General features: G+C 64.8%; 50 protein-coding genes, 2 tRNA genes and 1 pseudogene (2 of these 53 cut by a window edge). 24 read left to right on the forward strand and 29 right to left on the reverse strand.

Annotation, left to right across the window (positions count from 1 at the left end; all coding sequences use genetic code 11):
* The 7 genes from CAL13_RS01270 to CAL13_RS01300 form a co-directional block, all read right to left on the reverse strand.
* On the reverse strand, positions 1–1164 hold the 5' portion of the coding sequence (locus tag CAL13_RS01270; RefSeq protein ID WP_086073460.1) for an MFS transporter. Its footprint begins 21 nt before the window's first position; only the first 1164 of its 1185 coding nucleotides appear in the window; it begins with the start codon at positions 1162–1164; its stop codon lies off the left edge, out of view.
* A 175-nt stretch (positions 1165–1339) separates the two neighbouring features.
* Positions 1340–2677, reverse strand: coding sequence for an NAD(P)H-dependent oxidoreductase (locus tag CAL13_RS01275; RefSeq protein ID WP_086071262.1), 1338 nt, complete (start codon positions 2675–2677; stop codon positions 1340–1342).
* A 64-nt stretch (positions 2678–2741) separates the two neighbouring features.
* A complete protein-coding gene (locus tag CAL13_RS01280; RefSeq protein WP_086071263.1) occupies positions 2742–3302 on the reverse strand; it encodes a 5'-3'-deoxyribonucleotidase in 561 nt (186 codons plus the stop codon).
* 82 nt (positions 3303–3384) lie between these two features.
* Entirely contained in the window at positions 3385–3960 is a 576-nt protein-coding gene (thpR, locus tag CAL13_RS01285; protein ID WP_086073461.1) for an RNA 2',3'-cyclic phosphodiesterase, read from the reverse strand.
* A 201-nt stretch (positions 3961–4161) separates the two neighbouring features.
* Positions 4162–5685: an efflux transporter outer membrane subunit gene (locus CAL13_RS01290; RefSeq protein ID WP_269768188.1), complete on the reverse strand. Its 1524-nt coding sequence runs from the start codon at positions 5683–5685 to the stop codon at positions 4162–4164.
* 25 nt (positions 5686–5710) lie between these two features.
* Complete coding sequence (locus CAL13_RS01295; protein ID WP_086071264.1) at positions 5711–8929, reverse strand: efflux RND transporter permease subunit; 3219 nt, start codon at positions 8927–8929, stop codon at positions 5711–5713.
* Positions 8930–8952: 23 nt separating this feature from the next.
* Positions 8953–10155 (reverse strand): efflux RND transporter periplasmic adaptor subunit, encoded by a 1203-nt coding sequence (locus CAL13_RS01300; protein WP_086059163.1) that lies wholly within the window; start codon positions 10153–10155, stop codon positions 8953–8955.
* Between the two features lie 408 nt (positions 10156–10563).
* On the opposite strand from CAL13_RS01300, the pseudogene CAL13_RS01305 reads away from it, so the two are divergent.
* A pseudogene (locus CAL13_RS01305) lies at positions 10564–11499 on the forward strand (LysR family transcriptional regulator); the annotation flags it as partial.
* Between the two features lie 861 nt (positions 11500–12360).
* Here the strand turns inward: CAL13_RS01305 and CAL13_RS01315 are convergent.
* Positions 12361–12936 (reverse strand): BPSL1445 family SYLF domain-containing lipoprotein, encoded by a 576-nt coding sequence (locus CAL13_RS01315; RefSeq protein ID WP_086059164.1) that lies wholly within the window; start codon positions 12934–12936, stop codon positions 12361–12363.
* Between the two features lie 154 nt (positions 12937–13090).
* Positions 13091–15526, reverse strand: a complete 2436-nt coding sequence (locus CAL13_RS01320; protein WP_086071266.1) for a glycogen/starch/alpha-glucan phosphorylase — start codon at positions 15524–15526, stop codon at positions 13091–13093.
* 238 nt (positions 15527–15764) lie between these two features.
* Here CAL13_RS01320 and CAL13_RS01325 point away from each other — a divergent pair, with 238 nt between their 5' ends.
* The 8 genes from CAL13_RS01325 (at position 15765) to CAL13_RS21090 (ending at position 28441) form a co-directional block, all read left to right on the forward strand.
* Complete coding sequence (locus CAL13_RS01325) at positions 15765–18713, forward strand: hypothetical protein (protein WP_157664771.1); 2949 nt, start codon at positions 15765–15767, stop codon at positions 18711–18713.
* Between the two features lie 29 nt (positions 18714–18742).
* Positions 18743–19918, forward strand: a complete 1176-nt coding sequence (locus CAL13_RS01330) for a hypothetical protein (RefSeq protein ID WP_157664772.1) — start codon at positions 18743–18745, stop codon at positions 19916–19918.
* A 116-nt stretch (positions 19919–20034) separates the two neighbouring features.
* Entirely contained in the window at positions 20035–21186 is a 1152-nt protein-coding gene (locus CAL13_RS01335; protein WP_086071269.1) for a metallophosphoesterase family protein, read from the forward strand.
* The gene (locus CAL13_RS01340; RefSeq protein WP_086071270.1) at positions 21183–23828 is read left to right on the forward strand and encodes an AAA family ATPase; all 2646 of its coding nucleotides are present in this window, start codon (positions 21183–21185) and stop codon (positions 23826–23828) included. Before CAL13_RS01335 ends, CAL13_RS01340 begins: the two co-directional genes overlap by 4 nt.
* Positions 23829–24198: 370 nt before the next feature.
* Complete coding sequence (locus tag CAL13_RS01345; protein ID WP_086071271.1) at positions 24199–25176, forward strand: glycosyltransferase family 9 protein; 978 nt, start codon at positions 24199–24201, stop codon at positions 25174–25176.
* Between the two features lie 126 nt (positions 25177–25302).
* A complete protein-coding gene (locus CAL13_RS01350; protein WP_086071272.1) occupies positions 25303–26577 on the forward strand; it encodes an O-antigen ligase family protein in 1275 nt (424 codons plus the stop codon).
* Positions 26578–26747: 170 nt separating this feature from the next.
* Positions 26748–27791, forward strand: a complete 1044-nt coding sequence (locus tag CAL13_RS01355) for a hypothetical protein (protein ID WP_086071273.1) — start codon at positions 26748–26750, stop codon at positions 27789–27791.
* Between the two features lie 122 nt (positions 27792–27913).
* The gene (locus tag CAL13_RS21090; protein ID WP_157664773.1) at positions 27914–28441 is read left to right on the forward strand and encodes a hypothetical protein; all 528 of its coding nucleotides are present in this window, start codon (positions 27914–27916) and stop codon (positions 28439–28441) included.
* 315 nt (positions 28442–28756) lie between these two features.
* Here CAL13_RS21090 and CAL13_RS01360 read toward each other — a convergent pair whose 3' ends face one another.
* The 7 genes from CAL13_RS01360 to CAL13_RS01395 all read right to left on the reverse strand — a co-directional run bounded on the left by CAL13_RS01360 (position 28757) and on the right by CAL13_RS01395 (position 33720).
* The gene (locus tag CAL13_RS01360) at positions 28757–29293 is read right to left on the reverse strand and encodes an AAA family ATPase (protein ID WP_086071274.1); all 537 of its coding nucleotides are present in this window, start codon (positions 29291–29293) and stop codon (positions 28757–28759) included.
* Between the two features lie 136 nt (positions 29294–29429).
* Complete coding sequence (locus CAL13_RS01365; protein ID WP_086071275.1) at positions 29430–30386, reverse strand: hypothetical protein; 957 nt, start codon at positions 30384–30386, stop codon at positions 29430–29432.
* Positions 30387–30494: 108 nt separating this feature from the next.
* The gene (locus tag CAL13_RS01370; RefSeq protein ID WP_086071276.1) at positions 30495–31058 is read right to left on the reverse strand and encodes an AidA/PixA family protein; all 564 of its coding nucleotides are present in this window, start codon (positions 31056–31058) and stop codon (positions 30495–30497) included.
* Positions 31059–31142: 84 nt separating this feature from the next.
* The gene (locus CAL13_RS01375; protein ID WP_086071277.1) at positions 31143–31721 is read right to left on the reverse strand and encodes an AidA/PixA family protein; all 579 of its coding nucleotides are present in this window, start codon (positions 31719–31721) and stop codon (positions 31143–31145) included.
* Positions 31722–31783: 62 nt separating this feature from the next.
* Positions 31784–32329: an AidA/PixA family protein gene (locus CAL13_RS01380; protein ID WP_157664774.1), complete on the reverse strand. Its 546-nt coding sequence runs from the start codon at positions 32327–32329 to the stop codon at positions 31784–31786.
* A gap of 134 nt (positions 32330–32463) precedes the next feature.
* Positions 32464–33021: an AidA/PixA family protein gene (locus CAL13_RS01385; RefSeq protein WP_086071279.1), complete on the reverse strand. Its 558-nt coding sequence runs from the start codon at positions 33019–33021 to the stop codon at positions 32464–32466.
* A gap of 614 nt (positions 33022–33635) precedes the next feature.
* A tRNA-Leu gene (locus tag CAL13_RS01395) sits at positions 33636–33720 on the reverse strand.
* 256 nt (positions 33721–33976) lie between these two features.
* On the opposite strand from CAL13_RS01395, the gene htpG reads away from it, so the two are divergent.
* The 4 genes from htpG to CAL13_RS21095 all read left to right on the forward strand — a co-directional run bounded on the left by htpG (position 33977) and on the right by CAL13_RS21095 (position 37024).
* Positions 33977–35884, forward strand: a complete 1908-nt coding sequence (htpG, locus tag CAL13_RS01400; RefSeq protein ID WP_086073463.1) for a molecular chaperone HtpG — start codon at positions 33977–33979, stop codon at positions 35882–35884.
* Between the two features lie 260 nt (positions 35885–36144).
* Positions 36145–36405 (forward strand): helix-turn-helix transcriptional regulator, encoded by a 261-nt coding sequence (locus tag CAL13_RS01405; protein WP_086071280.1) that lies wholly within the window; start codon positions 36145–36147, stop codon positions 36403–36405.
* Entirely contained in the window at positions 36405–36848 is a 444-nt protein-coding gene (locus CAL13_RS01410; RefSeq protein ID WP_086071281.1) for a HipA N-terminal domain-containing protein, read from the forward strand. Before CAL13_RS01405 ends, CAL13_RS01410 begins: the two co-directional genes overlap by 1 nt.
* Positions 36848–37024 carry a hypothetical protein gene (locus CAL13_RS21095; RefSeq protein WP_157664364.1) on the forward strand — a complete coding sequence of 59 codons (177 nt, stop codon included), beginning with the start codon at positions 36848–36850 and terminating at the stop codon, positions 37022–37024. The genes CAL13_RS01410 and CAL13_RS21095 overlap by 1 nt, the downstream gene beginning before the upstream one ends.
* Before the next feature lie 33 nt (positions 37025–37057).
* On the opposite strand, the gene CAL13_RS01415 is transcribed toward CAL13_RS21095, so the two are convergent.
* The 4 genes from CAL13_RS01415 to CAL13_RS01430 all read right to left on the reverse strand — a co-directional run bounded on the left by CAL13_RS01415 (position 37058) and on the right by CAL13_RS01430 (position 41368).
* Positions 37058–38341 carry an MFS transporter gene (locus tag CAL13_RS01415; protein ID WP_086055914.1) on the reverse strand — a complete coding sequence of 428 codons (1284 nt, stop codon included), beginning with the start codon at positions 38339–38341 and terminating at the stop codon, positions 37058–37060.
* A 155-nt stretch (positions 38342–38496) separates the two neighbouring features.
* Positions 38497–39645: a galactonate dehydratase gene (dgoD, locus tag CAL13_RS01420; protein ID WP_086055915.1), complete on the reverse strand. Its 1149-nt coding sequence runs from the start codon at positions 39643–39645 to the stop codon at positions 38497–38499.
* Entirely contained in the window at positions 39642–40301 is a 660-nt protein-coding gene (locus CAL13_RS01425; RefSeq protein ID WP_086071282.1) for a 2-dehydro-3-deoxy-6-phosphogalactonate aldolase, read from the reverse strand. Before CAL13_RS01425 ends, dgoD begins: the two co-directional genes overlap by 4 nt.
* Positions 40302–40363: 62 nt before the next feature.
* Entirely contained in the window at positions 40364–41368 is a 1005-nt protein-coding gene (locus CAL13_RS01430) for a 2-dehydro-3-deoxygalactonokinase (RefSeq protein WP_086071283.1), read from the reverse strand.
* A gap of 208 nt (positions 41369–41576) precedes the next feature.
* Here CAL13_RS01430 and CAL13_RS01435 point away from each other — a divergent pair, with 208 nt between their 5' ends.
* A complete protein-coding gene (locus tag CAL13_RS01435; RefSeq protein ID WP_086071284.1) occupies positions 41577–42428 on the forward strand; it encodes an IclR family transcriptional regulator in 852 nt (283 codons plus the stop codon).
* 36 nt (positions 42429–42464) lie between these two features.
* On the opposite strand, the gene ampD is transcribed toward CAL13_RS01435, so the two are convergent.
* From ampD to CAL13_RS01450, 3 genes are read right to left on the reverse strand one after another with little or no spacing between them, the layout of a single operon-like run.
* Positions 42465–43043, reverse strand: coding sequence for a 1,6-anhydro-N-acetylmuramyl-L-alanine amidase AmpD (gene ampD, locus CAL13_RS01440; RefSeq protein ID WP_086055919.1), 579 nt, complete (start codon positions 43041–43043; stop codon positions 42465–42467).
* 21 nt (positions 43044–43064) lie between these two features.
* Positions 43065–43337 carry a PP0621 family protein gene (locus CAL13_RS01445; protein ID WP_086071285.1) on the reverse strand — a complete coding sequence of 91 codons (273 nt, stop codon included), beginning with the start codon at positions 43335–43337 and terminating at the stop codon, positions 43065–43067.
* A 2-nt stretch (positions 43338–43339) separates the two neighbouring features.
* A complete protein-coding gene (locus CAL13_RS01450) occupies positions 43340–44182 on the reverse strand; it encodes a cytochrome C assembly family protein (protein WP_086071286.1) in 843 nt (280 codons plus the stop codon).
* A gap of 141 nt (positions 44183–44323) precedes the next feature.
* Between CAL13_RS01450 and ffh the strand changes: the two genes are divergently transcribed.
* Entirely contained in the window at positions 44324–45733 is a 1410-nt protein-coding gene (gene ffh / locus CAL13_RS01455) for a signal recognition particle protein (protein WP_086055922.1), read from the forward strand.
* 208 nt (positions 45734–45941) lie between these two features.
* On the opposite strand, the gene thiS is transcribed toward ffh, so the two are convergent.
* Genes thiS through trmB form a run of 3 tightly spaced genes read right to left on the reverse strand, consistent with a single transcriptional unit; the run spans position 45942 to position 47884 of the window.
* Positions 45942–46142, reverse strand: a complete 201-nt coding sequence (gene thiS, locus CAL13_RS01460; protein ID WP_086059167.1) for a sulfur carrier protein ThiS — start codon at positions 46140–46142, stop codon at positions 45942–45944.
* Between the two features lie 18 nt (positions 46143–46160).
* Positions 46161–47111, reverse strand: coding sequence for a prolyl aminopeptidase (gene pip, locus CAL13_RS01465; protein WP_086071287.1), 951 nt, complete (start codon positions 47109–47111; stop codon positions 46161–46163).
* Positions 47111–47884 (reverse strand): tRNA (guanosine(46)-N7)-methyltransferase TrmB, encoded by a 774-nt coding sequence (trmB, locus tag CAL13_RS01470; protein WP_086055924.1) that lies wholly within the window; start codon positions 47882–47884, stop codon positions 47111–47113. Before trmB ends, pip begins: the two co-directional genes overlap by 1 nt.
* Positions 47885–48052: 168 nt before the next feature.
* Between trmB and CAL13_RS01475 the strand changes: the two genes are divergently transcribed.
* Together CAL13_RS01475 and CAL13_RS01480 are read left to right on the forward strand one after the other, a co-directional pair.
* A tRNA-Gly gene (locus CAL13_RS01475) sits at positions 48053–48126 on the forward strand.
* A 239-nt stretch (positions 48127–48365) separates the two neighbouring features.
* Positions 48366–50291 (forward strand): tyrosine-type recombinase/integrase, encoded by a 1926-nt coding sequence (locus CAL13_RS01480; RefSeq protein ID WP_086071288.1) that lies wholly within the window; start codon positions 48366–48368, stop codon positions 50289–50291.
* Between the two features lie 27 nt (positions 50292–50318).
* Here the strand turns inward: CAL13_RS01480 and CAL13_RS01485 are convergent, their stop codons facing one another.
* On the reverse strand, positions 50319–50942 hold the full coding sequence (locus tag CAL13_RS01485) for a LysR family substrate-binding domain-containing protein (RefSeq protein ID WP_086071289.1): 624 nt from the start codon (positions 50940–50942) through the stop codon (positions 50319–50321).
* A gap of 104 nt (positions 50943–51046) precedes the next feature.
* On the opposite strand from CAL13_RS01485, the gene CAL13_RS01490 reads away from it, so the two are divergent.
* The 4 genes from CAL13_RS01490 to CAL13_RS01505 all read left to right on the forward strand — a co-directional run bounded on the left by CAL13_RS01490 (position 51047) and on the right by CAL13_RS01505 (position 53507).
* A complete protein-coding gene (locus tag CAL13_RS01490; protein ID WP_027350562.1) occupies positions 51047–51346 on the forward strand; it encodes a helix-turn-helix domain-containing protein in 300 nt (99 codons plus the stop codon).
* A gap of 120 nt (positions 51347–51466) precedes the next feature.
* Positions 51467–51916, forward strand: coding sequence for an Rrf2 family transcriptional regulator (locus tag CAL13_RS01495; protein ID WP_086073464.1), 450 nt, complete (start codon positions 51467–51469; stop codon positions 51914–51916).
* A complete protein-coding gene (locus CAL13_RS01500; RefSeq protein ID WP_086071290.1) occupies positions 51913–52836 on the forward strand; it encodes an NAD(P)/FAD-dependent oxidoreductase in 924 nt (307 codons plus the stop codon). The genes CAL13_RS01495 and CAL13_RS01500 overlap by 4 nt, the downstream gene beginning before the upstream one ends.
* Entirely contained in the window at positions 52833–53507 is a 675-nt protein-coding gene (locus tag CAL13_RS01505; RefSeq protein ID WP_121372618.1) for a class I SAM-dependent methyltransferase, read from the forward strand. Before CAL13_RS01500 ends, CAL13_RS01505 begins: the two co-directional genes overlap by 4 nt.
* A gap of 65 nt (positions 53508–53572) precedes the next feature.
* On the opposite strand, the gene mobH is transcribed toward CAL13_RS01505, so the two are convergent.
* Entirely contained in the window at positions 53573–55369 is a 1797-nt protein-coding gene (gene mobH / locus CAL13_RS01510; RefSeq protein WP_032958330.1) for a MobH family relaxase, read from the reverse strand.
* Between the two features lie 334 nt (positions 55370–55703).
* Between mobH and CAL13_RS01515 the strand changes: the two genes are divergently transcribed.
* Genes CAL13_RS01515 through CAL13_RS01525 form a run of 3 tightly spaced genes read left to right on the forward strand, consistent with a single transcriptional unit; the run spans position 55704 to position 56769 of the window.
* Complete coding sequence (locus tag CAL13_RS01515; RefSeq protein ID WP_006489017.1) at positions 55704–55922, forward strand: AbrB/MazE/SpoVT family DNA-binding domain-containing protein; 219 nt, start codon at positions 55704–55706, stop codon at positions 55920–55922.
* Positions 55922–56335, forward strand: coding sequence for a putative toxin-antitoxin system toxin component, PIN family (locus tag CAL13_RS01520; protein ID WP_062737769.1), 414 nt, complete (start codon positions 55922–55924; stop codon positions 56333–56335). The genes CAL13_RS01515 and CAL13_RS01520 overlap by 1 nt, the downstream gene beginning before the upstream one ends.
* A gap of 56 nt (positions 56336–56391) precedes the next feature.
* Complete coding sequence (locus tag CAL13_RS01525; RefSeq protein WP_062737770.1) at positions 56392–56769, forward strand: DUF3742 family protein; 378 nt, start codon at positions 56392–56394, stop codon at positions 56767–56769.
* A 17-nt stretch (positions 56770–56786) separates the two neighbouring features.
* On the opposite strand, the gene CAL13_RS01530 is transcribed toward CAL13_RS01525, so the two are convergent.
* On the reverse strand, positions 56787–57106 hold the 3' portion of the coding sequence (locus CAL13_RS01530; RefSeq protein WP_086071291.1) for a conjugal transfer protein TraG N-terminal domain-containing protein. It continues 1198 nt past the right edge of the window; only the last 320 of its 1518 coding nucleotides appear in the window; its start codon lies beyond the right edge, outside the window; its stop codon occupies positions 56787–56789.

The raw sequence follows: 57106 nt of genomic DNA on the forward strand, positions 1-57106 counted from the left end.
CCGGGCCTGCATCGCCGGCGCCGAGCGCCGATCCAGCCGCCAGCTGTATCCCGCCACCGCCAGGCCGGCGATCGCCATCAGGCTCGCGACCCAGGGCAGCGCCGGCAGGCCGGGTCCGTGGTCGATGGTGAGTCCCCCGACCCAGGCGCCAGCCGCATTGCCCAGATTGAAGGCGGCGATATTGAAGGCGGAGGCCAGGTTCGGCGCACCGGCCGCTTTCTCCAGCACACGCATCTGCAGGGGCGGGACAGTGGCGAAGCCGGCCACGCCGAGCAGTCCCACCGCGATGGCCGTGCCCACTTGTGAGTGGACGGCGAAGCTGAACGCGGCCTGCACGATGGCCAGGATGATCAGCGTACCCATGAGCGTGGGCATCAGGCGGCGGTCGGCGAACTTGCCGCCCAGCGTATTGCCCACGACCAGGCCCAATCCGAACAGCAGCAGGATGGGGGATACCGCCGTGTCCGGGAAACCCGCCAGACTGGTCAGAATGGGGGCGATGTAGGTGAACGTGGCGAATACGCCGCCGAAGCCCAGCACCGTGATGAGGAAACCCAGCAGCACCTGCGGACGGCCCAGGGTGCGAAGCTCCTGGCCGAAGCGGGCGCGCTGGTCGTCGCGGCTGGGCGGCACGAGCAGCGCGATGGCGGCCATGGCGGCCAGGCCCACGGCGGTTACCGCCCAGAAGGTGCTGCGCCAGCCGAAATGCTGGCCGAGCCACGTGCCCAGCGGTACGCCCAGTACGTTGGCCAGCGTCAGGCCGGTGAACATCAGCGCGATGGCGGAAGCCTTCTTGTCGGCGGCCACCATGCCGGTCGCCACCACCGATCCGATGCCGAAGAAGGCGCCATGCGAGAACGACGTCAGCACGCGCGCGGCCATCAAGGTGGCATAGCCGGGCGCGAGCGCACAGGCCAGGTTGCCGATCGTGAAAAGCAGCATCAGACCGATCAATACCGTCTTGCGCTGCATACGGGATATCAGGGGCGTCACGATGGGCGCGCCGACGAATACGCCGAGCGCATAGCCGGAGACCAGCAGGCCGGCCGTGGACAGGCCCACGTGCAGATCCGCGGACAATTCGGGCAGCAGGCCCATGATGACGAATTCGGTGGTCCCGATGCCAAAGGCGCCGGCGGCCAGGGCCCACAGGGCAATAGGCATTTCCATCCCCGCAAAAAAGGTTTCGAGGCGCGTATTGTGCGCCTTGCTTTATTGCGGAAATAGCCGCCGTCCAACAAAGGACTTGTGCCGCCAGCGCAAGAATGCCCCGCGGCGGCGCGCCGGTCGATGCGCGGCCGCCGCGCGTCGACCGGGAAACGGCGGCCGGCCCGGCGGCCTAAAGGTAGCCCTGCTCCATTTCGCGCCGGAATTGCAGCGCCTCGCTCGAGGCGTCGTAGTCCACATCCGACCATTTCAAGGCCTGCGTGGCGCGCACCGGATGTTTCAAGCGCACGTTGTGCGCAAGCCCCAAAGGCAGATAGCCGCCCTCCACGGAGTCGCGCGCCGGCATCAGGCGGCCGTACACCGTATAGCCGCCTTCGCCGTCCAGCACCTGGCCGGCCTGCATGTCGCGCTTGGCGGTGGCGACGACATCGCCGTGCCAGCCCGTGGGCGCGCCCGTGGGTTCGCGCCGCAACGCGACGTTCGCCACGCTGATTCCCAACTCCATGCCCATCAGGTGGTAGGGCTTGTACATCGCGGAATAATTGCCGCTGGGGTCGGTGACCACGCCATATTCCTTGAAGCAGCGCCGCACGTAGTCACTGTCGGCCGCGATCACGACATACACGCCCCAGCGCAGGTCCCGGTACACCGGGCGGCCGTCGCGTTCGAGCGAGGACACGACTTCCACCTGTCCGCGATGGTGCAGGGTGCCGCCATCGTCGCGAGGCCGCAGCACGCGCGCCAGGTCGTCCACGCCACAGGGCGGAAAATGCAGCCCGGACGGCGCAGGCAGCAGGCCGGTCGAGTTGGAGACGGCGGCCATTTCGATGGCGCTTTTCGTGCCGTCCAGGAAACTGTTGAACATTTGGGCGTTGAAGTCGCCGGCCGCGACCATTTCCGGGGTGAAGCCGTAATACGGCCATACCGTGTCCGGGGTGGACGTGTGGAAAGCCGGCAGGTATTTGGTGCCCTTGCCCGCGGCGATCACTTCGAAGCCGCTGGCGCGGGCCCAATCCACCATTTCGCAGATCAGGGCGGGCTGGTCGCCGTATGCCAGGGAATAGACGATGCCGGCCTCGCGGGCATGGCGCGCCAGCAGCGGGCCGGCAAGCGCGTCGGCTTCCACGTTCACCATGATGATGTGTTTGCCGTGTTCGCAGCAGGCCAGCGCGTGCCGGATGCCTGCCGCCGCATTGCCGCAGGCGTCGACGACGACGTCCACTTCGGGGTGCGCGATGACGGCGGGCGTATCGTCGGAGCAGAAGACGCCGCCGGTGCGGCAGGCGTCGCTGACGGATGCCGCCTGCAGCGCCGCCGCGGGCCAGCCCACCTTGGTCAGCGCGGCACGGGCCGATGCCGGCTTCAAGTCCGCCACCGCGACGAGGCGCATGCCCGGCGTGCGGTGCACCTGGCTGAGAAACATGGACCCGAACTTGCCCGCGCCTATCAGCGCGATACGGACCGGCTTGCCGTCGGCTTCCCGTTGTTTGAGCATGCGATAAAGATTCATTCTGGTCTCCTCGCCGCCCCCGTTGGCGGTGCGATCAGCTTACCGCAGCGCGCCCGCGCCGCGGCTATCTGTCGGCGCGGTAAAGCTCGCCGCCCAGCACATTGCGCCAGTTGGACCAGATCAGCCGCGGCTTGTCCGCGACGTGCCGGTTGTACGGCGCGTCGTACAGAATGTGGCGCCACCGGGGCCGCAACGCACCCTCGATGGCCGGGCGGTCGTCGATCAGGATGTCGCCTTGCACCAGCGTCTTGTCGCGCGTCAGGATCAGGCGCTGCGTCCACTCGCGGCCCAGGTGGCGCTCCACCCATTGGTATTTTTCGGCGACGCAGTTTTCGTATTGGCGCAGCGGCGAACTGCAGATGCGTACGTCCATGCCCAGCGCGGCCAGTTCGCGCACCGCTTCGATGGCGCCGGCCACGGGCGGCAGATCGCGTATGAAGCCGGGCGCCGTGTACAGCGCCTCCGCGCGCGGACGCAGCTCGAGCGCGTAGTCCTCCAGGATGTGGAAGGACTTGCGGTCCTCGAATTCGACGGGCGCGACATCGGGATAGGCCTGGCGCCAGGCGCTCAAGAAGGCGCGCTCGAAATCGGCGAGCACGCCGTCTTGGTCAATCAGGATAAGCATGGGAAAGGCGGGTCGGCGAAGGTATGGCGTCAAGCGGCCATGGATGGGCCTCTATTGTGCCGCATGCCCCGCCCGATGGCCGTCAGGCGAGCGTTTCGGCCAGGATCTGGTAGCGCGACCGGCCGTCCTGCGCGGAGGCCACCAGCACGTAGCGGTCGAAACGCCACGCGATGGGCTGCGCCGGCGCGGGCGGCAGCAGGCGGGTGTCGGCGTCGCGCAGCAGGGTGACGTGCGGCCGGAAACGCGTTTCCGGCCGCGCCGGGTGCAGCGCAGCCACCCAGTCCCACAACTGCCGATGTTCCGAGGCAAGTCGTCCGGCGCCTTCGTCAGGGTTGTCGCCATCGTCGGCCGGGCCGGCCCAGACAATGCGCGGACGCGGGAAGGCGCCCAGCCGGCTCAGGATCACCTGCCCCGGTTCGATGCGGCGGCGGCGGGTTTCATCGACAAGCGGCTGCACCAGCGCGGGCGCCGTCTCGCCGAGAAAGGCCAGCGTCAGATGCAGCGTGTCCGCCCGCATGATGCGGCCGCCACAAGCGCCGTGCGCCTGTTGGCACCACTGGGTCAGCGCGCGCACCGTGTCGAAGTCGGGCCACAGCGCAAAGAACAGGCGGACGGGACGGGAAAACGGCGTGGTGCGGGACGGAGAAGGATCAGGCATGGCGTCGAAGCAGGAAGCAGCGGAGCGGACAGCGCGGGGTGCCGATGGCGCGGGCGGAAAGCGCACCGACGCCATCAGGGTACACGCCGCACGGGCGGCGCGCCATCGGTCTTCTGCCTTCGCGGCCCGTCATCCACGAGGCAGCCACACTGCGGCCGACGACGCCGGCATCGATTGCCGCGGAATGGCTGCGCCTCGTCCTTAGCGCTGCGCCACCGGCTGGACGGCGGGACCGTTCGCCGACGCCTGGGCGCCGGCCGCCGCCTGCTGCGCCTGCAGGCTGTCCAGCCCCCAGCCGCCGCCCAGCGCGCGGATCAGGTTGACCGTGGATCGCGCGCGCTCGCCGTCCAACTGCACGGAGACCCGCTGTTGGGTCAGCACCGTGCGGTCGGCGTCGATCACATCCAAATAGCTGATCGATCCTTCCTTGTACTGGGTGTGCGACAGCTGCGCGGCGCGCGCGGATGCGTGCACCGCGCGGTCCTGCGCCTGGGTCTGTTCATCCAGGATACGCAGGTTGGCCAGGTTGTCCTCGACCTCGCGGAAGGCGCCGAGAACGGTTTGCCGGTAGTTCGCCACGTCTTCCTCGTAGACGGCGCGCGCCCGGTCCAGGCCCGCCTGGCGCCGCCCCGCGTCGAAGATCGGCAGACTGAGCATGGCGCCGGTCAGCGGTCCGAGCAGGAAAGTCCGGCTGGACCATTCGAACAGGTTGCCCAGTTCGGACGACTCGTACCCGGCGTAGCCGGTGATGTTCAGTTGCGGGAAGAACGCAGCGCGAGCCGCTCCGATGCGGTCGTTGGCCGCCGCCATTGCGCGTTCGGCCGCGGCGATATCGGGCCGGCGCTCCAGCAGCGAGGACGGCAGGCCGGCGGGCACCCGGACCGCGATGCGTGACAGCGGACTCGGCGGCAGGGAAAACTCGGCGGGCGCCTTGCCCAGCAGGACCGCCAGCGCATGCTCCGATTGCGCGCGGCGGCGGTCGATGCCCAGGGCTTCGGACTCCGCGGAAGCCAGTTCGGAACGGGCGCGCGCGACGTCCAGTTCGCTGATGTCGCCCGCCTTGTAGCGGCGTTCCACCAGGTCCAGGGTCTGCTTGCGCAAGGCCAGCGTTTGTTCGTACAGCTGGCGCTCGGCATCCAGCTCGCGGATCATGAAGTAGTTTTCCGCGACGTCGGCCTGCAGCGCAAGCTGGACCGAGCGCAACAGCGCTTCGCTTTGCTGGGCTTCGGCGGTGGCGGCATTCGCCGTGGACGATACACGGCCGAACAGATCCGCTTCGTAAGACACGCCGAGCTGGCCGCGCCACAGCGTGCTGCTGGTAGCGGGGCCGTTGTCCGGCAGCCCTTGCGAAGCGGGCGAGGCGCGTTGACGCGTGGGGCCGAAGTTCGCCGTGACTTCGGGGAAAAGCCCGGCGCGGGCCTCGCGCTGCAGCGCGCGCGCCTGAGCCAGCCGGGCCGCGGCGGCCTTCAGGTTCTGGTTGGCATCGGCGGCCTGGCGTTCCAGCGCATCCAGCGTCGCGTCATTGAACACTTTCCACCATTCGCCGCGCAGGACGGATTCGGCGGGCTCGGCGGTCTTCCATTGACCGGCCTGGTCGGCCGGCAGCGCTTCCTTGAAGGCCGCTGTCATCGGTGCGGCGGGACGCTCGTACTCCGGCGTCAGCGAGCAGCCCGCCAGGATCGCCGCGGTCAGCAGGCCCAGCGAAAAGCGGTTGATGGTTTTCATGCGGGACATCATGTCTGTCATCCTGTTATTCGGCGCCGCGGGCGGCGTGGCCGTGGGGCGCGGGCGCGGCATGCGGGGCGGTAACGGGCGCTTCGTGCTGACCAGCCGAGTGCAGCTTGCGCGGATTCAGCGCGCGCAGCGCGACGTAGAACACCGGCGTCAGGAACAGGCCGAACAGCGTCACGCCCAGCATGCCGAAGAACACCGCGATACCCATGGCATGACGCATTTCGGAGCCGGCGCCAGACGAATACACCAGCGGCACCACACCCATGATGAAGGCGATCGACGTCATCAGGATGGGGCGCAGCCGCAGGCGGCAGGCTTCCACCGCGGCATCGAAGGCGCTGCGGCCCTGCATTTCCAATTCGCGGGCGAATTCCACGATCAGGATGGCGTTCTTGCAAGCCAGGCCCACCAGCACCATCAAACCGATCTGCGTAAAGATGTTGTTGTCGCCGCGCGTCAGCCACACGCCGGTCAGCGCCGCCAGAATGCTCATGGGCACGATCAGGATCACGGCCAGCGGCAGGGTCAGGCTTTCGTACATCGCGGCCAGCACCAGGAACACCAGCAGCACGCTGATCGGGAACACCCAGATGCCGGCATTGCCCGCCAGGATCTGCTGGTACGTCAGGTCGGTCCATTCGAACTTGATGCCGCGCGGCAGGGTTTCCGCGGCGATGCGTTCGGCGGCTTCCTTGGCCTGGTCGGACGAGTAGCCCGGGGCAGGACCGCCGTTGACATCGGCGGCGGTATAGCCGTTGTAGCGAACCACCATCTCAGGACCGTAGGTCTGCGACACGCGCACCATCGACGACAGCGGGACCATCTCGCCGTTGCTGTTGCGCGTCTTCAGCAGGCCGATGTCCTCGGCATGCGCGCGGAAGGGCGCATCGGCCTGCGCGCGCACCTGGAACACCCGCCCAAAGCGGTTGAAGTCGTTTACATAGAGCGAGCCCAGGTAGATCTGCATCGTGTCGAAGACGTCGGTCACCTTGACGCCCAGCTGCTTGGCCTTCACGCGGTCCAGGTCCACGTCCAACTGCGGCACGTTGATCTGGTAGTTCGAGAACGTCGGCCCCAGCTCCGGCGCCTTGGCGGCGGCCGCGACGAAGGCTTGCGTGGCGCGGTCCAGGGCTTCGTAGCCCAGCGCGGCACGATCTTCGATCTGCAGCTTGAAGCCGCCCAGCGTGCCCAGGCCCATGACCGGCGGCGGCGGGAACACCGCGATGAAGGCATCCTTGACGCTGCCGAACTTCTGGTTCAGCGAACCGGCGATCTTGTCGGCGGAAAGACCCTCGCGCACGCGCTCCTCGAAGGGCTTGAGGGTCACGAACACGATGCCGGCGCTCGAGCTGTTGGTGAAGCCGTTGATCGACAGGCCGGGGAAGGACACGGCGTGATCGACGCCGGGCTCGTTCATGGCGATGTCGCCCATGCGCCGGATCACGTCTTCCGTGCGGTCCAGCGAGGCGCCCGTGGGAAGCTGCGCGAAGCCCACCAGGTATTGCTTGTCCTGCGCCGGCACGAAGCCGCCGGGCACGATATAGGAAATGCCCACGGTCGCCGCCAGCAGCACCGCATAGACCGCCAGGCTGGCCGACTTGCGCTTGATCACGCCGCCAACGTTGGCGGAATAGCTTTCCGACGCGCGATTGAACACGCGGTTGAACCAGGCGAAGAAGCGGCCCAGCACCCGGTTCATCGCTCGCGTCAGCCAATCCGGCTCGGCGTCATGGCTCTTGAGCAGCAGGGCGGCCAGCGCGGGCGACAGCGTCAGCGAGTTGAAGGCCGAGATCACGGTCGAAATCGTGATCGTCATGGCGAACTGCTTGTAGAACTGTCCCGTCAGGCCGGTCATGAAGGCCAGCGGCACGAACACCGCCGCCAGCGTCGCCGCGATGGCGATGATGGGGCCGCTCACTTCCCGCATCGCGCGATACGTCGCATCGCGCGGCGACAGCCCGGCGGCAATGTTCCGTTCGACGTTCTCCACCACCACGATGGCGTCATCGACCACGATGCCGATCGCCAGCACCATGCCGAACAGCGACAGCGCGTTGATGGAGTAGCCGAACGCCAGCAGCAGCGAGAACGTGCCGATGATGGAAACCGGCACCGCCAGCAGCGGGATCAGCGAGGCGCGCCACGTCTGCAGGAACACGATCACCACGATCACGACCAGCAGGATGGCTTCCAGCAGCGTATGCACCACCGCTTCGATACTGGCGCGCACGAACTGCGTGGGGTCGTACACGACGTCGTACTTCACCGAGGGCGGGAAGTCCGCGGACAGCTCCTTCATCGCCTCGCGCACCTGCTTGGACACGTCCAGCGCATTCGCGCCCGGCGCCTGCATGATGCCCAGCGCAACGGCCGGCTTGTTGTCCAGCAGGGAGCGCAGGCCGTATTCCGCCGCGTCCAGTTCCACGCGGGCCACGTCGCCCAGGTGAACCACACCGCCGTCGGCTGAGGTCTTCAGCACGATATTGCGGAATTCTTCCTCGGTTTGCAGGCGCCCCTGCGTGTTGACGTTCAACTGCAGCGGCACGTCGGCCAGCGTCGGCGACGCGCCGATCACGCCGGCCGCCACCTGCACGTTCTGCTCGCGGATGGCGTTGACCACGTCGGTCGCGGTCATGCCGAGTTGCGCGACTTTGTTCGGATCCAGCCAGACGCGCATGGAATAGTCGCCGGAACCCCACAATTGCACGTCGCCCACGCCGTTGATGCGCGCCAGCCGGTCCTTGACGTTCAGCACCGCGTAGTTGCGCAGGTACGTCATGTCATAGCGGTTGTCCGGCGAGATCAGGTGCACCACCAGCGTCAGCGTGGGCGAGCTTTTGGCCGTGGTCACGCCCAGCCGCTGCACGTCCTCGGGCAGCCGCGGCAGCGCCTGCGACACCCGGTTCTGCACCAGCTGTTGCGCCTTGTCCGGATCCACGCCGAGTTTGAAGTACACCGTCAGCGTCATGTTGCCGTCGCTGTTCGCCTGGGCCTGCATGTAAAGCATGTTCTCGACGCCGTTGATCTGCTCCTCCAGCGGGGCAGCCACGGTTTCGGCGATCACTTTCGGGTTCGCGCCCGGATACTGGGCGTGCACCACGACGGAAGGCGGCACCACTTCCGGGTACTCGGAAATCGGCAGCTGGAACATGGCCAGTATCCCGGCCAGCAGTATCAGCACCGATAGCACGCCCGCGAAGATGGGGCGGTCGATGAAGAATTTGGATATGTTCATGACGCTCTCTGGGGCGGTTCAGTTCAGGCGGGATTGGCGGCGCTGCGCTTGGCGCCGGTCCGGATGGCGGATTGCGCGCCCGCCATCGGCACCGCATGCGGCTCCACGGCATCGCCCGGCCGCACGCGCTGCAGCCCGTTCACGACGATGCGTTCGCCCGGCTTCAATCCCGCGGTGACGACGCGCATGCCTTCCTGCGCGGCGCCCAGCTGCACTTCGCGGTACTGCGCGCGGTTCTGGTCGTCCACCACCATCACGAAGCGCTTGTTCTGGTCGGTGCCCAGCGCCCGTTCATCGATCAGGATGGCTTTGTAGGGATTGCCGCCGCCCAAACGGATACGGGCGTAAAGGCCGGGCACCAGGGAGCCGTCCGGATTGTCGAAGGTGGCGCGCACGCGGATCGTGCCCGAGCTGGTGTCCAGCCGGTTGTCGACGTATTGCACGCGGCCCTGGCGGGAATAGCCGTCTTCGTTGGCCAGGCCCATGAACACCGGGACTTCGCCCGTCTTGCCGGATCGCGCAGGGTTGATGTGCTTCAGGAAGCTTTGTTCATCGACGTCGAAGGACGCATAGATGGGGTCCACCGATACCAGCGTGGTCAGCGGCGATGAGCCGGCCCCGGCCGCGACCAGGTTGCCCACCGTCACTTCCGCCCGGGAAACCCGGCCCGACACGGGGGCCACGATGCGGGTGTAGCCCAGGTTCAGCTTGGCGATTTCAAGCGCGGCCTTGGCTGCCTTCAAACTGGCGGCGGCTTCGCGGGCGTCGTTCTGCTTCTGCTCCAGGTCGCGGCGCGCGATGGCGTTGTCGGCGATCAGCCGTTGGGCGCGCGCCAGTTCGGAGGCCGTATAGGCCACGCGCGCCTGGGCGCCGGCCAGATTGGCCTCGGCGCGGTCGACTTCGGCCTGATAGGGCAGCGGATCGATGGTGAACAGCTCGTCGCCCTTGCGGACCAGGCTGCCGTCCTTGAAGTGGACGGCGATCAGGGTGCCCGACACCCGGGGCCGGATCTCCACCCGGTCGACTGCTTCGAGCCTGCCCGAATAGTTCTGCCAGTCGGTGATGGACCGTTCGACCACTTCCGCCACGTCGACCGGCGCGGCTGGAGGCGCGGCGGCGGCCGTGGCGGTATTGGGCCCGTGGCCGCGGAAGACGGCGATACCGCCAACGATGACGATAGCGGCAAACGTGGCCGCCAATGCGTAGCGACTGCGCAACACAGACATGTCGAGATCCTTTTGTTCGGGAGCTCGGCGGCGATGGCGAACGATCCCCGCTGCATGCGCGGCAGCGGCGCGGGTCACGGAAGCCCTGGCCGGGGATGCCGGGGCGGCGGCCAGGGGGCCGCTGTCGCGCTGGTTTTTATGGTTTTCCACGCAGGGCGTGGTTGCCGGCCAGCCGGTCGTTGGCGAAAACCGGCCCTTGCGCGGCGCGCGTCCGTGACGGAAGGCAATGGGAAAAGGCGGCCCGCGATGGGAAGCCTGTCGGTCCATTTCCGCCGGGTTAATCGGAATGGCGGCATTCTGGCTGTTTTGTCTGTCCGAATAAATATCTATACTCGAACAACTCTATTCGGCCAATTCGAACAATTATTTGTTCATAATGCCGTCACACCCATCCCCGAGGTCAAACCCATGGATCGCTTTCAGGCCATGCAGGTGTTCGTCAGGGTGGTCGACGCGAATAGCTTCACCCGCGCGGCGGATCACCTGGGACTTCCCCGCACCACCGTCACCACGATTATCCAGAACCTGGAAAAGCTGCTGAACGTACGTCTGCTGAATCGCACCACCCGGCGGCTGAGTCTTACCCCGGATGGCGCGGCCTATTACGAGCGCTGCGTCCGCATTCTGGCAGATGTCGAAGAGGCAGAGGCGGCGTTCATGGATGCCTCGCGCCGGCCCCGCGGCAAGCTGCGCATCGATACGCCGGCCGCCATCGGGCGGCTGATCCTCATCCCCTCGCTGTGCGAGTTTCACCAGCGCTATCCCGATATCGAACTGGTCATCGGCATGGGGGATCGTCCGGTGGATCTGGTCCAGGAGGCGGTGGACTGCGTCATCCGTGTGGGCGAGCTGAAAGATTCCAGCATGGTTGCCCGCCGCATCGGCATGTTCGAAGGCATAACGTGCGCCGCGCCCAGCTATATCGCGGCGCACGGCGAGCCGCAGACGCTCGATGACCTGGCCGACCATCATGCCGTGCATTATTTCTCCAGCCGCACAGGCCGCGTGATCGATTGGGATTTCATGGTCGACGGCCAGGCGGTGGAAGTGAAGATGCGCGGCGTCGTCTCGGTCAACGATGCCGATGCCTATATGGCCTGCGGACTGCAGGGGTTCGGGCTGATACAACCGCCGCGGTATATGGCCTTGCCATACCTGCAAAGCGGCGCGTTGAAGGAAATTCTGCCGGCCTGGAAGCCGAAGCCCATGCCGATCTCGGTGGTGTACCCGCACAATCGCCATCTGTCGCCGAAGGTGCGGGCATTCACCGATTGGGCCGCCGAAATCTTCAGCCGTTGCCCGCTGCTCAGCGGCCGCGGCGATATGGTGGACAGCGAATGCACCTGGGCCGGTCAGGATCCCGTGCACACCTACATGGCGCCGCGGGAAACGGCGGCCCGTACTGCGCCCGCGTCCGCGCCTGCACCGCAGCCGCAATCGGCGCCGGCAGCCGTGGTGGCCGCCGCGGCTGCCGGCACGTCGCCGCGACGGGGCGCGGGTGTGACGCCGACGTAACGCCGCGCATCGACAAGTGGTCATGCGGCGACTTGCCGGGGGAATGGGCCCGGGTCCATGCGGGAAAGATCCGCGCCGCAATCGGAATTTTCCGACAGACTTGGGATCGGCGCGCCCCTACACTTTTTCCCTTTTTTCGGCAGCCGGCACGCCGGGCCGGTAAGGAGGAAGAGATGACGATGAGCCCGACCGATTCCCGCATGTCCGGCCTTTACGTACCGGCTGCGCCGCCGGGCACAACGTACGGTGCGCAAGGGCTCGGCCGCGCCGTTACCGCGGCGGCACAAGACCACGCCGGCATCCCCCATGACTCCGGCGCGGAGCCAAAAGGATTGTCCGCGGCGGTCGTCGACATGGTGTCCCGGCTCGAAAGCGTCCCTGGGCCCAGGCGCAGACGCGATACGGCCGGAGCGACGCCGCACCCGCAACCGGGCGCCAGCGCCATGCAAGACGACGAAACGCGCGGCAAGCAGGCCGGGCGTCCCACGCCGGACCAAGTGGAATGCGTCGATGCCGCCGATTCCCGATACGCGCCGGCCACCATGATCGAACGGTTGGCATAGACCCGGGCGCGTTCTTTCCGCAGCGTTATTCCGGCAGCCGTACGATGACGCGGCAAAAACCGGCCGCGCGGGGCGCATTGTGCGCCCGGCGCGGCCAGGAAAGACCCGGGAACTGGCGGGGGGGCCGTTACAGATCCAGTTTGGTGATCTTCGTGCCCTGCAAAGACAGGTTCGCCATCAGGCCGGCATTGGTCAGGAAAAACGCCACCACCTGCTGCCGAGCGGTATTGGTGTCCACAGCGCCCGTCGCACCGACCTTCGCCACGGCCACCGAGGCATCGGCGCCCGCGCTCCAGCCATTGCTGTTGCGGAATTTGTTCAGCTGCTCCTGGTCCATGAACATAATGATCACGGCGCGCGACTGCGCGCCGGCTTGCCAGCCGATCGAGCCGCCCGTCAGGCTGTAATAGCCCTGCGTGGCGTTGCCCACTCGCAGCGCACCTTCGCCGTGTTGGGCGCCGATCACGAAGCCGGCCTCCAGCACGTTGGGGAACACCAGGATGCCCTTGGCGTTGTTGGCCATCTCGCGCGAGCCCTGCACAGTGCTGTACAGCCTGCTCAGCGTGGAATCCACGCCGGCATTGATTTCCTGGCGCTTGCTGGCGGAGGTGCCGGAGGATTTCGGTCCGGTGGTCGTGCAGGCGGCCAGCGCGGTGGCCAGCAACATGGCGGCAGGCAACCTGACGAAGTTTCGACGGTTCATCATTGCTTTTCTCCCAGCGTTGTATGAATTCGGCGGGCGGGCCCGCGGGTTGGCGACAGGGCGGCTGCTCTGCCACCGTGTTGCGCACCCATTATTCGCCACAACAATTCATACAACGGCGACATTCCCCTACCGATTGCAACTTGGCTGCGGGTTACAGCCGCTCCACCGGCACCGCGTGGGCTTTCCAGATCCGCTCGCAGTACTCGCGCACCGCCCGGTCCGATGAAAAGCGGCCGCTGCGCGCGGTATTCAGTATCGACTTGCGGGTCCACGCCTGCGTATCGCGGTACGCCTCATCGACCATGGTCTGGCAGGCCGAATATGAGCCGTAGTCGGCCAGCAACATATAGGGGTCGTGATGGATGAGGTCGTCCAGCAGCGGCGCAAAAAGGTTGCTGTCCCCTCGCGAAAAAAAGCCTGACCGTATCAGGTCCAGCACGGCTTCCAATTCCGGATCGCGGCGCAGGAAATCCATGGGCCGGTAACCCTCGCGCCGCAAGGCATAGACCTCTTCGGCAGTCAGTCCGAACAGAAAGAACTGGTCCTCGCCCACTTCTTCCCGTATTTCGATATTGGCGCCGTCCATCGTGCCGATGGTGATGGCGCCGTTCATCGCAAACTTCATGTTGCCCGTGCCGGAGGCCTCCTTGCCCGCCAGGGAAATCTGTTCGGAAAGCTCCGCCGCCGGATAAACCCACTGCCCCAGCGTGACGCTGTAATTGGGCAGGAAGACCACCTTGAGGCGGTCGCGGACGTCCGGGTCGTTATTGACGACGTCGCCGATCGCGGTGATCAGTTTGATCATCAGTTTGGCGCGGGCGTAGCCAGGCGCGGCCTTGCCGCCGAAAATGAAAGTGCGCGGCGCGATGTCGAGATTGCGCTGCGATTTGAGCCGATGATAGAGCGCGGCGATGTGGATGGCCGAAAGGTGCTGGCGCTTGTATTCGTGAATGCGCTTGACCTGCACGTCGAACATCGAATCGGGGTCCACCTTGATGCCGGTCTTGCGCAGAATCACCGCTGCCAGATCGACCTTGTTGGCCCGTTTGATCGCTCGCCATTCGCTGCCGAATGACGCGTCGTCGGCATAGGGTTCGATACCCGATATCAGCGACCAATCCTTGACCCATTCGTCGCCGATGCAGCGCGTGATGAGCTTGGTCAAACGCGGATTGCTCAGGGCGACCCAGCGGCGCGGCGTGACGCCGTTGGTCATGCTGTCGAATTTCTCCGGCCACATGGCATAGAAATCCTTGAGCAGGTCCCGCTTCAGCAGTTCCGAGTGCAGGTTGGCGACGCCGTTGATCGCGTGGCTTCCGACGCAGGCCAGGTGCGCCATGCGCACATATCGTTCGCCGCTTTCATCGATCAGGGACAACCGCGCGATACGGGTTTCATCACCGAAAAAGTGAATGCGGGCCTCATTCAGGAAGCGTGCGTTGATCTCGTAGATGATTTCAAGATGGCGCGGCAGAACGCGGCGGAACAGCTCCAGCGGCCATCGTTCCAGGGCTTCGGGCAACAGCGTGTGGTTGGTGTACGAAAACGTCTGCCGGGTGATGTCCCACGCTCTCTCCCAGGGAACGAGGTGCTCGTCGATCAGCAGGCGCATCAGTTCGGCAACGCCGATGGCGGGATGCGTATCGTTCAGCTGGATCGCAAAGGATTTGTGGAAGGATGTCACCGGCTGGCCGCGCTGGCGGTGCAGCCGGAGCATGTCCTGCAGCGAGCAGGACACGAAAAAGTATTGCTGCTCCAACCGCAGTTCCTTGCCCTGCCGGCTCTCGTCATTCGGGTAAAGCACCTTGGTCAGGTTTTCCGACGTGACCTTCTTGCTCACCGCGCCGAGATAATCGCCACGATTGAAAACGTGAAAATCGAAGGCTTCGGTCGCTTCCGCCCGCCATAAACGCAGGGTATTGGTCGTGCCGACCCGGTATCCGGGAATCGGCGAGTCGAAGGGGACCCCCGCCACGGTTTTTTCGGGTACCCAACGCACGCGGAACCGGCCGTTGTCGTCGGTGTACTGCTCGGTGTGCCCGCCCAGTTTTACCTGCACAGCCCATTCGGCATGCTGGATCTCCCATCGGTTGCCGTAGCGCAGCCAGGCGTCGGTGTTCTCCACCTGCCAGCCGTCCATGATGGTTTGATAGAAGATGCCGTATTCGTATCGGATTCCGTAGCCGATCGCCGGGACCTCCAGTGTCGCCAGCGATTCGATGAAACAGGCGGCGAGCCGTCCCAGGCCGCCGTTGCCGAGCCCCGGCTCCTCTTCCTGTCGCAGCAGTTCGTCCAGGTCCAGGCCAAGTTCGCTCATCGCCAGACGGATCTCGTGCGATATCCCCAGACTCAGGAGATTGTTCCCCAGGTAGGGGCCCATAAGGAACTCGGCGGACAGATATGCCACTGTACGCGCGTTCCGTTTCTGGTAAGTGGCCGTGGTGTCGAACCATGAACGCACCAAACGGTCGCGTACCGTATGGGCAAGAGATTGATACAGGTCGTTCTTCGAGGCGATGTCCAGGGATTTGCCCTGGGTATACAGCAGGTGGTCCAGAAAGGCCCGCTTCAACGAGTCGCGTGACAACGATGAACGGTCGCTCTCGGATCTTGGGGCAGTCGTGCCGGCGGGTGGGGTAAGGGTGGCGCTGGCAGGATCTTTCAAAATGTGTTCCTTGGCTTCGGTCAGGTCAGCAAAAATCCTAATCCAAAAGAATTGGGTTTTAAAGGCAAAGAGCCGAACAATCGGCAACAAGTTCCGAGCGGCGCGCGTCAATTGCTGCCGCTGATGCGGCGGCACGTTCAGGGTAGATATTGAAATGGCTGTGATTCAACAAACTGCCGCCCCGCGCCCGATTGCGGGCGATCGGTCCGGTGCGGACGTCGTCGCTTCCAGGCCGGTGTTCAGGAAGCGGGCGGGCACCCGCAAGCGGGCGGGAGCCGTGCTGGCCGCCGCGCTGGCCAGCATGGTGCAGTCCTATTGGGCGGTGCCCGATCAGACGCGGCCACGCGCGGCCTCCGATGCGCGCCGCAACAACCACAAGCTGCGTCAGCAGATTGCGTCCCTGCTCGATCAGTTGCTGGCAGGGCGCGATAAGGAGCTGCCCACGGCGATACACGGCCTGCATCTGTTGCTGGGCGAGGTCGCCACCCGCCGCTACGCCGGCTCGGATGAGCAGAAGATCCGGCCGTTCGTGGCCGCCTACGGTGGAAGCGGCACCCGCGAGGACCTGCTGCTCATGCATGAGCGCCTGAGCGTGCTGGAGGGTGCGGAGTCCTTGTTCGCCACGATGAACGAGACCAACCGGCAGGATGTCCAGGGCGTCATGGCGGCGCTCAAGCGGTCGTTGATGCAGGAACTGGCGCGGCGCGGCGCGAGCGAGCCGCTGCGGCAGCTCACCGGACACTTGGCGGCGCGCGATCCCGATGTGCGCGGCATTATGAAAGCGTGGTTCTGGCTTGACGAAGCCGTGCGGGCCGCCGAGCGGGAAGGCCTGCAGGCGGTTCCCTATCTGCATGCCGGTCTGGAATCGCTGCCCGCGCAGGCAACGCGTACGCTGGCCGTCGTGCTGGCGCCCAGCGTACCTCCCCACGTACGGCCGATGCGAGAAGTGCTGGAAGCCGCGGTCTATTGGGCCACCGTGGACGCCGCCCAGACTGAACCGATGAACGCGGTGAGCGTGGACCTGGTTTCGCAATCCGTACGCAGCCGCATCATCGCTGAACTGGACGATCAGGTGGCGGAAGCGGCAAGAAAACTGGAAAACGGCTTGCGCCACGACAGTCGCACGGCGGAAATCGCCAATGGCGCGTGTCACGATATGGCGCAAGCCTTGCGCAGCCTGGGTTGGTTTTACGCTTTCGGCGAGTTCGATCAGGACGCCGAAATCACGGAAGAGGGTTTCGCGCGCAACGAAGACGCCGCCATCCATTCCGAAACGGAGTGCCAGTTCATCCGCGCGCTGACGTTGCTCGACAGGCGAACGGCCGCCGCGTGCATTGCGCGGCTGGATACGGAACGCTTGATCGCCATGCATGCGGGCCGCAGCGGCTGGAACGATTTCCAGCGTTTCTTCCTTGGGCCTGCGCTGGATCGCGCCTCCGAAAGCCGTTATATCGGCTTGATGGGAGCCGCCGAATCGGCCCGTTTGGATGTCATCGCGGTCGTGGATCAGGACAGGCGCATTGCCGTGGCGCACGCCTTGACCGCGCTAAGCGACGCGCTTGCTTCGGCTGAACGCTTCGCGGCGCATGCGTCCATCATGTCGCGGCAGGACGACGATCCAAGGATTGACGACGCGATCCGGCGCGCCGCCGGCAGCCTGCGCATGGCTGGCGATACGGGTCATGCACTGGGAGTCGGCAGTCTGCGCGCATTGAGCGACGCCGAGTTCAGCGACCTGCGCCAGTGTGGCGATGGCCTGTCTTTCCGCAGTCTTGCTTTGGACGCCGATGCTGTCGCGGCCGAGCTCGTCCGGCGATCGGATAGCTTCGACTCGGCGTTGTTGGAGCAGGCTGCGCGGTTCGCGGCGTGGTTGCGCAGCCCGGCGCTGGCGCCTCGGGTATTCACGGCCATGATGGCATTGCTGTCCGAGACGGCACGGGCACGGCGCGAAGGCGTTGCATCGCTCTCAGGCAGCAGTGTGGCGGCCGCCGCCCATGCCGACGATACGCCACAGGTCCTCTCGCAAGTTCTAGACGCCGCCCTGTACCGGGATGGCGCCTCGCCGCCAGCGCACTGGACAGAGGTGCGTCGGCACGTCGATGGCTTGCTGTCGCTGCTATGGAAGATCCGCGGGGCAGCGGGACCTGCCCGCCGCCGCGTCATGGGCGCCGACAATGCCTGGGCCGGGCCCCTGGCCCGCGTCGACATCACGTTATCTCTGTTGGACACGGTCGGCCGGCACGCGGGCATCGGCGGATCTCGTTGCGTGCCGGCCGCACCGCCCGACGCGTCGGCGGATCCATACTGGAACGATCAGCGTCTGCTCGACGTGGCCGCCTGCTTCGGCATCGGATTCGATGCCGCCGGCCGTCATGCCCAGCCGCTTTTTGGCGCGGTGCATCGCGCACGGCTGCTCGCCGCTTTGGCCATGAAAATGGCAGATCCATGCGACCTGGAATTCGAACCGGTTGTTCTGAGGGCGGGGGAAAAGGCGCAAGAGTGTGCGGTGGACCGCCACTTCCATCGGAAGGTCTACCAGTCGGGCGAATTTTCCGTGTCATTCGATGGCCGCGCGGGCAGCGGCGCCCGGCTGCCCTATCCGGCCGGCACGCAGCCCGACACATTGCCGCAGGACAGTGCACAGGTCGACGATGTCATCGCTTCACTGGCGCGCGGCGGTAGGGAGAACGTGCGGCAGCTGACCCGCATGATGTCGGTTGTCGCACGCGGCGTCCAGGATTTCATCGCATCGGCGCGCGACATTCCCAGTGACCGTTGGGGCCGCCTGGCCTTCCCGGAATCGCTGCGGCATATCCATTTCGGCATCTCGGAGCAGCCGCACGGGGGTCATCGTCTCAGCGTATCGGCGTTGCTCGACACCACACAGGCCGATACGACGGCGCGCCTCACGTTCGTATTGCAGACGGATGTATCCAATCGTCGAGTAACGGGTCTGATTGTTGCCCCGGATATGTGTCTATTGCCTGACGTTCCACTGATGGCCGGCAACCGTCCCCCTGCCTCCGTTACTACGGGCGGGCATGCCGTGAAGTCCGGCAGCATTGAGGCTAGCGACGACGCAGTGGTGCTCATGACCGCGGGCGGCTAGCGGGTTATGTTTTTCTGGTGAGTATTGATGTGAGTATTTCTGCTGCTATTTTTGACGCCTCCGTTCCGGAGTCGTGGAATCCGTCGTGGACGGTGCAACCGTGGACCTCCGCAACGGTGAAAGCGTATTCGCTGGGCGCCAAACGGGCGACCGCCATACGCCCCGGCAAGTATGGGAAGACGGGACAGGCCATAAGGTGCCTGGACGGCATTCCGAACGGTTGGCCCCGTGCCGCCCAGATGAAAAGCAAGGCCACCGTCCAAGGGGACGCCATTGCAACGCAACAGCCCCGTGAAGGGAATGCGCTGACTGCGAAGGACATTCGCATCGCCGCGGCCAAGACCATGCCGGCGGCGGAGCGCTCTGTCGCTCCAGCGCAAGCGATGGCGTCCGACAGCCCCGTCTTGGGCGCGCACCCGTCGCCGGCAAGCTCGAATCCCGGATTCCTGAACCGGGCGAAATCGACCGCCCTTGGCGCGCTGGCCGCCGTTTGGAAAGGGTTCAACAAACTGTTCAAGACGGAACCTGCCGATATGGCGAAGCCTCACATCGGCGCTCCTTCGGCGCGTGGGCAGGCCGTTGATCCGGGCGGGCCATCGATGAAGCTGCATGCATCCGGTCAGCTCATCGTCCAGACGACACTATTGACCGTGGCGGATGTGTTGGAGCGCCAGTCCGCCATCGCGAAGTTCCATGAGAAGGAAAACCGCACTTTTGAGAACCTGCGATATCTGCTGGTGGACCGGGCCGGAAGACAAAAGTATGACGACGAGAACCGAGGCCTGGCCGTACCGATGCGGAAAAAGTCCGAGACGAATTCGTTGATGCGGTGCTACGTCACGGCCAAACAATCGGTAGGGGACCCCTGGACCGGGGAACGCGGCGTCCAGAATGCCCACGATGCCGCCGCCCGGGACGCGTATCTGGCGGCCTTCAGGGCGAAATATCCGGACTGGGACGAGTTGACCAAGCGCATCGACCGCTATGGTGACCCCGGCTATTTGCAAGAGCTCGACAGGCGAGCCGAGCTTGCTGGGAACCGCGACCTGGACCAGGAGTTTGCAGAAGATCTGGAACAGGTCAGCAAAGACATGCAGCGTATAAATCAGGCGATGCTCGATATGCCAGGGTTGCTCAAGGACTATCTGCAGCCAGACGCCGCCGGCGTGCCGTCGGGACCCGCCATCGCTTCGCGCGCCGGATAAGGTACATGTCCACCGGTGCCGGTACCGCAGCGAGCGCTTCACATCGGCACACGCCATAGAAACGGTACGGGCGCGGTGCGCTGCTAAACTCCCCACGGTTTTACAGCGAGCGCACCGTGGTCAGACTCCTTCATACCTCCGATTGGCAGATAGGCAAGCTTTTCGGCCAGTTCGAAGCGGACGATGCTGCCGTACTGGCGGATGCGCGCTTTCAGGTGGTGGAGCGGCTGGCCGGGATCGCCACTGAGCGCCGGGTTGACGCCGTGCTCGTGGCCGGCGACGTTTTCGATGCCCAGACGGTATCCGACCGGACCATTCACCGTTTGTTCAATGCGCTGGGCGGTTTTCCCGGCCCTTGGATCATGATCCCGGGCAACCACGACGCCGCGCTCAGCGAGTCGGTCTGGACCCGTGCGCGACGCCTGGGCGCCATCCCGGAACAGGTCCGGCTTTGCCTATCGGCGCAGCCCATGGTTTTGCCCGAGCACGGGCTGGCGGTCCTTCCGGCGCCGCTGACGCAGCGGCAAACGCACACGGACCTGACGGAATGGTTTGCGCAGGCATCTACGCCGCCAGGCCTGGTGCGCGTCGGCATGGCGCACGGCAGCGTGCAGGGAATTCTCGCGGAAGACATCGATTCCCCGAATCCCATTGCGCCCGGACGTGCGGCGCAGGCCGGACTCGACTACCTTGCCTTGGGCGACTGGCATGGATGCCGGCAGATAGACGGCAGGACCTGGTACAGCGGCACGCCGGAAACGGACCGTTTCCGCGGCAGCGCCTCCGGGTATGCGTTGTATGTGGAGATTGAAGGCCCGGGCGCATCGCCGGCCGTCATGCAACTTCCCACGGGCGCGTACCGCTGGCGCTCGGAAACCCTCACGCTGCGCGTCCCCAGCGATATCGGGCTGGCCGTGCAATGTCTTGCCGGCTTCGAATCTCGCGACGTTGTGCAGCTGTCGATCACCGGCGAGGCTGACCTGGATGGATATCGCCGCTTGACGCAGGCCATTACACAGGCGCGTGGCGTCACGCGCGCCCTGCTGGGGGATCTTGCGGGGCTCGCGCTGCGCCCCACGCTGCAGGACATCGAAAGCTTGCGCGCGGACGGCTATGTCGGCGACGTCATCGACACCCTGCGCGCGCAACAGGACGGTCCTGACGGTGAAGTCGCGCGGGACGCATTGGCGGTGTTGGCCGGCATCCTGGATCGCAGGGCGCATCCTTCCCCAAGTCCGTCCGAGCTGCTCGCCGGGGAAACCCATTGAAGCTGACGCATCTCCGTATCGAGCAGTTCCGGCAGTTCCGCCAGCCGCTGGAAATCGCCGACCTGCACGACGGCATCAACCTTTTCACCGGTCCCAACGAGGCAGGCAAGAGCACGGTCGTGGCCGCCATCCGGGCGGCCTTCTTCGAGCGCTTCCGTTCCAACGCTGCCGAGGACTTTCGCCCCTGGGACGACCCCTCGGCGTCTCCGTCCGTTTCCATTGCCTTCGAGCACAACGGGCAACGCTACGAACTGATGAAACGCTTCCTGGGGCGCAAGCGATGCGAATTGCGTATCGGCACACGCGTCCTGGACGGGACGGAGGCGGAAGACGCGCTGGCGGCGTTCATGGGCTTCCAGCACCCGGGCAAGGGCGCCAGCAAAGCCGAACATTGGGGCATTCCGGGGCTGCTGTGGATCCAGCAGGGCAGCGGTCACGATATCCATGACGCCGTGGCGCATGCGAGCGGCCATCTACGCACCGCCCTGGAGGCCTCCGTGGGCGAAATCGCCAGCAGCCAGGGCGACGACCTGATCGCACAAGTGCAGCGCGAGCGCGACGCGCTGCTGACCGCTTCCACCGGCAAGCCGCGCGGTGCATATGCGGCCGCTCTCGAAAAGGCCGATGCGCTCCAGGCCGAGCTTGCCGCATTGGATATGGAGATCGCGGAATACCGCAACAAGGTCGATACGCTTGCTCAACTGCGCGGCGATCACACCCGGGATGCCGCCGAACAGCCATGGGCCGCCTTTCGCGCGCAGGAAAAAACCGCTGCCGACAGGCTGCGCGAGGTGCAGGCATTGCAGGATGCCGTGGCGATGGAACGGGCGCAGGCGGCCCGGTGGGAAACGCTGGCCGAACTGGCCGCCAATCGCCTGGAAGCATTTGCGGCGGAGGACCGCGCCGTCGTTGCCCGGGATGCCGATGTGGGCCGCGCGGCGGCGGCGCACGCCGCGGCGGTGCAGCTGGTCGAGCCGTGGCTGACCAAGCTGTCCCAGGCGGAGGCTGCCCACGCGCAGGCCCGTGAACGTCTGGAGCGGTCCCGGCGCGCTGAAACGCGCCAGCGGTTGGACGAGGAATACAAGGCGCTGGAGGCCGCGGCGCAGACGGCGGCGCAGACCCTTGCGCATGCCGAGGCCGAGCAGGCGCGGCTGATGGCGCACCAGCAGCAGGCCGCTGGCTGCCAGATCGATGAAAAAACGCTGCAGCGCTTGCGGCAAGCCCAGGTGGCCCTGCGCGAACTGGAGTTGCGGCGCGCCGGCGTCGCAACGCGGCTGCGTTACTCCTTGCGTGCCGGCGGCCGCATCGGAATCCAGGACCAGGTGCTGGAAGGCGAGGGCGAGCGCCTGCTGATCGAACCGGTCACGCTCACGCTGCCCGAACTGGGCGAAATAGAGATCGTGCCGGGCGGGGCCGACGCGGCTGCCCTGCGCCGGGAGCAGGAGCAGTGGACGGCAAGGCGCGATGATCTTCTGGCGCGGCTCGGCGTGGCCGCCGCCGCGGACGCCGAAGACCGTTATCAGTCATATTTGTCGCATGCCGCCGAAGCCCGGCATGCCGAAGCGACGTTGAACGGGCTTGCGCCGCGCGGCGTGGACGCCTTGCGGGCAGAGTTGGCGGCGATCCGGACCCGTCTCGCAGAGCTGCAACGCGGGCTGGCCGCCCTGCCGAAAAACGACGATGCGCCCGGATCGCTCGATGTGCCGGCCGCCGAGGCGGCGCTGGAGCAAGCCGAGCGGGCCGTGCGCGACGCAAGCGAGGGGCTGCACGCGGCGCAATTGGCCGAAGGCCACGCGCGCGTCACTTTGGAAGCTGCCGAGCGTGAGCGCGATGCAGCGCGGGCCATTGTGGAAAAGCCGGAACGCTTGGAACGGCGCGCCGCCGTGGAAAGCGATGTCGCCCAGGCGACGGCCCAGCGGCAGGCAGCAATGGCGCGCGCCGAGGCGCTGGCGCGCCAGGTCGCGCAGTCGCGCCCGGACATCCTGGCCCAGGATATCGAGCGCTTGCGCCGTAGCGCCGAACAGCATGAGAAGCGCCATGCCGAACGGCGGGACGCCATTTTCCGCCTGGAGGCGGAACTGCAGGCCGCGGGGGCGCACGGCCTGGACGAACGGCGGGCGGAGCTCGCCCGGGACCTGGCCCAGGCGCAGCGGCAAGCCTCCGAACTGACGCGGCGCGCGCGGGCGCTCGACCATCTGCTTGGCCTGCTGCGGCAGGCGCGCGACTCCTTGATGCGCCGGTTGCAGGCGCCGCTGCGGCGCGCCCTGCAACATTATGTGGAATTGCTTTTTGCCGGCGCCCAGGTCGAGATAGAGGAGGATCTGAAACCCGGCGCCTTGATCCGCCTGGGCGATCGCGGCCCGGAAACGGCGCCCTTCGAAACGCTCAGCTTCGGGGCTCGCGAGCAGCTCGCCTTGATCGCCAGGCTTGCCTACGCGGATTTGTTGCGGGAGTCGGGGCGGCCGACGCTCATCATCCTGGATGATGCGCTGGTCCACAGCGACGAGGCGCGGCTGGCGCAGATGAAGCGGGTGTTGTTCGATGCCGGTACGCGGCACCAGATCCTGCTGTTCACCTGCCACCCTTCCCAATGGCGCGACCTGGGCGCTGCCCCGCGGCGGCTCGGAGGGATCGTCGCGTGACCGGCCGACCGGCGCCGTGGCGCCGGGATCTAGCAGGGCAATGGATCGTAAGGCGGACGTTGAAAACCGTTGGCCGCTGCTTGTTCGACGTTACGTATCAACGAGCTGTGTAACGAGCCGGGAAGGGCGTTCGGGGTACACTCATCCCAGTCGAGGCAAGCCAAAAAATGGGACGGCCCCTGGTGGTGTCCCTATTTTTGGGATGCCGTCACGCCGTGTCGTATCCAACGGCAGGACGTGCGCTCAGAGACGGTACGTCCCCAGGTGCGATATATTCAGCATCGATTGGTCACATATAGAAACCGAACGTCAGGCAAACTCCTAGAATCATTGACCATGGAATCGAGGTTCCTTTTGGAACGGTAGGACTATGCCAAAACCTTCCGGCGACATGCCCCCGTACGACTCGTCCAAGGCCTTGAGCAGCTTGCGCTCGGCCTCGCGCGTGGCCATCCTCATGGCGCCCCGGCTGGGCGATACCCTGCTCATGATGACCCTGGCGCAGAACCTGGCGCTCCACGGCAGGCAGGTGACGGTCTTCGGGGATTACGTGCATGCCTTGCGGGACTGGTTTCCGACGATGGACGTGCGCCCTTCGCTCTGTCAGGGCGATGCCCGCGCGGTTCTGGCCGATTACGACTGCGTGGCGCAAATGCACATCGGGTGGCCCTACACCCTGCATGACTGCCACCAAAATTACTTCTATTACGATGCCCACGTCGTCGTGACGGGCCGCGGTTTCGTGAAGCTGTTCCAGATCCGGGATTTCTGCCGCGATGCGCTCGGCCTGGCGGGCGCCACCACCGACAACGCCCTGCAGCCGCTGGACCGCCATGCGCACCGGTCCCATCCCACCCGGATCGTCCTGCACCCCACATCGACCGAGGCGCTGCGCTGCTGGGCGCCGCGGCATTTCGAAGCATTGGGCGTGCGTTTGCTCAAGGATGGCTACGAGCCCAATTTCGTTGTTGCGCCGCACGAACGGCCCGATTGGGTGTTCCTGCGCGAATCCGGCCTGAAGGTGCCGGAACTGGGGTCCCTTTCCGAAGTCGCTTCGCTCATCCATGCCTCGGGGTGGTTCATCGGCAACGAATCCGGGCTGGGTCATCTGGCATCCAACCTTGGGGTGCCGACGCTTTCCGTCACCGGCCGGCCCACCCGCACCAAGGCATGGCGCCCGGCCTGGGCAACTTCGCGTATCGTCTATCCCGCTTATATTCCCGGGGGACGGTGGCGCGACCGGCTCTGGCGCCATTGGCTGTCCCCGCGCAGCGTGATGTGGGCTTTCCGCCGTTTGCAACAGGACGACCGCCGCAACCCCGTGCTGCCACCCTGGACCACGGCGTGACCGAAGCTTTTTTCCGATTGACCGCCTGGCGGCGCCAGTGGCAAGCTTGCGCCGCAATATCGAAGCAGCCCGAATCGCACATGGGTTCTGTCGCTCGGTAATGCCCATCCTGTGATTCCGCGCGCAATGCCTTCGTTCTATCCCCGACTTGCGGCGATACTCGCCCTGTTCGTCCCCGCCATGGCGCTGACCAGCGCCGATGCCGGTCCCGCCTTGCTCTACCTGACCGCGCTGCTCGCCCTGGTCGCGATCGTCCACAACCGGATGCGCGGCTTCGAGCCCGGGCATTGGGCCGACGTGCGAACCATCGGTATCGCGCTCTGCTTCCCATTGGCATCCCTGCTGCTAACCTGTGCTTTCCATCCGGAGGGCTGGAGCAGCTCCGAATTCGAGAAATGGACACGGTTCGCCCTGGCACTTCCGATCGGCTGGCTGCTGCTGCGTGCCCCCAACCGATGGCTACAGCAGGTGCAATGGAGCATTCTATTCAGCGCTTTCGCGGGCGCCATCATGCTGATCGTCATCATGCATGTGCCGACCCTGGGGCGCGGGGCGGTCAGCGAGTTCGGCGGCAGGTACAACGCCGTGGCGTTCGCGGACCTGACGTTGTTCTTCGGGTTCGCCGCCTTGCTGACGACTCCATGGGTGCTGACGCCGTGGCCCCGTCTGGAAAAGGCATTGAAGATCGTCGCGCTGATTCTCGCGTTGTATGCCACTTGGCTTTCCCAGACGCGCAGCAGCTGGATGCTGCTGCCGGTCTTCGGGCTGGTCGTCCTGCTGTCGCGTGCACACTGGTCGCGCAGGACCAAATGTTTTTTCGTCTGCGGGTTGATTGTCGTCCTTGCCGTAGGCGGGCTGGCCTTATGGCAGTCTCACAACAGCCGGATGCGTGAAGTGGCCTCTGACGTCGAGGCCTATGTGCAGGATGGTCACCGCGACACATCCGTCGGTATTCGCATGCAGCTCTGGCATGCATCCTGGCTGATGTTCCTGGATCATCCTGTTCTGGGAACCGGCGCGCGCAATTTCCGCGCGAACCTGGCCCATCTGCGCGACCAGGGGATCGTGACGCCGCTGGTCGCCAGCGACTACGGCGAGCCGCACAACGATCTGGTTGCGGCCATGGCCGGTTACGGCACCATCGGCCTGCTCGCCATGCTAAGCCTGTATCTGTTGCCCGCCGTTGTGTTCTACCGCCGGCTGTTCTCGTCCGACCCTGTCGTTCACGTCGGCGCGCAAATCGGGCTGCTGTTCTGCCTGGGCTACGCCGTCTTCAGCCTGACCGAAATGATGTTCCGCAACATGCGCAGCGTGCCGATCTACGCTGTGACCATGGTCGTGCTATTCGCGTTGACGTCCACGCCACGCGGCCGGGCCGCCGCCCAGCCGGCGTCCCGGTAAGCGGAAAGCCAGTCCGATTTTGATAACAATCCCGATCACGGCCATACCGTTTGCTCAAACTGGCGCCCGGCTTTCGTAGGCGCGGGCCGGCATCGCTTTCCCTGCATGCCTTTCCCGCGGCTCTGAAGCCTGCTGTCGCGCATTCGCGCGCGGAACAAGCAGGAGGCGCCATGGGCCGAATCACCGAAGGACAATTGCTTCTGGCCAGCTCGCTCTCGCTCGAGCGCAAGTTCGTGCTGGGGAACACCTATCTGTCCGGCCAGGATGCCGCCTTTTCTGGCGGCGGCTTCGTCGAGGGGATGGGAAGCGGGGATGCCGACGTGGACATCTACGCCATCCGCGCGTTCCGGCTGACCATGGGGCAAATCGACAGCAGCCGCTTCGGCCGCGTATCCGGACGAAAGGGCGAACTGCTCGCGACCGCCGATAAGGAGGCGGAAGTCCGCGCCATACAGACGACGATTCCGGGCACGTCGATCCGCGTGCGGGTTCACTACCGCACCTGGGACGAATTGAGCGGCCTGGCTTTCGTCATATTCCTGCTATACGAAGCCGCACGCCGCGATCTGCTGACCCGGATAGAGCCGCTCCCGATGCGCGACCTGGAATTCCTGCACCGGCTCTACGCCTCCCAGGATATTTGCGGCGCCGATCGCTTGACGCGGCTGCGGCGCGAGATCGGGCTGCGCCGTGTGCTGTACTTGCTGTACCGCCGCAGCCAATCCCGGGCACTGGCGCTGCTGAAGGGCCTTGCCCGCGCCTGGGACACGCTGGATTGGCGCCCGTGCGCCGCCCTGGCGCACGACGCCGCCGTCGCCAGCTTCCAGGCGTATACCCATCTGCTGGGCAACACGCACCATCACCCCGTGGGGATGCTGCCGCACGCCCGCGCGTCCGCCGTGCCCGAGGATCTGATCTCGCGCCTGATCCGCATCATGGTGGATCGAGAGCCCTGTAGCGAGGCTGACGGCCGCACCTACGTCGCCTCGTGCCTGGACCTGATCGACGACTTGCTGGAGGCAGGCGCGGCGCCGATGCGGCGCATCAGCGGGTACGCCAGCCGCCGGGAAGCCCGCATTGCGCTGGAAAGCCAGGTCGCCGCGCATCCCTGCCCCCGGCCGATGTGGGAAATGGCGTACCGGCGCAAGGCTTTCGGGTTGACTGCCGGTTCATTGCGCGGATGTCTGTCGGACGCACATGGCGATTCCGACTGATTCACGCCGAACGGCAAATCTGGCGGGCGTACTTACGGGCGGATCCATATTGATGCGCGATAAGGAGACCGGCCATCGACCGGCTGAAGAGTTCCGGCAACTACGAAAACCTCATCAAGCAGGTGATCGACAAGGAATCGCAATTGGCGGGCCAGCCACGCAGTCGCGCATGGGCCGAAAAGTGGATCGAACGCCAGTTCGACTTTGGCAAGGTCGAAGCGAACCTCAAGCCGAATCAGCCTTACTTCACGCCGAAGTGGCCCCATGCGGCGGGCCGAGCGGTCACCAACACCAACGGGACCGACATGGGAAGCGCGGCGTTTTTCGGCTCCCAGTCCGATATACAGGCCAACGGTGTTTTCGACATCAAGTTCAGCGGCAATAGCGACCGGCTGTATTACACCGTCGAGAACAAGACGACGGGCGAGGTAACTGGGCCGCGTCCATACGATTCACACGGCACGGTCATCAAGGCGAACGGGCTGCGTGCCGAAATGTTCGGCACGCCAAAGCCGGGCGATTTTTTCATGTCTACAAGCCGGACGGCGACAAGAGTCGGGGCAAGGACTATGACGTCTTCTATCGCAGTTCCCCGATCTCGACGAAAAACGAGAAGTTCAGGGTTTTCGACTCGGTCTTCTCGCCGGTGATCGGCCCGGATCGAAATACAAAGCTTGCCAGTGAGATCGTGGACGACTTCATCTCCGGGCCCCATGGCCGGCGTCAATCCGCGAGAAGGCAGCAGGCCGAGACCGGCACGGCCGGCGCTGTAGAAAGCGCACGCACGTCCGCCAGACCCGCCAGGGCGGTAGCGGTGCCGGTTTAACGCGCCGCGCTGTTCGGGCGGAGCGCCACTGCGTTGCGGTCTGGCGCTCCGCGGCTAGGCCGCCATCGCGCCACAGCGCCACAACCCGGCGCAGCGGTGTGCGGGGCCTAGCTGCAAGGCACAGCGACAGGGTGGAAGGTCAGCGACCTGCCAGGGTGTCGAGGACAAAGTCGGCGCGCTGCGCTACGCCCACCTTGGGTAACAACGATACCGCATAGCCCAGCGCCGGATAGGCGCGCTGAAGCCGCTCGAACTCGATCAATGCAGAGTCCATGTCGTGACGGCGCTCCGCGTCCTGCGCATAGATGTCGCGCCAGGGCGGAGCCAGGAAAACACGCGGGTGGTAGCGATGTTTGTGGCCGAGAATGTCCAGCACAGGTTCGCCGGTCAGCGCCTGGAGCGCTGCCGCCGCGTCAATCAGCCCACGGTCGAAGAACACCCATTGCGAGCCGTCGCGCGGCGCATGGGCATAGTCATCCAGCGCCATGTCGATCGCCCGACGCAGAAAGGCCGCCATGTCGACCCACGGCAGGGCTTGGCCGCCCGTGCGGGTTTGTTCCTGCACGATGCGGCGTCCGGGTTCTTCGACAACGGCATGGCCGCGTTGCGAGAGTTCGGCCAGCAGGGTCGATTTACCGCCACCGGAACAGCCGGAAATGATGACGAACCGGTTCATGGTGGTGGTGCGGGTTCCAAGTAGAGCTTGCCGCCATAACGTACTCAAAGCGTGCCAGCGGCAAGCCGTCGACGTACTTGGCCGTCAGCGACATGGCCAGCAAATCATTGCTGGCGTTGCTCTTGGCCGCTTCACCTCAATGCTTGCCTTGGCCGCCGCATCCGCAGTCCTTGTGCTTGTGTTTATGGTTGGACGTGGAGCAGCCGTCCGGGTACGGCTGGGTTGGCCAGGCGGACGGGGGATAGCAGGCGTCGACCACCTTGTGCATCAACACCGTCAAGCTGCAGATCGACTTCATGACATTCGGCAGTTCGTCGCACAGCGAGTTGGGCTGACCTCCCCACACCGGGCCGGGGCCGCCGTGGTCATGGATGACGTGCTGGAGAAGCGATGTATCCACCCGGGTCGCGGCGGTGATCGGATACTGGTTATCATCGTACTCGGGCCATAGTTCCTTCAGCGAGAAGGACCCTGGGATGGCGGGAGAGGGATTGTTCGTGTTATCGAGCGTGAATTTATAGGAACCGTCCGTATCCTTAAAGATGATGGAACGGAGGGGCGAGGTCGGATCGCCGGCGTCGGAACCTGTCGTTCGGCACATCAGCGTCGACGCAACGACTTGCTGATCGGGTAGCAGATGAGTCCATCCATTGGTTTCCAGCGTTCCGGGTCCGTTGGTCAGCGGTACCTTGCCCGCGGTGGGATCACCAATCGGCCCGAAGATGAATTCATGGTCCTTGTAGAACGCGATATTTTGTTCACGGACCCCCGTGCTGGCGGCAGTAAGGTCCTTGTAGAATTTTTCCTGACCGGCGGCTACGGTGTAAAAGTCGCTTATGGCTCCATAATTCCATTTGCCGGTCTGGTAATTGTGGATGGCGCACTTGTCGCCCTTGAAGAAGGCGACCTGGGTGAATTCCGGGCAGAAATACGCCGCATCCAGGTCGCTTCCCATGTTATACGAGGACAGCTGGGGCCAGATCTGGACAATCGGCACCACCTCCTGGACTTTGCGGCCGCAATCGTCTAGCAGGATGCACTTGTCCTTACTGAAGAGGCAAAGCAATGTGTTGGCAATGGATGGGGTCGCCATTTTCATCTCCGGTGAGGTGATTCGCCCTAAGAGCCGTCGCTAAAACGGACATTAATGAAGCGATTCGAACGAAAGCTGTGAATCGGCGGTGCATATCGCCGGATTCGGTCAACTCAGTGCATAGCGGGATTTTCCGGGTACTTCGATATATGGATCGATTGTGAATATTCCGACACGGTGGCCAGTGCTATCGAAGATGGAAAAAATCACGTCATAGCCAGCCGAGCCTTGCGCGACGACAGTGGTTTCCCAGTAATAATCCTGGACTTGCTTCGCCACTACGCTGCCGTCGGCATTTTGGACGGGCCCGGGGACTGCTTCGATCTTCGGTTTCATGGTCGATATTACTGTCGCGCCGAAGGCGTAGCGGAACGACTGAATAAAACACTGGTATTCGAATCCCGCGGTCAGACTGGTCATTCTCCAGCGTATTGTGTCCTGGATTTCGGCCTTTATATCCAGGGCATAACCCCCTTCATTGTTGTCGTTGTTGCCGTAGTTGTCGGGATGACCACTGTAGGTGCCAAAATTCACGTCATTCCAGTAGGTCATGGCGAACACATAGCCTCTGCCATAGTTTTTGAGCGTTATGGGGCTGGAGTTCGATGAAATGGTATGGTCACGAATGATGGCGACAGGGTCCACCACGATAGTGATGTCAATGATGCTCATTATTACCTCTTCAATGAGGAGCGTGCGTGCCCGTTTGACACAGGCCGTCGGCCGGCACAATCGGATTCGGATTGCTCGCAGATGTCACGCCGTTATCGTCAGCCAAGGGCTGAATGAGAAGTTGCCTTGTAGAGCTGCCTTATCGTCGTAGATCCGGAATTTCATGCTGAGAGCGGCCATTCCGGTTTGAATCATCGTCGCCTCGCAGCAGACATCGGTAAGCTGGATCGGCATCACCTGATCCAATGTCTGCACGGCCGGATCCAGTGCGGTAGAAGTGGATGGCCGCCGCTGCAATACAGGCGTGGTCAGGCATTGTTGGCCGCTGACGACGTCCACCTGCTCGATAAATCCCTGATGGCCACGCCATAGCGGCAGATTTTGCAGGCGATACCGGATGACATCACCTACCTTTAGGGTTATCTGCAATTCATCACCGCCTTCCTGCTGATCGACGATTCCCGCTTGTGCCACGTTGTTCCATGGCGCCACCAGGAATACATAGGATCGCCCCCCATTGTTCAGTGGAATCCACGTGTCGCTGGAATTCGAACCAGCCCCTTTCGCGCCGCCTGGCGAGGCCGGCTGGCTCGAGGGTTTCAAATGGTCCTGAATGATTCGTGCTGCGTCATGCAGAATAAAAACGTCGATGATGCTCGACATATCGGCTCCTTGCGCGACAAATATCGATCTTCTGGTTAGCTTCCGGCAATCGGGCCATCAAACTACGAGATGTAGGGATCCCAAGAAAATTGCCCTCTTTGAACACCTGCGCTATCCGTGATTGTGAAAAGCACGTTGTACGCCTGTCGTAGATTGTCCGTGACCGTCGACTCCCACCAATAATCGGTGGTTTGGACTTTTGCCAGGCCAGTGGCCGGAGCGGGCGCCGGGGCGACGACAGCGGAGACCGGCGCGGCGCTTTTAGGCTGGGGTTGGGTAATATGAAGCCAGCCCCCGACCGGATCCAGGCCGCAGAGGTAGCACTGATACTGGAAAGGAGAGGTCAGAGAAATCATGCGCCAGCGCACTATGTCACCGGCGGCGGCCTTGACATTCAGCGCATAACCGCCTTCTTCCTGATCTTGTTCCGCCACCTTGGCGAAAATATTGGCATCCTGGTATTGATCCGTATTGGCCCATTCGGTCATCAGGAACCCATAGCCTTGTCCACTGCTCTTGAGCGGCACCACCGCGGATGGGTTGGGAACATGATCCTGCAGGACGCGTTCAGCGTCGACGACCGCCAATATATTGATAATGTTCGGCATTATTTGCTTCTCTCTGCGAAGGTGAAGCCGCGATTGCATCTTAGATCGGACTCAACCGTTTCACGCGGTGGTGACGGTAATGTTCGGTAAGGTTTGATGTCTCGATGGATGCGGTCGCGCGGCCTGATCCAATATCAGGCGTTGATAACAATCTGTGATTGAAAGCTGAAGCCGCCCTGCTTTTGTAATGCGCCGTTATAGACCGTGAAATCCAGGTTGTACTTTATCGTCGCCGGCATAAGCGTGACCGCTTCCCAGCAATAATCCTGGCCTGACGTCGGCATGTATTTGGTAAAGAGGCCGGCCGTTGGATCGATCGCGGTGGTGGCGATCGACCGCAATGCCGGAGTGAACCCGGTAATGTGCGTCTCGGTTTGCGGATCCAGGGAGACGTTACTTATGAGGCATTGATTGTCCCCGGGACCTGCCAGGCACCGGGCCCGCATTCGGACGACATCGCCGACTTTGACAAGGAGCTGTAATTCGTTGCCCCCCTCTTCTTCTTCAAAGGTCTGGGCTGCGCCCTGTTGCTGGGCCGCGGGCTGCCCGACATTAAGCCAGGGGGCCACCATGAACACATAGCCCAGACCTCCATTTTTCAACGCGGTGAAATCATCGTTTTGGCTGGTGCCGTGATCGGCGAGAATTTTGGCCGCGTCTACAACGATCAACGTATCGACTACCCTCGACATCCGATTCTCCTTGCCATGGAAGCGTTCTGGGCGAATTCCCGATAACACTATCCGTACACGGTGCCGGCTTTGTACCGCTCACCGGTTGAGGAGGGCATCGTAGATGAAAGTCACTCGCGCAATTAGAGGGACGAGGTAATGTCTTGTTACCAGGAGTATTGCGCCGGATATCCCTATAAGGCGCATTTTGGTTATATCGGCGCGAATCCGATCTTTATATTCGTCCATGCCTAATGCAGGGTGAAATGAGATGGGGTTTGCCGGGTTGGGTTTTGGCGTCGGAGCGAAGGCCGAAGCCGCGGGCGATAGGAAGCGCGCCAAGCTCGACCTGCATTTCTAAATGGCCACGGCGGATGTTCGACACGCGATTGAAGGGGGAGACCGATTCCCCACTCTTTGGCAGCGACGGTGAACAGGTGGCTTAGCAGGGCCAGTTCCAATCGCACCGCGTTGTTGCTGCGTGGCTTTAGCTTGCCAATCTTGTCAACATCGCCACCCAGCCGCGAGTGTCGGAACTGTGCGACGGGTTCCGCGTTCAGCGCTCGGGAAAAAACCCCGGTGCGGGGCTTGGGCTGCTGAATCTTCCGAGTCATTGATGCAGGGAAGATCAGAGATGGTGCCCGGGGCCGGAATCGAACCGGCACGCCTTGCGGCGGGGGATTTTGAGTCCCCTGCGTCTACCAATTTCACCACCCGGGCAGGTCGTGCGCGAGCCAGTGGATTGCGCCTCCCGATAGCGTCGGGCGGCCCGCCTGGCTGCGTGGCGGAAGGACGGCATTATAGCCCACTTGAAAAACCTGTCTCCGGCCCCATACTCTTGCCCGCCAGCCGCTGGCGCGCCGCTGGAAGGTCCGCGGGGCCGGTCCGCTTGAGCGGACGGCTGATCGGCGCGGTCCTGGACGGTGGCGCCGTTCCGGCGGCTTCCTCCAACGCAGACAACCAAGATTTCGACACCATGAGCGAAACCGCATCCCAATCCGCACCGGAGACCCTGGGCTTCCAGGCAGAGGTGAAGCAGCTGCTGCACCTCATGATCCACTCCCTGTACAGCAACAAGGAAATTTTCCTGCGCGAGCTGGTTTCCAACGCGTCCGATGCCTGCGACAAGCTGCGCTTCGAGGCCATCGACCGGCCGGAGCTGATGGAAGGCGATCCCGAGTTGGCCATCCGCGTGGATTACGACAAGGCGGCTCGCACTATCACTATTTCCGACAACGGCATCGGGCTGTCTCGCGACGAGGCCGTGGCCAACCTGGGGACGATTGCACGCTCCGGGACGCGCGAATTTTTTGCGAAGCTGACCGGCGACAAGCAAAAGGATGCGCAGCTGATCGGCCAGTTCGGGGTGGGTTTCTATTCCTCCTTTATCGTGGCCGACAAGGTCACGGTGACCAGCCGCCGCGCGGGCGTGCCGGCGGATCAGGCGGTACGCTGGGAGTCGGACGGGCAGGGCGAGTTCACGGTGACGCAGGCCGAAAAGGCGAGCCGCGGCACGGACGTGACGCTGCATCTGCGCGCGGACGAAGACGTTTTCCTGAACGGCTGGAAGCTGCGCGAAATCCTGCGCCGCTACTCCGACCACATCTCGCTGCCCATCCGCATGGCCAAAGAAGAGTGGGATGCCGAGAAGGGCGAGCAGGTCAAGAAGGATGAGCTGGATACGGTGAACCAGGCCAGCGCGCTGTGGACGCGGTCCAAGAGCGATGTCACCGACGAGCAGTACAAAGAGTTCTACAAACACGTCGCCCACGATTACGACGAGCCGCTGGCGTGGACGCACAATCGCGTGGAAGGGCGCAGCGAGTACACGCAGCTGCTGTATATCCCGAAGCACGCGCCCATGGATCTGTGGGACCGTGATGCGCGCCGCGGCGTGAAGCTGTACGTGAAGCGCGTTTTCATCATGGACGACGCCGAGCAGCTGCTGCCGACGTATCTGCGCTTCGTACGCGGCGTTATCGATTCGGCGGATCTGCCGCTGAACGTGTCGCGCGAGATCCTGCAGGAAAGCCGCGATGTGCGGGCGATCCGCGAAGGTTCGGCCAAGCGCGTGCTGTCCCTGCTGGAGGACCTGGCCGAGAACCGCAAGGACGACTACGCGCTGTTCTGGAACGAGTTCGGCAAGGTGCTGAAGGAAGGCACCGGCGAAGACATCGGCAACCAGGAACGCATCGCCAAGCTGCTGCGCTTTGCGTCCACGCATAACGAGGATGGCGCGCAGACCGTGTCCTTCGCCGACTATGTGTCGCGCATGAAGGAAGGGCAGGACAAGATCTACTACGTGACTGCCGAAACTTACGCGGCGGCAAAGAACAGCCCGCACCTGGAGATTTTCCGGAAGAAGGGCATCGAGGTGCTGCTGCTGTCCGACCGGGTGGACGAGTGGATGCTGTCGTATCTGCGGGAGTTCGACGGCAAGTCGCTGGTTTCCGTGGCGAAGGGCGGCCTGGATCTGGATGGGCTGGCGGACGAGGAAGAGAAGAAGCGCCAGAACGAAGTCCAGGAGTCGCTGAAGCCGCTGGTCGAGCGTCTGAAGACTGCCCTTGGCGACAAGGTGGCGGATGTGCGCGTGACGCTGCGGCTGGTGGATTCGCCCGCCTGCATCGTGGTGGGCCAGAACGAGCTGAGCCCGAGCCTGCTGCGCATGCTGAAGGCGGCGGGGCAGGAAACGCCAGACGTGAAGCCCACGCTGGAGATCAATCCCGAGCATGCGTTGGTGGCCCGTGTTCGGGACGCGAGCGACGCCGAATTCGCCGACTGGGCCGAATTGCTGTTGGAGCAGGCCATGCTGGCCGAAGGCGCCCAACTGGCCGACCCTGCGGCGTTTGTGAAGCGGATGAACGCCTTGCTGCTGAAGGGTTGAGAACGTCGGCGTAGGCACCGACGCGGCACGGAGCGGTGGACTGCTTCGCGCCGCCCCGAACGGCGTGCGAAGGCCGGAATTACCGATCGGTAATTCCGGCCTCCTTGTTTCGCCACACATCTCCATAAATTACCGAGCGGTAAGTTTCAACGCGTTCGTGCGGAAACTTGGGCGCAACTTACCGATCGGTAATTTTGGCTTCCGAAAAACGCTACGCCGGCAGTAGAATTACCGCTCGGTAATTTTCCCGCGGGAACCTTATGCCTCCGCAAACGCCTCCTGGCGATCTCGACAATGGCGCTCCCATCCGCACATCCGTTGAACTCGGGGAAGTGGTGCGTGCCGTCAGGCGCGAGCAGGCCTTGATGCAGGCCGATCTTGCGGGATTGGGAAACACCGGCAACCGTTTCATCGTGGACCTGGAGAAGGGCAAGCCGACTCTCCAATTGCAGAAGGTGCTCGACATGTTGAGTCTTCTGGGATTGGAGGTGGTCATCCGCCGCAAGCGCGGAGGTTTTTGATGGCGGCTGCCGATACCCTTGACGTGTATCAGCATGGCGCGCTGGTCGGCACCCTGTTCGACGAGCGGCCCTTGCGTTTCCGTTATGCGGCCTCGTGGCTCGCCCGGTCGGATGCGCGCCCGCTGGCGAACAGCTTGCCGTTGCAGGCGGCGGACCATGCCGGCGAGCAGGTGCACGCTTATTTTGAGAACCTGCTTCCCGAGGGCAATATCCGCCGGTTCTTGTCGATGCGACGTCACGCCACGACCGTGTTCGGGCTGTTGCGCAGCGTGGGCGGGGATACCGCGGGCGGGTTGTCGTTGATGCCGGCCGGCGAAAAACCGCGTGAACCTCGTTACTGGCCCACGACCTGGCAGCGCATCGCCGCGCAATTGCGCAATGAGGCGGTTCCGAGCATCTATCGGCGATGGCTGCCGGCTTCGGGTTCACGCCAAGGTACGTAATGCAGATCGGCCGCGATCTGGCCGATCGTTTGCCGGGTGCGCTGAATCAAGTGGCCGACGCGCTTCACGCGCAGGTAAGTCCCGGCACGGAATCGACCTTGCTGGAACGGCTGGTCCAATGGATCGCCAGCAATACCCGCAAGCACGTGAAGCGCTGGTGGGGAGACGGCGGCTGAAGCCGAAGGCCCCGGCCGCTCCCCGCTTCGCCTTCAGCCTTCGATGCGTTCGACCTTGCCAACGAGCAGGATGTACGACAGCGCACCCAGCAGGGCCAGCGTGGCGACGTAGACGATGGCCGGCGCGAAGTTGTCCTTCGAGACCAGGAAGCCGATGACGATGGGCGTGCAGATCGACGACAGATTGCCGACGAAGTTGAACACCCCGCCGGTCAAGCCGAGCAGACGAACCGGCGCCAGCGTGGAGACCAGCGACCAGGTGATGGACGCCAGCCCGTTGCCGAAGAAGGCCACGGCCAGGAAGAAGATGACCCAGGCGGTGGAGTCGGTGTAGTTGGCGCCGATCATCGACGTGGAGATGAGCAGGCCCAGGATGATGGGCAGCTTGCGGGCCATGCCGACGGTCGCGCCGCGCCGGATCAGCCAGTCGGAGAGCACGCCGGAGCACAGCACGCCGATGAAGGCCGCCAGGAAGGGAACGGACGCCAGGAAGCCGGACTTGATGAAGTCCATCCCGCGGTACTTCACCAGGTAGGTCGGGAACCAGGTCAGGAAGAACCAAAGGGTGGAGGTCAGGCAGAACTGGCCCAGGTAGACCCCCCAGAGTTTGCGGCGCGACATGACCAGGCCCAGGTCGCTCCATGCGAAGGGTGTTTTCTTTTCGGTGACGCGCTTTTCCAGATCGACCACGCCGCCGCCCTGGCGGATAAGTTCGATTTCGGCTTCGTTGGCGCCGCGGAACTGGCGCGGCTCACGGTAGACCAGGAACCACAGCACGCCCCAGACCACGCCCAGCAGGCCCGTCGTGACGAAGACCATGTGCCAGCCGTAGGCGTGCTGCAGCCAGGCCAGCACGGGCGTCAGGAAGGCCAGGCCGACGAACTGCCCGGACGTGTAGAAGCCGATGGCGGTGGCGCGCTCGCGCTCCGGAAACCACGTGGTGACGACGCGGTTGTTGATGGGATAGGCCGGGGCCTCCAGCGCGCCGACGGCCAACCGCAATACGAACAGGATGACGAAGCTGCCGGCGAAACCCATGAAGAACGTGGCTGCGGACCACAGGATCAGTGCAAGCGCATAAAGGATGCGCGGCGGCACGCGATCGACCAGCCATCCGCCGGGAATCTGCATGGCGGCGTAGGTCCAGCCGAAGGCTGACAGGATCAAGCCTTCATGGACGGTATCCAGGCCGAACTCGTCCTTCAGCGCGGGCGCGGCGATGGAAAGATTGCTGCGGTCCAGGTAATTGATGACCACGGTGACGAACAGCATCACCATGATCAGATAGCGGCTGCGGGTGGCCTGTGCGCCGGGCATGGCGGCGGTGTGTGCGGTGGGCACGATATGTCTCCTTTGCCGGGCGGGCCGGCGCGCCGCACCGCAAGCGATGCGCGGCGCGCGGGCGCCCTGTTTTCGTCAGAGATGTGGAAGGGGAGTAAAGGGGTTTCCGGGGGATTGATTGCGCGACGCCGCTACCATTCGGCGAAGCTGCCATCCTTGTGCCGCCACACGGGGTTGCGCCAGCGGTGGCCGACGGCCGCCCGTTCCTTGACGTATTCCTCGTTGACTTCGATGCCCAGGCCGGGGCCTTGCGGGATCGTCACCATGCCGTCGCGATAGGCAAAGGCCTCGCGGTTGCTGACATAGTCCAGCAGGTCGTTCGCGGCGTTGTAGTGGATGCCGAGGCTTTGTTCCTGGATGAAGGCGTTGTAGCAGCCGGCGTCGATCTGCAGGCAGGTGGCCAATGCGATGGGGCCGAGCGGGCAATGCAGGGCCAGCGCGACGTCATAGGCTTCGGCCATCGCGGCGATCTTGCGCGTTTCCGTGATGCCGCCGGCGTGCGACGGATCGGGCTGGATGATGTCGACGTATCCCTCGGACAGAATGCGCTTGAAATCCCAGCGCGAGTACAGGCGCTCGCCCAGGGCGATGGGCGTGGACGACAGCGGCGCCAGCTCCTTCAGCGCTTCGTAATGCTCGCTGAGCACCGGCTCTTCGATGAACATCAGCTTGTACGGCTCCAGTTCCTTGATCAGGACCTTGGCCATCGGCTTGTGCACGCGCCCGTGGAAGTCGACGCCGATGCCGACATCCGGTCCCACTGCCTCGCGCACCGCCGCCACGTTCTCCAGGCACTTGCGCACCTTGTCGTGCGAATCGATGAACTGCAGTTCTTCGGTGCCGTTCATCTTCACCGCGGTGAAACCGCGCTCCACAGCGGCCTTGGCCGCCGCGGCGGTATCGGCGGGACGGTCGCCGCCGATCCACGAATACACGCGGATGCGGTCGCGGACGTTGCCGCCCAGCAATTGCGAAACCGGCACGCCCAGCGCCTTGCCCTTGATATCCCACAGCGCCTGGTCGATGCCCGCCAGCGCGCTCATGTGGATGGCGCCTCCGCGATAGAAGCCGCCGCGGTACAGGACCGTCCAGTGGTCCTCGATATTGCGCGGGTCTTTGCCGACCAGGTAGTCCGCGAGTTCCTCCACCGCGGCGGCAACGCTGTGCGCGCGGCCTTCCACGACCGGTTCGCCCCAGCCGCTGATGCCTTCGTCGGTTTCGATTTTCAGGAAGCACCAGCGCGGCGGAACGATGTAGGTGGTGAGCTTGGTGATTTTCATGATTGATTTCCGGTTTGGGGATAGGCGGCGCGCCACGCCTTCACGAAGGCTTGCGCGCGTTCGGCGACGTCGGGCGCGGTCAGGCCCGGCTTGTACAGCGCGGAGCCCAGGCCGAAGCCGGTGGCGCCGGCCTGGGCGTATTCGGCGATGCGTTCCGGCGTAATGCCGCCGACGGGCACCAGCGGCACGTCTTTGGGGATGACGGCGCGCCATGCCTTGAGCACGGCGGGACCGAGCTGTTCGGCCGGGAACATCTTCAAAACGTCGGCGCCCGCGGCCAGCGCGGCGAAGGCTTCCGTCGGGGTGGCGACGCCGGGGCAGCAGGCCAGGCCGGCGGTTTTCGCGGCGCGGATGACGTGCGGATCGCCATGGGGCATGACGACGATTTCCCCGCCGGCCTTGACGATGTCGGTGCAGGCCACCGGATCCAGCACCGTGCCTGCGCCCACCAGGCAATCGGCGGGCAGGCTGTCGCGCAGCGTGCGGATGCTGACCAGCGGTTCGGGCGAATTCAGCGGCACTTCGATGATGCGAAAGCCGGCGCCGTACAACGCGGCGCCGATGGCTTGCGCTTCATCGGGCTTGATGCCGCGCAGAATGGCGATCAAACCGCATTCGGCCATCGCGGTTCGCAAGGGAGGGGCGGTAGGGCTCATGACGGATCCTCGTTCTGGGTCTCATTGCGCTGCGCGGCGGGCGCATCGCATCAAACGGAAGCTCAGCTGGCGGCTTGGGTGTCCGTCACCAATCCCGCTGCGAGCGCGAGCCGCCACAAGCCGCGTTCGGCGCCTTGGCCAGCCAGCCGCGGCGCCGGCAGGCCGGCCAGGGGCAGCGCACGCGCGTAGCGGCGGCACAGGTCTTCTTCGCCGCACAGGACGATCCGGGACGGCATGCCGCGCGCGTCCAGCAGTTCGCGCAGGGCGCAGACCTCATGCCCGATCAACAGGCCGGACAGGTAGTCCGGCTGCGCCTGCGGCGCGAGCTGCCCCGTCAGTCCCAGGGCCCGTGTGCTGAAAATGGTGGACAGCACGCCGCCGCGTCCGAGCTCGGAGCCTGCAATCTCCAGCCCGCGCTGAAATGCGGCATCGTCCGGCGCGGCTGCATCGCTCATGGTGCGGCCCAGGATGGTGTGGCCACGCAATGCGCCGTATACCTCGCCCGTCATGAACGTATCGAATCCGACGATGCGTTCCCCCTGCACGCGGACCCATTTGCAATGCGTGCCGGGCAGGCCGACGAGCAGATCGTCCCCGGCGTCAGGCTCGCCGCTGACGACGCCCACGACCTGCGTTTCCTCGCCGCGGATCACATTCGGCAGCCCCTGGCGCTGCAGCAGGCCCGGGACGATGTGCAGCGTGGCGCCGCGCCGCGTGTCCACCGGGGTGAGGCGCGCGCCGATATCGCGCAGGTCCACGGGTACGTCCAGATAGGCGGCCTCGGCCCAGCCTTGGGCGCTGCCGACCATGCCGCAGGCGATGACCGGCAGACCGGGCGAGGCGCGCAGCCAGTCGCCGCAGGCTTGTTCGAAGGCGAGTTCGAAGCCCGACGCCGGCATGGCGGGCGCCGGTCCATCGGCCGGGGGCGTGGGCAGACGCATGATGCCCCAGGGAAGGTGGCGGGTATCCAGAACGTCGCCGCCGGGGCCCATGCGATAGGCGCGCAGCGACGAGGTGCCCCAGTCAAGGGCGATGAGAGCCGCTGGACGCGGCATGGCGGCGGTCATGGGAAGCCAATCCTCGTGTGTCTCCTGCGGCCGAATTCTATTCCTGTGTTCGCATTTGCTCAAAATGTAGAATCGCGTCCCACATATAGGGATAAAATTTCGGGTCGGCGCGTTACCATCCCGGATCCCGTCGCATGACGGACAGGGAAAAGGAAGACGCCCCTTGCGGCCTTGGAACAGGCACGGAAGGAAGGCCATGTGGAGCACTATGCGGACCAGAAAAGCCAGCCCGGCAAAGGCTGCGCCGGCAAAGGCAGACAGGGGAAGGCAGCCGGAGGCCGGCGCCGCGCCATCGGGCACGCAAACGCTGATGCGCGGCCTGGCGGTCGTGCAGGCCGTCGCTGCGGGGGCGCGGGATCTGCGCGATATCTGCGCGCGCATCGGCGTCGCGCGCAGCACCACCCATCGCCTGGCCAGTTGCCTGGTGCAGGAGCGCTACCTCCGTATCCTGCCCGGATACGGTTATTCGCTGGGGCCGCGCCTCATCGAACTCGGTTTCCAGGCGCGCGAGGAAATTCCCTTGGCCGCCTTGGCGCGGCCGCATCTGGACGCCCTGGCGAGCGCCACCGGCGACACCATCCACCTGGCCGTGCGCGACGGCGCCGAAGCGCTCTATCTGGAGAAAATCCCCGGCAAGAAAGGGCTGGAGATGCGCTCGCGCGTGGGCCATCGCATGCCCCTGGCGGTCACGGGCGTCGGCAAGGCCTTGCTGCTGGATGGCGATGCGGCCGAATGGCGCGCAATGCTGCGGGCCGGGTCGCCTGTGGCGCCGCAGGCGGCGGGCAAGGCATTGACGGAAGCGCGCTTTCTGTCGCGGATGCGCGAGTATGCGCAGGCGGGCTATGCGTTCGATCTGGAAGACAACGAGCCGTCCATCCGCTGCGTCGCGGCGCCCGTTCGGGACGCGGCGCGCGCCATCGTGGCGGCGATCAGCGTGTCCAGCACGGCGCCCTATATGCCGTTGGAAAGAATGCGGGAGCTGGTGCCCGTCGTTCAGTCCGTTGCGCAGGCGGTCTCGAGCGAACTGGGATGGCGGCCCGGGGAGCCCAGGGCCGCCTGAGTCCGCCCGCGGATCGATATGTCGTTTGCCTGCGGCTTAGCGTTGTGGCAACGCCCGCCGGGGAAAGCCGCACAGGCGCCCGAAACGCGCCCATTCGAATGCCGGGCCGGGGTCGGTTTTGCGCAGCGGAGCGATGTCGGAATGTCCCCGCGCCGCGCGCAAGGGATAGCGGGCCGTCAGCGCCGGCACCAGCCGCGCCAGCGCCGCGTATTGCGCGTCCTCGTAGGGGCGGATGTCGGTGCCTTCCAGTTCGATGCCGAGCGAAAAGTCATTGCAGCGCTCGCGGTCCTCGAAGCGCGACACGCCCGCGTGCCAGGCGCGGTCCTCCGTCGCGACGAACTGCACGATGGCCCCGTCGCGCCGGATGAAGAAATGCGCCGACACGCGCAGCCCCCGCAGGCGCTCCAGCCAGGGATGGGCCTGGTAGTCCAGCCGATTGCAGAACAAACCGTGCACGTGAGGCCCGCCGAACTCGCCGGGGGGAAGGCTGATGTTGTGGACGACAAGCAGCGAAACCGGCGTCTGCGGGGGCCGGCGGTCGCGGTTGGGAGAAGGCGCCAGCGTCACGCCGCGCGCGGGTTTCAGCCATCCATGCCGATCCAGTTGCAACGCCATCGCGCGATTCTCTCCCTTTCGTCAGTTCTTGGCCCCAAGGCGGGCGTGTTCCTGGCTGCACCAGATACGGCCGCCGATCAATGTGGCTTCCGAGCGCGGCAGATGGATCCCGCAGTGCGCGCAGCGCACCATCTGCTCTGGCGGACCGGCGGGCGCGCTGCCCGCGGAGCGCCGGAAGCCGCGCCGCCCGGCGGGCCGCGCGCCCTGGGCATTGCGCACTGCCGCCCGCGCGGCGATTCGCGCGACGACCAGCGCCACCAGCACCACGATGATCCAGAAAAGCAGCTTGCCCACCGTCAGCCCCGATGCAAGAGCACTTCGAGCACGAAGCGGCTGCCGGTGTACGACAGCAGCAGCAGGGCGAAGCCCGACAGCGTCCACCGCAGCGCGACACGGCCGCGCCAACCCTTGCGATAGCGGCCGAGCAGCAGCACGCCGAACGTCACCCATGACAGCAGGGTGAAAACCGTCTTGTGATCGAAGGGCAGCACCCGATGGCTAAGGATATAGGAGGCGATGGACCCGGTGCACACCGTCAGCGTCAGCACCGCGAAACCGATGCCGATGATGCGGAACAGCAGGCGCTCCTGCATGAGGAGCGGCGGCTGGACGTCCAGCACCTTGCCCATCAGGCTGGCCTGACCGGTGGCCTCTACCGGGCGGTGCAGATGGCGGTCCAGCAGCGCCATCAACATGGCTTGCAGCGCGGCCACCGTCATCAGGCCATAGGCCACGAGCGCGATGATCAGATGGACCCGCAGCCAGGAATTGTTCGCGTGAGGCACCACCTGGCCCTGAGGGAAGGCCCCCGCCAGGGCGCAGACGAAAGCCGCCGCCGGCAGCAGCACCAGCAGCAGCCCGTCGATGCGTACCAGCAGGCTCTCCAGCCAGAAAATCACCATGCCGAGCCAGACGGCGGCGGACAAGGCCAGCGCCCAGCCGATAAACAGATACGTGCCGCCGAAGATCGTCTCGTAGAGCGCGACGCCCTGCAGAAACAGCGCGCCGAGCAGGCAAACCCGCGCCACACGGCCCGCGTGCTCGATGCCGTCGGCGCCGGCCAGCCGCCGCCATAGGGACGCAGCCAGCACCGCGTACGCCAGGGCGGCGACCGCGTGAAATACAATGCCTGATGACATAGGAACCGTTGTTGTTCTCGATGGGGCCCGGCGCGTCGATGATCGACCGTCGGCCAGCCCGATGTACGCGCCGCGCACGTCGTTGCGCGGCCAGGCCGGACCGGCCCTCAAAGCAGCCTAGTTTAAGCGGAAACGCGTCTCATGCTCGATAACCTTACTCAACGCCTCTCGCGCGTCGTCAAGACGCTGCGCGGCGAAGCGCGCCTGACCGAAGCCAACACCCAGGAGATGCTGCGCGAAGTGCGCATGGCCCTGCTGGAGGCCGACGTCGCGCTGCCCGTGGTGCGCGATTTCGTGGCCCGGGTCAAAGAAAAAGCCCTGGGCGAAGAAGTCGCCACGAGCCTCAGTCCCGGTCAGGCCCTCGTGGGCATCGTCCATAAGGAACTGACGACCCTGATGGGGGGCGACCTGGGCCCGGAAGCCGGTGAATTGTCGTTGAATGTGCAGCCTCCCGCCGTCATCCTGATGGCCGGTCTGCAGGGCGCCGGTAAAACCACGACGACCGGCAAACTGGCGCGCTGGCTGGCCGAGGGCAACCACGTCCAGAACGGCCGCAAGACCGGCAAGAAGAAAGTGGCCGTGGTCAGCGCCGACGTCTATCGTCCGGCGGCCATCGAGCAGCTGAAAACCGTTGCCGGGCAGGTGGGTGTCGATTTCCTGCCTTCCGATCCCAGCCAGAAACCCGAGGACATCGCGCGCGCCGCGGTGGACCATGCGCGCCGCTATCACTATGACGTGCTGATCGTGGACACGGCGGGCCGTCTGGGCATCGACGAAGCGATGATGCGCGAGATCCGCGCGCTGTACGACCTGGTCAAGCCCGTTGAAACGCTGTTCGTGGTCGACGCCATGCAGGGCCAGGATGCCGTCAACACCGCACGCGCCTTTGCGGACGCGCTGCCGCTGACCGGCGTGGTCCTGACCAAGCTGGATGGCGACGCGCGAGGGGGCGCGGCGCTGTCGGTGCGCCACGTCACCGGCAAGCCGTTGAAGTTCGTCGGCGTTTCGGAAAAGCTGGATGGCCTGGAGGCCTTCTATCCGGACCGCATGGCCCAACGCGTGCTGGGCATGGGCGACATCGTTTCGCTGGTCGAACAGGCGCAGCGCAATATCGACATCGCCGAAGCGCAGAAGCTCGCGACCAAGCTGAAGTCCGGCAACAAGTTCGACCTGAACGACTTCCGCGAGCAGTTGGGGCAGGTGAAGAAGCTGGGCGACATGGGCTCGCTGCTGGAAAAGCTGCCGGCCCAGTTCCAGCAGGCCGCCGGCCAGCTTCAAAGCGGTCAGGCCGACAAGCAGCTGCGGCGCACCGAAGGCATCCTGAATTCGATGACGCCCGCCGAACGGGCGAAACCCGAACTGATCAAGGCTTCCCGCAAGCGGCGCATCGCTGCGGGCGCGGGCGTGCCCGTGCAGGAAGTCAACCGCCTGCTATCGCAGTTCGAACAGATGCAGGGCATGATGAAGCAGATGAAAAAGGGCGGCATGGCCAAAATGATGCGCGCCATGGGCGGCCTGAAAGGCCTGGGCCGCTTTGGCGGCCTGCGCTAGAAAAGCAAAAAAAGGCCAGGGTTGGTCCCTGGCCTGATGCGACCGGAGCGGGAGGGGAAAAATCCGCGCCGGTAAAGCCTTTCGAACACGCTGCGTAAGTTCGACGGCACGCCCATTATGGAGATCGGCAGAGCGGCCGTATGTCGTATCTTTGTAACGGGTTGCGAGCGCTGCCGCCTGTGCAAGACCGCCGCAATGGCAATGTGTTTCAGCCCCCGCCCACTGCGACGACGATCTCCAGCTTGTCGTTTTGTTGCAAGGGCGTGTCGGCATGCTGACTTTTCGGAACAATTTCGCCGTTTTTCTCGACGGCCACCCGCTTGCCAACGTAACCGAGCATTTCGAGCAGGCCGAGTACCGTCGTCCCTGGGGCGATCTGCCGTGCTTCGCCGTTGAGCTGAATGTTCATGGCGTTCATGGTCTCCCTTCAAAAATGACCGGTCGCCGCATAGCGGTTGGTGGCTTCGATCAGGCGTGACAGGATCCCCGGTTCATCGAAGGCGTGTCCCGCGTCCGGCACGACGTGAAACTGCGCCTCCGGCCACGCCTTGTGCAGGTCCCAGGCGGTGCGCATCGGCGTGCAGACATCGTATCGGCCCTGCACGATGACGCCGGGAATCTGGCGCAGCTTATGCGCGTCCCGGATCAGCTGGCCTTCCTGCATGAACCCCTCATTGATGAAGTAGTGGTTCTCGATGCGGGCGAAAGCCAGCGCGGCCTGGTCGCCGGCATGGTTCTGCTGGTGGCGCGGACTGGGCAGCATGGTAATGGTGCTGTCCTCCCAGCGGCTCCAGGCCTTGGCGGCGCGCAGTTGGGCCACAGGATCCGAGCCGGTCAGCCGGCGATGGTACGCCGCGACCATATCCCCACGTTCTTCCTCTGGAATCGGCGCCAGGAAGTCTTCCCACAGATCCGGAAAAAGCTCGGACGCGCCGGCCTGGTAATACCACTGCACTTCCGCGCGCCGCACCGTAAAGATGCCGCGCAATATCAAAGCTGCGGTCCGTTCGGGATGGGTCTCGGCATAGGCCAGCGCCAGGGTCGATCCCCAGGAGCCGCCGAATACCAGCCAGCGGTCCGCGCCCATGATCTGCGTGCGCAGGCGCTCCATGTCGGCGACCAGATGCCACGTGGTGTTGTTGTCCAGGCTGGCATGGGGGCGGGATCGCCCGCAGCCGCGCTGGTCGAAGAGCAGCACGTTGTACTGGGCAGGGTCGAACAACTGCCGGTGCACCGGCGAGCAGCCGCTGCCGGGACCGCCGTGCAGAAAGACCGCCGGCTTGCCCGAAGGATTGCCGCACAGCTCCCAATACACCTGGTGGCCGTCGCCCGTGTCCAGCATGCCGTGGCGGTAGGGTTCGATAGGGGGAAATAGCATCAGGCAGCTCGCTTGAACATCAAGTCCCAGACGCCGTGCCCCAGCCGCAGGCCGCGCGTCTCGAATTTGGTCTGTGGACGAAAGGCCGGACGCGGCGCGTAGCCGTCGGCGGTATTGCGGAGCAGGGGCTCCGCGCCCAGCACTTCCAGCATCTGCTGTGCGTAATGCTCCCAATCGGTGGCGCAGTGCACGTAGCCGCCCGGCTTGATGCGGCTGGCCAGCAGCGCCACGAAGGGCGGCTGGATCAGTCGCCGCTTGTGATGCCGTTTCTTGGGCCAGGGGTCGGGGAAATAGATGTGCACGCCGTCCAGGGAATCGGGCGCGATCATGTCGCGCACCACTTCCACCGCATCATGCTGGATGATGCGCACGTTTTGCAGATTGGATGCTTCGATACGCTTGAGCATGGAACCGACGCCGGCGTTGAACACCTCCACGCCCAGGAAATTATCCCCGGGGCGCTCCAGCGCGATCCGCTCGGTGGTCTCGCCCATGCCGAAGCCGATTTCCAGGATGGTCGGCGCCTGGCGGCCGAAGGCCGCCGCCACGTCCAGCGGCCGGGGCGTGTAGGGAATCGACCAGGTTTCCAGCAGGCGTTCGAGGGCGTCGCGCTGGCCTTGGGTGATGTGGCCGCGGCGGTGCACGAAGCTGCGGATGTGTGCCGCGCCGGGGCTGTCCGGCGCGTGCGACGAGGAATTCAAAGCGGCCTGAGTGGCCGGAGAGAGCGGCGATGAAGCGGCGGAATCGCCGTCCGAAACAGGAGTGGTATTCATAGCGCGCCATTGTAGTGGGGCCGGCGCCGCCGCGCGGCCGCGGTGTGACGGCGATGTCACGCCCGGGTGGGCGTGGCGCGAGCGCGGCGCGCCGGGCGGTTCGCCCGCCTGCGGGCCGCGCTATAATCCGTTTCCCTGCCACGCCGGTTGAGCGAGGTACGGCCCGATGCGGGTGTAGTTCAATGGTAGAACGGCGGCTTCCCAAGCCTCAAGCGTGGGTTCGATTCCCATCACCCGCTCCACTTCAACTTTCCATGGTGTTCCAGGGACGTCCATGGAGTGTTGCAAGTCATTGTCACGGTTCGATTTTTTAAGAATCTTCGATCCAGTGACGTCCAGCGAAATCCACTGACAGCCGGTCAAAACCGGTACATTAGGTGGTACATCGCAATGCGGAGCTTCCCAGTTCCGCATTGTTGCTGGGGGAGCCGGGGCCCGATGGGAAACATGGCACTCAACTCGCTTTCAAGGAGTTGGGATCATGCTTTCGGACCTCACGGTTCGCCAGGCCAAGGCGACCGGCAAACCGTACACCCTGGCCGACACAGACGGCCTTTCCCTCTTTGTTTCAGCCACCGGTGCAAAGGCGTGGCACTTCCGCTTCTCGTGGGGCGGCAAGCGCGACCGCATGTCCTTCGGCACGTATCCAGCGCTCTCGCTGAAGGACGCCCGTGCGCTTCGCGATGAAGCCCGCTCGCTGCTCGCCAAGGGCGTCAATCCGCACAGCGAACGCAAGCGCAGGCGGCACGCGATCGTCCTGGCCGGCGAGCACACCTTCATGGCCGTCTACGAGCAATGGCTGGCCCATCGCCGGCTCTCGCTGGAGGAAGGACGGCAGACCAGCCTTGAACAGATCGGGCGCGTCTTCAAGAAAGACGTGTTCCCCTCGCTGCGGCACCTGACCATCTACGAGATCACCCGCGCACACCTGCTGGACATCATCGGCAAGGTGGAAAAGCGCGGCTCGCTGTCGGTGGCCGAGAAGCTGAGGACCTGGTTCACCCAGTTGTTCACCTACGCCACGGTGGCGATTCCCAACATGGGCGATAACCCGTCCAGGGACCTGGAAGTGGTCGCGCTGCCCTTGCCGCCGGTCGAACACAACCCGTTCCTGCGCATGCACGAGCTGCCAGTCATGCTGCAGACACTGCGCAAGTACCGCGGGCGCCTGAACACGCAGTTGGGCTTGCGGCTGTTGATGCTCACCGGTGTGCGTACCGGCGAGTTGCGCTTCGCCACGCCCGATCAGTTCGACCTCGACCGGGGCCTGTGGATCATCCCGGTGGCCAGGCTCAAGCAGCGCAAGCTGCTCACCAGGAAGAAGCGCAAGCGTCTCATCGACATCCCGCCCTACATCGTGCCGCTGTCGGTGCAGGCGCAGGAGATCGTTCGCCACCTGCTCGACAACTTCAAGCCGGCCCAGGTTTATCTCATCCCCGGCGACTGGTGCCTGAAGAACCCGATCAGCGAGAACACGCTCAACGCCGCGCTCAAGCGCATGGGCTACGAGGACCAACTCACGGGGCATGGCATCCGGGCAACGATCTCGACGGCGCTGAACGAACTCGGGTACCCGAAGAAATGGGTGGACGCCCAGCTCTCGCATGCCGACCCGGACAGGATCAGCGCGACCTACAACCATGCCGAATACGTCGAGCAGCGTCGCGTCATGATGCAGGACTGGGCCGATCGCCTGGACCTGTTCGAGCAGAACCAGGTCGAGGTTGCCAGCCGGCATCTGACCATCACGCTCCAGGGTCTGCCGACCATCGCCGGCCAGGCGGCTGTGCAGCCGCCGGTGGTCGACCTCACCGCGCCGCAACTGATCGTGACCGCGCCGACGCCCGGCCAACCCGAAGCGCCGGCATCGGTGCAGCGGTTGTCGGCCGTGCGCATGCCCGAGTACGCACGGCCGCGCCTGTCGGAGGCGCAGCGCGAACGCCTGCAAGTGCTGGAGACCTTCGAGGCACCACACAACCTCTCGGTGGCGGACTACGCCAAGCTCGCGGGCAAGTCGCGCCGCTGGATCACCTACGAGATCCAGGCCGGCAACCTGCTGTCGATCCACATGGGGCATCGCGGGCAGCGGGTGCCGGACTGGCAACTCGATCCGCTCAAGCGCAGGCTGGTCCAGTCCGTCCTGAAGCAACTGCCACGGGGTATCGACACCTGGGACATCTACCACGCTCTTCTGCGCTCGTACGAGGCTCTCGGGACACGGCCGGCCATCGAAGCCGTCAATCCAACGAACCTGCACCTTGCCGCGCGGTTGGTGGCCGCACAGTGCATGCAGGCGAGCGAGCCAGTCGTGACGACCGAGTTCCCTGAGCAGGTCCGGCAAGGCGTGCAGCGGCTGGTGCGCGAAGCCGTCGCTGCCGATGCCGCCGAAGCGACGCCTAGAGTCTGATGAAGCCAGGGTCGCGTCGAAGTTCGGTCAGGCGTTTGCCTGGAGCGCTTGGAAGAACGGCTCCAGGCGGGTGCTGTCCGTATTTCGACGGCTCAGGAAGTACGTGGTGAGCGTCAGCGCTCCCTCTTGCAACGGACGCTGGAAAACGCCCAGGGGACGATGGCCCTCGATGCGGGCGACGGGTGCGAGGCAGACGCCGTAGCCGGCGGCCACCAAGGTCATCATCAACCCGAACGATGTGGCCGTCGTGACGGCCGAGGGGACGACGCCGGCCGCCGTCAGCAATGAGTCGATCTGCTCGCAGTAGCCGACACAGTCGCGGCCATCCAGGGCGATCCAAGGGTGGTCGGCCGCCTGCTCCAGGGACACTGACGCGAAGGCCAGCAAGGGGTGATGGGCCGACACGGCCAATGCCAGCGTGTCGCGCCAGACGGGGCGCACATCGATGCCTTCCGGTGCTGCGGGCGACTGGCAGAGGCCTGCCTCGAAGGCCCCCGCGAGCAGTCCTCGATGCAGATCCACCAGGCGTTCTTCATGAAGGCGAATGGGGTGGTCCGGATGGCGCCGGCGATGTTCCGCCATCGGCACCGACAACCGGGGATAGGCCAGGCAGTCCGACAGGGCAATGTTCAAGGGATCGGGAGCGATCATCGTGTCACCTGCACAACGCCGACACTGGGAAAAACCGGGCGCGACCGGTCGATGAGATAAGTTTAACGTGGTTTAGATTCGCTTTGCGCGTGACGCTTCTGTTGATGCAGAAGCGATCGGTGCAACGCGGGAGACCCGCAGGGACAAGAACCTATGAAAGCGAGCCAGCGCGCGCTTTCGGCGTTGCCGTGCGCGAGGCCCGGTCCGCGCAGGGGCTGGCGCAGGAGGTGCTCGCGGAACAGGCGGGCATCGCCCGGTCGCACATGGGCAAGATCGAGCGCGGCGAGCACATGCCCACGCTGGTGTTGATCCTGCGGATCGCGAAGGGGCTGGGGTGCTCGGCCGCGACGCTGATGGCCGCGACCGAGGCGCAACTGTCCGAGGAAGAGAGCGGCACCGAATAGCCATGCCGTCATGGCGGTGAGGTGTCAACAACGTTCTTGTACGTCAAGGCTGTGACTTGCCAGGTGTTCATTGCCACCTCGCATTTGACACGCGGCCTTTTTCGTAACATCATTTGTTTCATGAAAAGAGACAGCCGCCTCTCGTCTGTCCTGCATGCGCTGCTGCACATGGCCGAGCAGGATGGACCCGTTACCTCGGAAACCTTGGCGCTGTGCCTGGGAACCAACCCGGTCGTCGTTCGACGCACGATGGGATACCTGCGGCAAGCGGGAATCGTCACCTCCGAACGAGGCCACGCAGGAGGATGGCGTATCCACGCCGACCTTGGCAGCGTCACCCTGCGTCAGTTGCACGAAGCCCTGGGAGAGCCGGCGACGTTTGCCATCGGCAACCGCAACGAGACACCGGAGTGTCTGGTCGAGCAGACGGTCAATGCGGCACTCGAAGGCACGTTTGCCGAAGCCGAGGCGCTGCTGCTCACGCGGTTTTCGGAAATCACCCTTGCCGATCTGGCCTCTGACTTCGCACGCCGGCATGCGGCCTTACGACACTCAAGGAATCAATCATGAATCACGACGTGATCGTCGTCGGCGGAAGCTACTCAGGCATGGCCGCGACCCTGCAACTGGTGCGCGCACGCAGGTCAGTGCTGGTGATCGATGCGGGCCAGCGGCGCAACCGCTTCGCCAGCCATTCACACGGATTTCTCGGCCAGGATGGTGTGCCGCCAGGTGAAATCGCTGCAAACGCACGCCGCCAGCTCGAGGCCTATCCAACGCTGACCTGGCTTGAAGGTCGGGTGGAAGCGGTCGCCGGGCAGGCGGACGAATTCACCGTCACGACGGCCGATGGCGAGTCGCACCTGGGGCGACGCATTCTATTGGCGACGGGGGTGACCGACCAGCTTCCAGCCATCGACGGACTCGCGCAACGCTGGGGGAAGACGGTTTTTCACTGCCCGTACTGCCATGGCTATGAACTTGGACAGGGACGCATCGGCATCGTCGGTGCCAGCCCGATGTCCATCCATCAGGCTGAGCTGCTGACGGATTGGGGGGATGTCACCTTGCTCGTCAACGGTGCATTGGAACTCAACGAGGAAATCAGGTCCACTTTGGAACGCCGAGGCGTGGTCATCGACGAGGCCCGCATCGACAGGATCGAGGGACATGCCGACGTGACGATGGTGGATGGGAGGCGACTGAGCTTTGCGGGCCTGTTTGTTGTAACGCGAACCGCCCCCTCCAGCCCTTTGGCCGAGACAATCGGTTGTTCACTGGAAGAAACGCCCATGGGAATCCAGATCCGCACGGATGCCGAGAGCAAGACCTCGGTGCCTGGGGTCTTTGCCTGCGGCGACGTGGCACGGTTTCCTCATTCGGTGTCGCTGGCCGTGGGCAACGGGGCCATGACGGGATTCCACATTCACCGATCACTGATTTGGCCCGAGACGATCGAGCCAGCGCAAGCGGAAGGCCGCGCTCGATGACGTCGTTCCCCGACCCGACGGCTGTATCGGGCTATGTGGAAAGAACCGCGAGGATCGTGCCGGGCCTGAGCGACCTGCACCGGATGGCGGGCGTGCTGCTGGCTGAATGCGCGCCGGCCGACGCGCGCATCCTGGTGCTCGGCGCCGGCGGCGGGCTGGAACTGAAGGCCCTCGCCGAAATGCAGCCCGGCTGGCAGTTCGACGGCGTCGATCCTTCCGCAGAGATGCTCGAACTCGCCCGCACGATCCTGGGCCCGATGGCGCCTCACGTGCGCTTGCACGAGGGCTATATCGACAGCGCCCCCAAGGGGCCCTTCGATGGCGCGACCTGCCTGCTGACATTGCATTTCCTGCCTCCAGCCGAGCGCCTGAAGACGCTGCAGCAGATGCACCTGCGACTCAAGCCCGGTGCGCCCCTTGTCGTCGCGCATCACAGCTTTCCCGGCGAAGATCCCGGTCGGGACAGATGGCTCTCGCGCAATGCGGTGTTCGCGGCTATTTCCGGCGTACCCGTGCGTCAAGCCGAAGGCAGCATCGCGGCGATCAAGGAACGGCTGCCCGTGCTTTCGCCCGTGCAGGATGTCGATCTGCTCCGCGAGGCTGGATTCACGGACATCGACCTTTTCTATTGCGCGTTCACCTTCAAGGGTTGGGTCGCCCATCGAGCATGAGGGGGTATCGACGATGCAAGACATAGGGTCGGCAGGTGCGCTGCCCGTGTGTGGCGAGGAGACTCCTAGCCGCGCGCCAGGGACAGGTAGGGGTTGTCCGGCGGGACTTCCGCGAACAATGCCGAAGGCGCCGCCAACAGATAGCCGTGCAACCGCCGCGACTTGCGCGGTCCTGTGACATCGCAGGTCCAGATGTTCAGGCCGCTGTCCTGTTTGCGGTGCAGCCCCAGCTTCTCGAAGCGCTTCTGCACCCATTGCCAGTCGTGCAGATCGTCCTGTCGGGCCAGCGCCTGGATCTCCGGATGTTCCTGCACGTAGCGCTGGAAGACGCCGGGGCTGACCAGGTACGCCGTGCCATCGACGGTATGCACCAGTGCCTTCGCATCGTTGATGATGAGCTTGCGCGACTCGATGCCTTGCCTGAGCCAGGCGATGAAGGCTTCCCCGGACGGCGTGGCCTTCGCGGGAGCCGGCATCGTGGCAGGACCGGTCAGCGCCGAATGGGTCACTGTCACAGTTGCTCCGGCGGATGGTGACGGCGGTTCCGCGCCGGCGGACGATGCACCGGCGGTGGCTGCGCCGGATGCATCGAGCATCGACAGCAGATCGGAGACCGGGTCCGCGAGCCCGGCCGGGGAATCCGCCACCCCAGGGGGCGGTGAGGTGGCCGGGATGCCGTCGGAGCCCGGCGCTGCCTCATCGCCAGGGAGGGGCTCTTCCGTCGTGACCGTGCCGGCGAACGGTGCGGGACGCTCGCCCGACTCCCAGATCAAGGCCGGCGACAGACGCAGGAAGGTAAAGCTGTGCGACCAGCCGGTGCCGCTCGTGACGGTCGCCCGCCAGATCGCCTTCCCATCCGGAGCGGGCTGCACGATGCCATGGTCCTGGAGCACCGAGAAGACGGCGGTGTTGTTCGATGGGATGCCTTCGATGCCCTGCGACAGGAGATGCGCGCGCAGCTTGTCGCTGACCGTCTTGCTGACGAGCCAGAGTGCGTCCTGGGTCAGCCATCCATCCGACGGGCCGCCGGGCTGGTTCAGCTTGAACTCCTCGCGCAGCAGGTAGCGCAGGCCATCCAGCAGCTTGCGCTGCAGCGCATGCTTCGGCGCCGCCATGGCCCTGGCCGGATCACCGCCGAGCGCCAGGGCCACCGATGCCTGGTCGGCCTTGACGACCAGCTCGCCCAGCGTGCCGGCATGCTCGTACTGGCCCGCCAGGACGTAGAGCAGCGCCGACCATAGATCGTGGTAGTCGCTCAGCCAGTCGAGGATGCCGGCATCGAGCACACGGGTGTAGAGCAGCCCAGTGGCGGCGCCATGCAGCCGGTACTCGCGATCCGTCCGGTAACGAAAGCGGTACGGCTGCCGCAGCGGCCCGTGCCAGGGGTGCCAGACCAGGCCATCGGCCTGCTCGACGTGCAGGTCGACCGCGATCTTGCCAATGTCGTGCAGCAGCGCGGCGTAGGCGGTACCGGCGGTCCAGGCCTCGGCTTGCGCGGCCTGGGCCTCGGGCGAGGCGCCGGCCGGAAGCAAGTGGGACTGCCTCAGTTTGAGCGCGTAGGCCACGATCTCCAGGCCGTGGTCCAGCATGCCGCCCGGCCAGGCATGGTGATGCGCCTCCGAGGCCGGGAACTGCTGGACCAGCTCGGCGTAGCGCTCCAGTGGCGCCAGGTACAGCGAGCGGAACTGCCGACGCGACAGCGAGGTGCGCTGCCAGATGTGTTCCAGCAATCGCTGCCGGCGCGGCTCCGCCAGCAGCGATGTGGCCGACTGCGGCCGGGTCAACCCTTTGGCAGGCTCGACGGGAGGCGGTGCCGCGGCGTTGGCCAGCGGCACCCGTTTGCGCTGGAACAGCGAAAGCATGGCGACATCCTGGTGATGGGCTGGCCGGAGGAGCCTTTTGGCCTTTCGGGTAGGGGCCTTTCCCCTTGAGGCCATTCCCTTGCCCCTTCCCCAGCCCTTTGGCCTTCGACAAGCCCTTTGGTATAGGGGCAGTTGGCTTCGTGTGCCGCAATCAATGCGGAGCCCATGCGCTCCAGGATCGGGGATCGGAACAGGCGCTGTGTTTTCACCGGATCAGGCCGCTTCAACCGGCGCTGAAAGCACGGCAGGTCCTGAAATCCATGCGCCCGAAGGCATGCTTGTCGGGAATGAAGTAAGGAAGTAAGATTTCCTTTGAAACTTACGGAGGCTTCCCATGCTTGCCAAGCTCACTTCGAAAAACCAGATCACGCTGCCCAAGGCGGCCGTGTCCGGCGTGGATGCGGCGGAGTACTTCGACGTGACCGTCGAAGGCGGTCGGATCGTCCTGACCCCCGTGCGGGTCCAGAAGGCCCAGGCCGTGCGCGAGAAGCTGGAGCAACTCGGGATCACCGAGCAGGACGTCGAGGATGCCGTGGCCTGGGCGCGGCGCTGATGCGCAGGGTCGTGCTCGACACCAACATCGTGCTGTCGGCGCTGGTCTTCAATGCAGGACGCCTGGCCTGGATACGCCATGCCTGGCAGCAACAGCAGTTGCAGCCGCTGGTCTGCCGGGAGACGGCCAGTGAACTCCTGCGCGTCCTGGCCTTTCCCAAGTTCAAGCTGTCGACCTCGGAACAGCAGGAGTTGCTGGCGGACTTCCTGCCCTACGCCGATGTGGTGGAACTGCCGATGCCATGGCCCGACCTGCCGGCCTGCCGCGACGAGAAGGACCAGGTGTTCCTGGTGCTCGCGCATGTCGGCAAGGCGGATGCATTGATCACAGGCGATGCGGACATTCTCGCCATGCGAGAGGACTTTCCCGGCTTGATCATGACCGCCGAAGCATTCGCGGCGCGGCAGGCATGAAGGAGAACGGCACCGCCCAGCCCAACGACCGTGGAACGACCATGAGGTAGCCAACCATGAAGCACACCGCACGCATGACCACCGCAGCGCGACTCGGCCGCTGGCTGGGCGGTGTATGGGGCGTTTGCCTGCGCGCGGAGCGTCGGGCGCATCGGTGGCTGGTGGCGCAGGCACTGCCGGCGGGCGGTGCAGCGGTGCTGATCTGGGTGATCAAGCTGGCGGTCCTCGGGGTGTTGCTGTACGTCGCATTCTGGGTGGCGCTGATACTGGTCGCTCTCGTTGTGGCAGCCAGGATGGCGGAGCAGACGCCGGGGGGCGACGACGATTTTGACCTGCAATTTCCTGCGAGTCTGGATGAACTACGTCAAACGCCTGGCTACGATCCAAACCTTTACAACGACACCTCTCACGTGATGTACAGCGAAGAAGATTGAAGCCGTTCATCGCTGAGTCATTTCAGCTTCCTCGACATGACGCCTGGCCCCTTGCCGCCCGCGTTGCCCGCGTCTTTGGTGCCTGCCGAGAAAGCATTTGCGACAGTTCCGGCCCGAATCCCAGCCCAAGTCAATGCGCCAATCCAGAATGCCGGGAGCACTAGGAACATCGTCGCCATCACGAAGTTCAGCAGCATGTCTCCGAAGGTGTTGTTGAGGCCCACCAGCGGATCGAAGTTCGTGTGCGGCCGGTTCCAGCCCCACCCCCAGCCGTAGAGCGCATCGAGGATCGTCGAGTCGATCCAGCGGGCGAGCTGGAACCAGAATTCGGTGAAGA

The sequence above is a fragment of the Bordetella genomosp. 9 genome (assembly GCF_002119725.1).
Taxonomy (GTDB): Bacteria; Pseudomonadota; Gammaproteobacteria; order Burkholderiales; family Burkholderiaceae_B; genus Bordetella_C.

Excerpts from the sequence above, each read along its gene's own strand:
- CAL13_RS01275 (WP_086071262.1), bottom strand. The coding sequence starts at position 2,677 with ATGAATCTTTATCGCATGCTCAAACAACGGGAAGCCGACGGCAAGCCG.
- CAL13_RS01280 (WP_086071263.1), bottom strand. The coding sequence starts at position 3,302 with ATGCTTATCCTGATTGACCAAGACGGCGTGCTCGCCGATTTCGAGCGC.
- thpR (WP_086073461.1), bottom strand. The coding sequence starts at position 3,960 with ATGCCTGATCCTTCTCCGTCCCGCACCACGCCGTTTTCCCGTCCCGTC.
- CAL13_RS01290 (WP_269768188.1), bottom strand. The coding sequence starts at position 5,685 with ATGAAAACCATCAACCGCTTTTCGCTGGGCCTGCTGACCGCGGCGATC.
- CAL13_RS01295 (WP_086071264.1), bottom strand. The coding sequence starts at position 8,929 with ATGAACATATCCAAATTCTTCATCGACCGCCCCATCTTCGCGGGCGTG.
- CAL13_RS01300 (WP_086059163.1), bottom strand. The coding sequence starts at position 10,155 with ATGTCTGTGTTGCGCAGTCGCTACGCATTGGCGGCCACGTTTGCCGCT.
- CAL13_RS01315 (WP_086059164.1), bottom strand. The coding sequence starts at position 12,936 with ATGAACCGTCGAAACTTCGTCAGGTTGCCTGCCGCCATGTTGCTGGCC.
- CAL13_RS01345 (WP_086071271.1), top strand. The coding sequence starts at position 24,199 with ATGCCAAAACCTTCCGGCGACATGCCCCCGTACGACTCGTCCAAGGCC.
- CAL13_RS01350 (WP_086071272.1), top strand. The coding sequence starts at position 25,303 with ATGCCTTCGTTCTATCCCCGACTTGCGGCGATACTCGCCCTGTTCGTC.
- CAL13_RS01355 (WP_086071273.1), top strand. The coding sequence starts at position 26,748 with ATGGGCCGAATCACCGAAGGACAATTGCTTCTGGCCAGCTCGCTCTCG.
- CAL13_RS01360 (WP_086071274.1), bottom strand. The coding sequence starts at position 29,293 with ATGAACCGGTTCGTCATCATTTCCGGCTGTTCCGGTGGCGGTAAATCG.
- CAL13_RS01365 (WP_086071275.1), bottom strand. The coding sequence starts at position 30,386 with ATGGCGACCCCATCCATTGCCAACACATTGCTTTGCCTCTTCAGTAAG.
- CAL13_RS01370 (WP_086071276.1), bottom strand. The coding sequence starts at position 31,058 with ATGAGCATCATTGACATCACTATCGTGGTGGACCCTGTCGCCATCATT.
- CAL13_RS01375 (WP_086071277.1), bottom strand. The coding sequence starts at position 31,721 with ATGTCGAGCATCATCGACGTTTTTATTCTGCATGACGCAGCACGAATC.
- CAL13_RS01380 (WP_157664774.1), bottom strand. The coding sequence starts at position 32,329 with ATGCCGAACATTATCAATATATTGGCGGTCGTCGACGCTGAACGCGTC.
- CAL13_RS01385 (WP_086071279.1), bottom strand. The coding sequence starts at position 33,021 with ATGTCGAGGGTAGTCGATACGTTGATCGTTGTAGACGCGGCCAAAATT.
- htpG (WP_086073463.1), top strand. The coding sequence starts at position 33,977 with ATGAGCGAAACCGCATCCCAATCCGCACCGGAGACCCTGGGCTTCCAG.
- CAL13_RS01405 (WP_086071280.1), top strand. The coding sequence starts at position 36,145 with ATGCCTCCGCAAACGCCTCCTGGCGATCTCGACAATGGCGCTCCCATC.
- CAL13_RS01410 (WP_086071281.1), top strand. The coding sequence starts at position 36,405 with ATGGCGGCTGCCGATACCCTTGACGTGTATCAGCATGGCGCGCTGGTC.
- CAL13_RS21095 (WP_157664364.1), top strand. The coding sequence starts at position 36,848 with ATGCAGATCGGCCGCGATCTGGCCGATCGTTTGCCGGGTGCGCTGAAT.
- CAL13_RS01415 (WP_086055914.1), bottom strand. The coding sequence starts at position 38,341 with ATGCCCGGCGCACAGGCCACCCGCAGCCGCTATCTGATCATGGTGATG.
- dgoD (WP_086055915.1), bottom strand. The coding sequence starts at position 39,645 with ATGAAAATCACCAAGCTCACCACCTACATCGTTCCGCCGCGCTGGTGC.
- CAL13_RS01425 (WP_086071282.1), bottom strand. The coding sequence starts at position 40,301 with ATGAGCCCTACCGCCCCTCCCTTGCGAACCGCGATGGCCGAATGCGGT.
- CAL13_RS01430 (WP_086071283.1), bottom strand. The coding sequence starts at position 41,368 with ATGACCGCCGCCATGCCGCGTCCAGCGGCTCTCATCGCCCTTGACTGG.
- CAL13_RS01435 (WP_086071284.1), top strand. The coding sequence starts at position 41,577 with ATGCGGACCAGAAAAGCCAGCCCGGCAAAGGCTGCGCCGGCAAAGGCA.
- ampD (WP_086055919.1), bottom strand. The coding sequence starts at position 43,043 with ATGGCGTTGCAACTGGATCGGCATGGATGGCTGAAACCCGCGCGCGGC.
- CAL13_RS01450 (WP_086071286.1), bottom strand. The coding sequence starts at position 44,182 with ATGTCATCAGGCATTGTATTTCACGCGGTCGCCGCCCTGGCGTACGCG.
- ffh (WP_086055922.1), top strand. The coding sequence starts at position 44,324 with ATGCTCGATAACCTTACTCAACGCCTCTCGCGCGTCGTCAAGACGCTG.
- thiS (WP_086059167.1), bottom strand. The coding sequence starts at position 46,142 with ATGAACATTCAGCTCAACGGCGAAGCACGGCAGATCGCCCCAGGGACG.
- pip (WP_086071287.1), bottom strand. The coding sequence starts at position 47,111 with ATGCTATTTCCCCCTATCGAACCCTACCGCCACGGCATGCTGGACACG.
- trmB (WP_086055924.1), bottom strand. The coding sequence starts at position 47,884 with ATGAATACCACTCCTGTTTCGGACGGCGATTCCGCCGCTTCATCGCCG.
- CAL13_RS01480 (WP_086071288.1), top strand. The coding sequence starts at position 48,366 with ATGCTTTCGGACCTCACGGTTCGCCAGGCCAAGGCGACCGGCAAACCG.
- CAL13_RS01485 (WP_086071289.1), bottom strand. The coding sequence starts at position 50,942 with ATGATCGCTCCCGATCCCTTGAACATTGCCCTGTCGGACTGCCTGGCC.
- CAL13_RS01490 (WP_027350562.1), top strand. The coding sequence starts at position 51,047 with ATGCAGAAGCGATCGGTGCAACGCGGGAGACCCGCAGGGACAAGAACC.
- CAL13_RS01495 (WP_086073464.1), top strand. The coding sequence starts at position 51,467 with ATGAAAAGAGACAGCCGCCTCTCGTCTGTCCTGCATGCGCTGCTGCAC.
- CAL13_RS01500 (WP_086071290.1), top strand. The coding sequence starts at position 51,913 with ATGAATCACGACGTGATCGTCGTCGGCGGAAGCTACTCAGGCATGGCC.
- CAL13_RS01505 (WP_121372618.1), top strand. The coding sequence starts at position 52,833 with ATGACGTCGTTCCCCGACCCGACGGCTGTATCGGGCTATGTGGAAAGA.
- mobH (WP_032958330.1), bottom strand. The coding sequence starts at position 55,369 with ATGCTTTCGCTGTTCCAGCGCAAACGGGTGCCGCTGGCCAACGCCGCG.
- CAL13_RS01515 (WP_006489017.1), top strand. The coding sequence starts at position 55,704 with ATGCTTGCCAAGCTCACTTCGAAAAACCAGATCACGCTGCCCAAGGCG.
- CAL13_RS01520 (WP_062737769.1), top strand. The coding sequence starts at position 55,922 with ATGCGCAGGGTCGTGCTCGACACCAACATCGTGCTGTCGGCGCTGGTC.
- CAL13_RS01525 (WP_062737770.1), top strand. The coding sequence starts at position 56,392 with ATGAAGCACACCGCACGCATGACCACCGCAGCGCGACTCGGCCGCTGG.